This window comes from Clostridium algifaecis, assembly GCF_017874415.1.
GTDB lineage: Bacteria > Bacillota > Clostridia > Clostridiales > Clostridiaceae > Clostridium_B > Clostridium_B algifaecis.
Window position 1 is genome coordinate 1 of record NZ_JAGGLM010000004.1, and the last position, 57,671, is coordinate 57,671.

Annotated in this window: 60 protein-coding genes, 1 rRNA gene, 1 pseudogene, 1 riboswitch and 1 other annotated feature (1 of these 64 running past the window's edge); of the genes and pseudogenes, 49 read left to right on the forward strand and 13 right to left on the reverse strand. The window is 29.4% G+C overall.

Going from position 1 to position 57,671, the window contains the following annotated elements:
• Window positions 1-134: 134 nt before the first annotated feature.
• Window positions 135-251: ribosomal RNA gene (gene rrf / locus J2Z42_RS04610) — 5S ribosomal RNA — on the forward strand.
• 121 nt (window positions 252-372) lie between these two features.
• Here rrf and J2Z42_RS04615 read toward each other — a convergent pair.
• The 3 genes from J2Z42_RS04615 to J2Z42_RS04625 all read right to left on the reverse strand — a co-directional run bounded on the left by J2Z42_RS04615 (window position 373) and on the right by J2Z42_RS04625 (window position 3,088).
• Window positions 373-1,095, reverse strand: a complete 723-nt coding sequence (locus J2Z42_RS04615; RefSeq protein ID WP_209701308.1) for an NAD-dependent protein deacylase — start codon at window positions 1,093-1,095, stop codon at window positions 373-375.
• A 102-nt stretch (window positions 1,096-1,197) separates the two neighbouring features.
• Entirely contained in the window at window positions 1,198-2,133 is a 936-nt protein-coding gene (locus J2Z42_RS04620) for a S66 peptidase family protein (protein ID WP_209701310.1), read from the reverse strand.
• A gap of 13 nt (window positions 2,134-2,146) precedes the next feature.
• Window positions 2,147-3,088, reverse strand: coding sequence for a magnesium transporter CorA family protein (locus J2Z42_RS04625; protein ID WP_209701312.1), 942 nt, complete (start codon window positions 3,086-3,088; stop codon window positions 2,147-2,149).
• 369 nt (window positions 3,089-3,457) lie between these two features.
• On the opposite strand from J2Z42_RS04625, the gene J2Z42_RS04630 reads away from it, so the two are divergent.
• The 13 genes from J2Z42_RS04630 to J2Z42_RS04690 all read left to right on the forward strand — a co-directional run bounded on the left by J2Z42_RS04630 (window position 3,458) and on the right by J2Z42_RS04690 (window position 13,492).
• Window positions 3,458-3,670 (forward strand): sigma factor G inhibitor Gin, encoded by a 213-nt coding sequence (locus J2Z42_RS04630; RefSeq protein WP_209701314.1) that lies wholly within the window; start codon window positions 3,458-3,460, stop codon window positions 3,668-3,670.
• Window positions 3,649-5,073: an aminotransferase class I/II-fold pyridoxal phosphate-dependent enzyme gene (locus J2Z42_RS04635; RefSeq protein WP_209701316.1), complete on the forward strand. Its 1,425-nt coding sequence runs from the start codon at window positions 3,649-3,651 to the stop codon at window positions 5,071-5,073. The genes J2Z42_RS04630 and J2Z42_RS04635 overlap by 22 nt, the downstream gene beginning before the upstream one ends.
• A gap of 37 nt (window positions 5,074-5,110) precedes the next feature.
• On the forward strand, window positions 5,111-5,791 hold the full coding sequence (locus tag J2Z42_RS04640) for a dTMP kinase (protein WP_209701318.1): 681 nt from the start codon (window positions 5,111-5,113) through the stop codon (window positions 5,789-5,791).
• Window positions 5,792-5,928: 137 nt separating this feature from the next.
• Window positions 5,929-6,258: a cyclic di-AMP receptor DarA gene (darA, locus tag J2Z42_RS04645; protein ID WP_209701320.1), complete on the forward strand. Its 330-nt coding sequence runs from the start codon at window positions 5,929-5,931 to the stop codon at window positions 6,256-6,258.
• A 15-nt stretch (window positions 6,259-6,273) separates the two neighbouring features.
• Window positions 6,274-7,218 (forward strand): DNA polymerase III subunit delta', encoded by a 945-nt coding sequence (locus J2Z42_RS04650; RefSeq protein ID WP_209701322.1) that lies wholly within the window; start codon window positions 6,274-6,276, stop codon window positions 7,216-7,218.
• A gap of 7 nt (window positions 7,219-7,225) precedes the next feature.
• Entirely contained in the window at window positions 7,226-8,140 is a 915-nt protein-coding gene (locus J2Z42_RS04655) for a PSP1 domain-containing protein (RefSeq protein ID WP_209701324.1), read from the forward strand.
• Window positions 8,141-8,153: 13 nt separating this feature from the next.
• On the forward strand, window positions 8,154-8,357 hold the full coding sequence (locus tag J2Z42_RS04660) for a heavy-metal-associated domain-containing protein (protein ID WP_209701326.1): 204 nt from the start codon (window positions 8,154-8,156) through the stop codon (window positions 8,355-8,357).
• A gap of 86 nt (window positions 8,358-8,443) precedes the next feature.
• A complete protein-coding gene (gene fdxA, locus J2Z42_RS04665) occupies window positions 8,444-8,617 on the forward strand; it encodes a 4Fe-4S ferredoxin (protein ID WP_209701328.1) in 174 nt (57 codons plus the stop codon).
• Window positions 8,618-8,835: 218 nt separating this feature from the next.
• On the forward strand, window positions 8,836-9,630 hold the full coding sequence (locus J2Z42_RS04670) for a flagellar motor protein (protein ID WP_209701330.1): 795 nt from the start codon (window positions 8,836-8,838) through the stop codon (window positions 9,628-9,630).
• Window positions 9,627-10,466: an OmpA/MotB family protein gene (locus J2Z42_RS04675; protein WP_209701332.1), complete on the forward strand. Its 840-nt coding sequence runs from the start codon at window positions 9,627-9,629 to the stop codon at window positions 10,464-10,466. Before J2Z42_RS04670 ends, J2Z42_RS04675 begins: the two co-directional genes overlap by 4 nt.
• 155 nt (window positions 10,467-10,621) lie before the next feature.
• Window positions 10,622-11,389, forward strand: coding sequence for a tRNA1(Val) (adenine(37)-N6)-methyltransferase (locus tag J2Z42_RS04680; RefSeq protein ID WP_209701334.1), 768 nt, complete (start codon window positions 10,622-10,624; stop codon window positions 11,387-11,389).
• Window positions 11,376-12,221: a 16S rRNA (cytidine(1402)-2'-O)-methyltransferase gene (gene rsmI / locus J2Z42_RS04685; protein WP_209701336.1), complete on the forward strand. Its 846-nt coding sequence runs from the start codon at window positions 11,376-11,378 to the stop codon at window positions 12,219-12,221. Before J2Z42_RS04680 ends, rsmI begins: the two co-directional genes overlap by 14 nt.
• Before the next feature lie 212 nt (window positions 12,222-12,433).
• The gene (locus tag J2Z42_RS04690; protein WP_209701338.1) at window positions 12,434-13,492 is read left to right on the forward strand and encodes a C40 family peptidase; all 1,059 of its coding nucleotides are present in this window, start codon (window positions 12,434-12,436) and stop codon (window positions 13,490-13,492) included.
• A 68-nt stretch (window positions 13,493-13,560) separates the two neighbouring features.
• Here the strand turns inward: J2Z42_RS04690 and J2Z42_RS04695 are convergent, their stop codons facing one another.
• Window positions 13,561-13,806 (reverse strand): AbrB/MazE/SpoVT family DNA-binding domain-containing protein, encoded by a 246-nt coding sequence (locus J2Z42_RS04695; protein WP_209701340.1) that lies wholly within the window; start codon window positions 13,804-13,806, stop codon window positions 13,561-13,563.
• Between the two features lie 410 nt (window positions 13,807-14,216).
• On the opposite strand from J2Z42_RS04695, the gene J2Z42_RS04700 reads away from it, so the two are divergent.
• Window positions 14,217-15,581 carry a tRNA nucleotidyltransferase/poly(A) polymerase-related protein gene (locus J2Z42_RS04700; RefSeq protein WP_209701342.1) on the forward strand — a complete coding sequence of 455 codons (1,365 nt, stop codon included), beginning with the start codon at window positions 14,217-14,219 and terminating at the stop codon, window positions 15,579-15,581.
• Between the two features lie 158 nt (window positions 15,582-15,739).
• On the opposite strand, the gene J2Z42_RS04705 is transcribed toward J2Z42_RS04700, so the two are convergent.
• Genes J2Z42_RS04705 through J2Z42_RS04715 form a run of 3 tightly spaced genes read right to left on the reverse strand, consistent with a single transcriptional unit; the run spans window position 15,740 to window position 17,660 of the window.
• On the reverse strand, window positions 15,740-16,393 hold the full coding sequence (locus tag J2Z42_RS04705; RefSeq protein WP_209701344.1) for a 3'-5' exonuclease family protein: 654 nt from the start codon (window positions 16,391-16,393) through the stop codon (window positions 15,740-15,742).
• A gap of 8 nt (window positions 16,394-16,401) precedes the next feature.
• A complete protein-coding gene (locus J2Z42_RS04710; protein ID WP_209701346.1) occupies window positions 16,402-17,052 on the reverse strand; it encodes a PspA/IM30 family protein in 651 nt (216 codons plus the stop codon).
• A gap of 17 nt (window positions 17,053-17,069) precedes the next feature.
• Window positions 17,070-17,660, reverse strand: coding sequence for a hypothetical protein (locus tag J2Z42_RS04715; protein ID WP_209701348.1), 591 nt, complete (start codon window positions 17,658-17,660; stop codon window positions 17,070-17,072).
• 377 nt (window positions 17,661-18,037) lie between these two features.
• Between J2Z42_RS04715 and J2Z42_RS04720 the strand changes: the two genes are divergently transcribed.
• Complete coding sequence (locus J2Z42_RS04720; protein WP_439897314.1) at window positions 18,038-18,616, forward strand: DUF1836 domain-containing protein; 579 nt, start codon at window positions 18,038-18,040, stop codon at window positions 18,614-18,616.
• Window positions 18,617-18,624: 8 nt separating this feature from the next.
• On the opposite strand, the gene ispF is transcribed toward J2Z42_RS04720, so the two are convergent.
• Both ispF and J2Z42_RS04730 read right to left on the reverse strand, forming a co-directional pair.
• Window positions 18,625-19,098 carry a 2-C-methyl-D-erythritol 2,4-cyclodiphosphate synthase gene (ispF, locus tag J2Z42_RS04725; protein ID WP_209701350.1) on the reverse strand — a complete coding sequence of 158 codons (474 nt, stop codon included), beginning with the start codon at window positions 19,096-19,098 and terminating at the stop codon, window positions 18,625-18,627.
• 131 nt (window positions 19,099-19,229) lie between these two features.
• Entirely contained in the window at window positions 19,230-19,418 is a 189-nt protein-coding gene (locus J2Z42_RS04730) for a hypothetical protein (protein WP_209701352.1), read from the reverse strand.
• Between the two features lie 680 nt (window positions 19,419-20,098).
• Between J2Z42_RS04730 and J2Z42_RS04735 the strand changes: the two genes are divergently transcribed.
• The 4 genes from J2Z42_RS04735 to metG all read left to right on the forward strand — a co-directional run bounded on the left by J2Z42_RS04735 (window position 20,099) and on the right by metG (window position 25,433).
• Window positions 20,099-21,007, forward strand: coding sequence for a polysaccharide deacetylase family protein (locus J2Z42_RS04735; protein ID WP_209701353.1), 909 nt, complete (start codon window positions 20,099-20,101; stop codon window positions 21,005-21,007).
• Between the two features lie 40 nt (window positions 21,008-21,047).
• The gene (locus J2Z42_RS04740; protein WP_209701355.1) at window positions 21,048-22,541 is read left to right on the forward strand and encodes an N-acetylglucosaminidase; all 1,494 of its coding nucleotides are present in this window, start codon (window positions 21,048-21,050) and stop codon (window positions 22,539-22,541) included.
• Window positions 22,542-22,579: 38 nt separating this feature from the next.
• A complete protein-coding gene (locus J2Z42_RS04745; RefSeq protein WP_209701357.1) occupies window positions 22,580-23,140 on the forward strand; it encodes a uracil-DNA glycosylase in 561 nt (186 codons plus the stop codon).
• Between the two features lie 277 nt (window positions 23,141-23,417).
• On the forward strand, window positions 23,418-25,433 hold the full coding sequence (gene metG, locus J2Z42_RS04750; protein WP_209701631.1) for a methionine--tRNA ligase: 2,016 nt from the start codon (window positions 23,418-23,420) through the stop codon (window positions 25,431-25,433).
• A 75-nt stretch (window positions 25,434-25,508) separates the two neighbouring features.
• Here metG and J2Z42_RS04755 read toward each other — a convergent pair whose 3' ends face one another.
• The gene (locus tag J2Z42_RS04755) at window positions 25,509-27,140 is read right to left on the reverse strand and encodes an NAD-dependent malic enzyme (RefSeq protein ID WP_209701359.1); all 1,632 of its coding nucleotides are present in this window, start codon (window positions 27,138-27,140) and stop codon (window positions 25,509-25,511) included.
• A gap of 202 nt (window positions 27,141-27,342) precedes the next feature.
• Between J2Z42_RS04755 and J2Z42_RS04760 the strand changes: the two genes are divergently transcribed.
• The 9 genes from J2Z42_RS04760 (at window position 27,343) to J2Z42_RS04800 (ending at window position 35,060) form a co-directional block, all read left to right on the forward strand.
• A complete protein-coding gene (locus J2Z42_RS04760; RefSeq protein WP_209701362.1) occupies window positions 27,343-28,113 on the forward strand; it encodes a TatD family hydrolase in 771 nt (256 codons plus the stop codon).
• A 221-nt stretch (window positions 28,114-28,334) separates the two neighbouring features.
• Window positions 28,335-29,372 carry a resuscitation-promoting factor gene (locus tag J2Z42_RS04765; protein WP_209701364.1) on the forward strand — a complete coding sequence of 346 codons (1,038 nt, stop codon included), beginning with the start codon at window positions 28,335-28,337 and terminating at the stop codon, window positions 29,370-29,372.
• 91 nt (window positions 29,373-29,463) lie between these two features.
• The gene (gene rnmV / locus J2Z42_RS04770; protein ID WP_209701366.1) at window positions 29,464-30,006 is read left to right on the forward strand and encodes a ribonuclease M5; all 543 of its coding nucleotides are present in this window, start codon (window positions 29,464-29,466) and stop codon (window positions 30,004-30,006) included.
• 1 nt (window position 30,007) lies between these two features.
• Window positions 30,008-30,844 carry a 16S rRNA (adenine(1518)-N(6)/adenine(1519)-N(6))-dimethyltransferase RsmA gene (gene rsmA, locus J2Z42_RS04775; RefSeq protein ID WP_209701368.1) on the forward strand — a complete coding sequence of 279 codons (837 nt, stop codon included), beginning with the start codon at window positions 30,008-30,010 and terminating at the stop codon, window positions 30,842-30,844.
• Between the two features lie 90 nt (window positions 30,845-30,934).
• Entirely contained in the window at window positions 30,935-32,257 is a 1,323-nt protein-coding gene (locus tag J2Z42_RS04780; RefSeq protein WP_209701370.1) for a hypothetical protein, read from the forward strand.
• Entirely contained in the window at window positions 32,257-32,841 is a 585-nt protein-coding gene (locus tag J2Z42_RS04785; RefSeq protein WP_209701372.1) for a PsbP-related protein, read from the forward strand. Before J2Z42_RS04780 ends, J2Z42_RS04785 begins: the two co-directional genes overlap by 1 nt.
• Window positions 32,842-32,977: 136 nt before the next feature.
• A complete protein-coding gene (locus J2Z42_RS04790; RefSeq protein ID WP_439897313.1) occupies window positions 32,978-33,817 on the forward strand; it encodes a YhfM domain-containing protein in 840 nt (279 codons plus the stop codon).
• 48 nt (window positions 33,818-33,865) lie between these two features.
• Entirely contained in the window at window positions 33,866-34,717 is an 852-nt protein-coding gene (locus tag J2Z42_RS04795; protein ID WP_209701374.1) for an Mrp/NBP35 family ATP-binding protein, read from the forward strand.
• A gap of 151 nt (window positions 34,718-34,868) precedes the next feature.
• Window positions 34,869-35,060 (forward strand): ferredoxin, encoded by a 192-nt coding sequence (locus tag J2Z42_RS04800; RefSeq protein WP_209701376.1) that lies wholly within the window; start codon window positions 34,869-34,871, stop codon window positions 35,058-35,060.
• 62 nt (window positions 35,061-35,122) lie between these two features.
• On the opposite strand, the gene thiT is transcribed toward J2Z42_RS04800, so the two are convergent.
• Both thiT and J2Z42_RS04810 read right to left on the reverse strand, forming a co-directional pair.
• Window positions 35,123-35,773, reverse strand: a complete 651-nt coding sequence (gene thiT / locus J2Z42_RS04805; protein WP_209701378.1) for an energy-coupled thiamine transporter ThiT — start codon at window positions 35,771-35,773, stop codon at window positions 35,123-35,125.
• A 51-nt stretch (window positions 35,774-35,824) separates the two neighbouring features.
• Window positions 35,825-35,921, reverse strand: a riboswitch (TPP riboswitch).
• 27 nt (window positions 35,922-35,948) lie between these two features.
• Window positions 35,949-36,140 carry a hypothetical protein gene (locus J2Z42_RS04810; protein WP_209701380.1) on the reverse strand — a complete coding sequence of 64 codons (192 nt, stop codon included), beginning with the start codon at window positions 36,138-36,140 and terminating at the stop codon, window positions 35,949-35,951.
• A gap of 289 nt (window positions 36,141-36,429) precedes the next feature.
• Between J2Z42_RS04810 and J2Z42_RS04815 the strand changes: the two genes are divergently transcribed.
• From J2Z42_RS04815 to J2Z42_RS04825, 3 genes are read left to right on the forward strand one after another with little or no spacing between them, the layout of a single operon-like run.
• Window positions 36,430-38,538 carry an anaerobic ribonucleoside triphosphate reductase gene (locus J2Z42_RS04815; protein WP_209701382.1) on the forward strand — a complete coding sequence of 703 codons (2,109 nt, stop codon included), beginning with the start codon at window positions 36,430-36,432 and terminating at the stop codon, window positions 38,536-38,538.
• 42 nt (window positions 38,539-38,580) lie between these two features.
• Entirely contained in the window at window positions 38,581-39,084 is a 504-nt protein-coding gene (gene nrdG / locus J2Z42_RS04820) for an anaerobic ribonucleoside-triphosphate reductase activating protein (protein WP_209701383.1), read from the forward strand.
• Window positions 39,085-39,110: 26 nt separating this feature from the next.
• Complete coding sequence (locus J2Z42_RS04825) at window positions 39,111-39,476, forward strand: ArsR/SmtB family transcription factor (protein WP_209701385.1); 366 nt, start codon at window positions 39,111-39,113, stop codon at window positions 39,474-39,476.
• Between the two features lie 65 nt (window positions 39,477-39,541).
• On the opposite strand, the gene J2Z42_RS04830 is transcribed toward J2Z42_RS04825, so the two are convergent.
• Complete coding sequence (locus tag J2Z42_RS04830; RefSeq protein ID WP_209701387.1) at window positions 39,542-40,174, reverse strand: MBL fold metallo-hydrolase; 633 nt, start codon at window positions 40,172-40,174, stop codon at window positions 39,542-39,544.
• A gap of 401 nt (window positions 40,175-40,575) precedes the next feature.
• On the opposite strand from J2Z42_RS04830, the pseudogene urtA reads away from it, so the two are divergent.
• The 17 genes and pseudogenes from urtA to J2Z42_RS04915 form a co-directional block, all read left to right on the forward strand.
• Window positions 40,576-41,823, forward strand: a pseudogene (gene urtA, locus J2Z42_RS04835) (urea ABC transporter substrate-binding protein).
• Window positions 41,824-41,961: 138 nt separating this feature from the next.
• Window positions 41,962-42,873, forward strand: a complete 912-nt coding sequence (gene urtB / locus J2Z42_RS04840; RefSeq protein WP_209701389.1) for an urea ABC transporter permease subunit UrtB — start codon at window positions 41,962-41,964, stop codon at window positions 42,871-42,873.
• 14 nt (window positions 42,874-42,887) lie between these two features.
• Window positions 42,888-43,928, forward strand: a complete 1,041-nt coding sequence (gene urtC / locus J2Z42_RS04845; protein ID WP_209701391.1) for an urea ABC transporter permease subunit UrtC — start codon at window positions 42,888-42,890, stop codon at window positions 43,926-43,928.
• Window positions 43,929-44,687 (forward strand): urea ABC transporter ATP-binding protein UrtD, encoded by a 759-nt coding sequence (gene urtD / locus J2Z42_RS04850; RefSeq protein ID WP_209701393.1) that lies wholly within the window; start codon window positions 43,929-43,931, stop codon window positions 44,685-44,687.
• The gene (gene urtE, locus J2Z42_RS04855) at window positions 44,680-45,372 is read left to right on the forward strand and encodes an urea ABC transporter ATP-binding subunit UrtE (RefSeq protein ID WP_209701395.1); all 693 of its coding nucleotides are present in this window, start codon (window positions 44,680-44,682) and stop codon (window positions 45,370-45,372) included. Before urtD ends, urtE begins: the two co-directional genes overlap by 8 nt.
• Window positions 45,373-45,412: 40 nt before the next feature.
• Window positions 45,413-45,715, forward strand: a complete 303-nt coding sequence (gene ureA / locus J2Z42_RS04860; RefSeq protein ID WP_209701397.1) for an urease subunit gamma — start codon at window positions 45,413-45,415, stop codon at window positions 45,713-45,715.
• Between the two features lie 30 nt (window positions 45,716-45,745).
• On the forward strand, window positions 45,746-46,126 hold the full coding sequence (ureB, locus tag J2Z42_RS04865; protein WP_209701399.1) for an urease subunit beta: 381 nt from the start codon (window positions 45,746-45,748) through the stop codon (window positions 46,124-46,126).
• The gene (gene ureB, locus J2Z42_RS04870; RefSeq protein ID WP_209701401.1) at window positions 46,116-47,834 is read left to right on the forward strand and encodes an urease subunit beta; all 1,719 of its coding nucleotides are present in this window, start codon (window positions 46,116-46,118) and stop codon (window positions 47,832-47,834) included. The genes ureB (J2Z42_RS04865) and ureB (J2Z42_RS04870) overlap by 11 nt, the downstream gene beginning before the upstream one ends.
• Before the next feature lie 23 nt (window positions 47,835-47,857).
• The gene (ureE, locus tag J2Z42_RS04875) at window positions 47,858-48,307 is read left to right on the forward strand and encodes an urease accessory protein UreE (protein WP_209701403.1); all 450 of its coding nucleotides are present in this window, start codon (window positions 47,858-47,860) and stop codon (window positions 48,305-48,307) included.
• Window positions 48,270-48,986: an urease accessory protein UreF gene (locus J2Z42_RS04880; protein WP_209701405.1), complete on the forward strand. Its 717-nt coding sequence runs from the start codon at window positions 48,270-48,272 to the stop codon at window positions 48,984-48,986. The genes ureE and J2Z42_RS04880 overlap by 38 nt, the downstream gene beginning before the upstream one ends.
• A 20-nt stretch (window positions 48,987-49,006) precedes the next feature.
• Entirely contained in the window at window positions 49,007-49,615 is a 609-nt protein-coding gene (gene ureG, locus J2Z42_RS04885; RefSeq protein WP_209701407.1) for an urease accessory protein UreG, read from the forward strand.
• Complete coding sequence (locus J2Z42_RS04890; RefSeq protein WP_209701409.1) at window positions 49,615-50,394, forward strand: urease accessory protein UreD; 780 nt, start codon at window positions 49,615-49,617, stop codon at window positions 50,392-50,394. Before ureG ends, J2Z42_RS04890 begins: the two co-directional genes overlap by 1 nt.
• An 84-nt stretch (window positions 50,395-50,478) precedes the next feature.
• A complete protein-coding gene (locus J2Z42_RS04895; RefSeq protein WP_209701411.1) occupies window positions 50,479-52,107 on the forward strand; it encodes an N-acetylmuramoyl-L-alanine amidase in 1,629 nt (542 codons plus the stop codon).
• 82 nt (window positions 52,108-52,189) lie between these two features.
• Window positions 52,190-52,414 (forward strand) — a binding site (T-box leader).
• A 68-nt stretch (window positions 52,415-52,482) separates the two neighbouring features.
• Window positions 52,483-55,587, forward strand: coding sequence for an isoleucine--tRNA ligase (ileS, locus tag J2Z42_RS04900; RefSeq protein WP_209701413.1), 3,105 nt, complete (start codon window positions 52,483-52,485; stop codon window positions 55,585-55,587).
• Window positions 55,588-55,780: 193 nt separating this feature from the next.
• On the forward strand, window positions 55,781-56,782 hold the full coding sequence (locus J2Z42_RS04905; protein WP_209701415.1) for a LacI family DNA-binding transcriptional regulator: 1,002 nt from the start codon (window positions 55,781-55,783) through the stop codon (window positions 56,780-56,782).
• Between the two features lie 41 nt (window positions 56,783-56,823).
• On the forward strand, window positions 56,824-57,435 hold the full coding sequence (locus J2Z42_RS04910) for a DedA family protein (protein ID WP_209701417.1): 612 nt from the start codon (window positions 56,824-56,826) through the stop codon (window positions 57,433-57,435).
• A gap of 214 nt (window positions 57,436-57,649) precedes the next feature.
• On the forward strand, window positions 57,650-57,671 hold the 5' portion of the coding sequence (locus tag J2Z42_RS04915) for a PDDEXK-like endonuclease domain-containing protein (protein WP_209701419.1). 4,079 nt of this gene lie beyond the right edge of the window; the window shows 22 of its 4,101 coding nt (coding positions 1-22); its start codon is at window positions 57,650-57,652; its stop codon lies off the right edge, out of view.

Here is a 57,671-nt window from a genome sequence, read left to right on the forward strand (position 1 = left end):
GTTCAGCTGACTGATACTAATAGGCCGAGGGCTTGACCAATTAATTTATTTCTTACTGTGCAATTTTCAGAGAACAATGTTCTCTATATAAACATAAACTGATAGTAACGAGCCAAGGCTTTTACAAATCAGCATCTGGTGGTAATGACGTGAAGGTAACACTCCTTCCCATTCCGAACAGGCAGGTTAAGCTTCATTGTGCCGAAAGTACTGCAGGGGTGGCCCTGTGGAAGGTTAGGTAATCGCCAGGTTAGATGATTAAAGACGTTAAGTATTTTACTTAACGTCTTTAACTTTTTATATCAGTTTATTTATGGAAAATAGATAATTAAATTTTATAATTATCTATTGTATGTTTCCAATAAAAATAATTTATAAAATACTTTTAAGTACTTTCCCTATACTGTCATGAATTACTATATCAGCTTTATTATCATATTGAGTTGAAGCTTTATTTATAAGTACAAGATGACTGCCATTAAAATAATCGATAAGTCCAGCAGCAGGGTAGACAACTAATGACGTGCCGCCAACGATTAAAGTATCTGCGTTTTTTATATATTCAACAGAGCTGTTTAAAATATCCATATTCAGACTTTCTTCATATAGTACTACATCTGGTTTTACTATACCTCCACAATGATCACATTTTGGAACATTTGGACTATTTAATATGTAGTCTAAATCAAAAGATTTGCCGCATTTTGTACAGTGATTTCTGTGAATAGAACCGTGAAGTTCAAGTACATTTTTTGAGCCAGCTAACTGATGAAGTCCGTCTATATTTTGCGTTACAATAGCTTTTAATTTTTTCCGCTCTTCAAGTTTAGCAAGAGCATAATGGGCATCATTTGGTTTAGCATCTTTATATATCATTTTAGATCTGTAAAAATCAAAAAAATCTTCAGTATGTTTCATAAAGAAACTATGACTTAGCATAACTTCCGGAGGATAAGAAAAATTATTCTTAGTTTTGTACAAACCAGCTTCTGATCTAAAATCCGGTATATTAGATTCTGTTGAGACCCCAGCACCTCCAAAAAATACAATATTATTACTTGAATCCACAGCATTTTTTAATTTTTCATAACTCATATAAACACCTCTTATTTAAAATTATAGCATATGTAAAAGAGATTATATGAAAATATTATGTTTTCATACAATCATATAATAAAAGTAAATTGTAAATAAATATTATTTTACTACCGGTTCCAATACATGAATTGATTCTTTAGCGCAATCTAATTCTACCTGGGCACCAATTGGAATTGTTAATCTTGGATAGGAATGTCCACACTGGAAATTAACTAGAGTAGGCTTTCCAAGGCTAATTATTCTGTCTTTAAAAATTTCATCTAAAGTTAAACTTCGTCTATAATGAGGAAGTGTACAATCCTTGAATTGACCAAGTATTATTCCTGCACATTCCTGAAGTTTATTACTTAAAATAAGCTGGGTTAGCATTTTGTCAATTTGATAGGGCTCCTCACCTACATCTTCAATGAACAATATTTTATTTTTGGTGTTAATCTCATAAGGAGTTCCTATAGTACCTGAAATTAGAGATAAATTTCCGCCTATTAATATTCCTTTAGCTGAATCACCATTAAAATAAGTTGAGTTTCTAAAATATTCACATGATTTATTTTTAGAATTTTTTATAGTAAAAGGTTTATATCCACATGTTAATACATTTAAGAAGCCTTCTAAAGTAGTCTTGTCATGAAGATTTGAATTGCACATAGGAGAGTGAAAAGTTATAATGTTGCATTTTTCATATATATTATTAATTAGTGTAGTTATATCACTAAAGCCTGCAAATATTTTTGGATTATTTTTTATAATATTAAAATCTATAAAAGGTAATATTCTCATAGCACCATAACCACCACGTACACATAGAATCATATCTACATCGGTGTCTAAAAACATATCCATAAAGTCATATGCTCTATCTTTATCTTTTCCAGCTAAATAACCCCATTTATCATATATGTGTTTGCCTTCCTTTATGTTGAATCCAAGCTGTTTTAAAAAGTCTATACTTTCTTTAGTAGTCTCCCTGTCTAAAGGTCCTGAAGGAGAAATAAGCCCTATGGTATTGCCTTCTCTTAATCGCTTACCAAGCAAAATTATCACATCCTTAAAATAAATCTTTCTTTTTTAAAAACATAATACAGAATACACATATTACAGCTGTGATTCCATAAACTATCATAAATCCATTGATATTTTTGGAAAATGGTATTCCATTAAGGTTCATACCAAAAGATCCAAATATGATATTAGGTATGGACATTACTATGGTTATAGATGCTAAAAGTTTCATTACTATATTTAAATTATTTGATATTAATGAACCAAAAGCATCCATAGTACCATTTAAAATATTACTGTATATATTTGTCATCTCAATAGCTTGCTTGTTTTCTATTATAACATCTTCGAGTATATCCTGGTCCTCAGGATACTTTTTAAGCAATTCTAATTTTAACATTTTTTCAAGAGTTATTTCATTTGCTTTTAAAGACGTAGAAAAATATACTAATGATTTTTCAAGAGAAAAAAGTTGAATGAATTCTTTATTTCTAATGGATCTTTGAAGCTTTTGTTCTATCATTACACTTTTTTTATCTATCTGTCTCAAGTATATAAGATAGTATATAGATATTCTATAAAGTATTTGAAGAATAAACCTCGAACGTTTGAAAGTATAGAAGGATTTAATTTTTCTATCTATGAAATCTATTAGTATTTTACTATTTTTTAAGCATACAGTTATTATAATAGAGTCAGTATGGATTATTGCAAGAGGATAAGAATCATAAGTTAGAGAATTATCTTCCATTTCTGTAAAAGGTATGTCTACTATTACCAATAAATTTTCATCTTCTGCATCTATACGGGATGTTTCCTCTTCATCAAGAGCAGCTTTTAGAAAATCCATAGGAACTCCAACTTTTTTTGATATCAATAATAGATCTTCATCTGAGGGTGCCACGATATTTATCCAGCATCCATGTTCTATAGTATCTATGGCCTCAAGTCTACCTGATTCATCTATAGTTTTATAAATTGAGAGCATTTAGTTTCCTCCTATGTAAAAGTAATATATCAATAATAACAATACTAATTCTATCATATTTATATTATAACTTATATTATATATTTGTGAATATGTAAATTATTTATAAGAATATAACAAACTAATAATATAAAATGAATATAATATTATTAGAGGAAAATTGATTTAAGTAAGAATATATGTAAATTAACATTTAAACTATTATAAGGAGAGATGGATATTGTAAAATAAATGGGAAATAACCCTACAGATTAAACATGATTGTACTTAATAAGAAAATTATAGTAAACATGAATATTATTTTTTTTAGAGGCAATAATTTTAATAAATAATTTATTGAATTAAGTGATTAATTTTTAGGGGGATATTATGAATAAAATACATTGTATTATATGTGGAAAAACTTTAAGTAATGGTATAATAATATATAATAAGGGAATTTGTAAATGCTGTGAAAAAAGATTAATGGATTTAAAATTAGATACTGATTTTTATAAATATTATAAAAAATGTATAAAAAGATCTATAGTTCCTTTAATCATAAGAGGAGAGGAAAGGAATTGTCAGAATTACCACTTTTAGAGGGAGTCTTAAAATATATTAAGGAGAAAAATATATCCTTTTGTATGCCAGGACACAAGATGGGCAGAGGTTTTAATAGTACTCAAATTGGAAGAGAATTTTTGAAAAATATATTGAAATTTGATATTACCGAGGTGGACGGTGTTGATAATCTTCATAACCAGACTGGTATAATTTTAGAGGCTAGTGAGCGTCTTGCAAATTTTTATGGTAGTAAAAAGTCTTATTTTTTGATCAATGGAAGTACATCCGGTAATATGATAATGATATTTGCAAGCTTAAATGAGGGCGAAAAGGTAATAGTTGAGAGAAATTGCCATAGCTCTATATTAAATGCCTTGATTATGAGAAAACTTGTTCCTGTATATATAGAAAATACTATAAGCAGTAAATTAAATGCTCCTGGTGTTTTGAATCTGGAGCATTTTTTACAGGTTATAGAAGAAAATAAAGATGCGAAAGCTATAATTGTAACTTATCCAGATTACTATGGTATATGCAGTAATTTAGAATTTGTAATTAAAACTGCAAAAAAATATAATATGAAAGTACTTGTGGATTCTGCACATGGAGCACATTTTGGAGTTTGTAGTGATTTACCTAAAAATGCGGTGGAGCTTGGCGCAGATATGGTAGTTATGAGTTCACATAAGACATTGCCAAGTGTTACGCAGACTTCATATCTTCATGTGAATAAATCTTCTTATATTGACAAAGCAGATTTTTACTTTAATATATTTTTAAGTACAAGTCCTTCATATATACAGCTTTGTTCTATGGATTATGCTAGATTTTATCTTGAAGAATATGGGAAAAGAGATTACGAAAAGCTTATTTCTATAGCAGAAAATTATAGAAATAAAATTAATTCTTTAGGGAATATGAAAATATTAGATAGAAGCTATATCAAGAATTTAGATTATGCTATGGATATAGATTTAACGCGATATGTTATAAATCTGAAGAAAGGTTACAGTGGCAATTTATTACTCAAATATTTAAGACAAAATAAAATACAGGCAGAGATGAGTGACAGCTCGAATGTTGTTTTGATTTTTTCTCCATTTAATGAGGAATATGAATTTAAAAAGTTATATGAAGTATTAAAAAGATGTCCTGTAGAAAAAATAAAAAGTGAATATATACCTACTATAGCTTATGGAATACCTAAAATGGAAATATTACCTTTTCAAGCTGTTTTTAAAGAAAAGGAAGTTATAAATTTAGATAATTCTGCTGGAAGAATTTGTGGAAAAACTATAATACCATATCCACCTGGTATTCCAATAGTATGTCCTGGAGAAAAAATTGATTCTGATATTTTAGAAACTATAAGATATTATAAATATAATAGATCAGAACTAATTGGAGTAAAGGATAATACTATAGAAGTTATAAAATAGTTTATTATATAAGGCTTAATGGTCAGGAGGAAAAAGTATGGCGGGAAAATTATTTGTAATAGAGAGTGGATCTGATGGAAGCGGAAAGGCTACTCAATCTAAAATGTTATTTGATAGATTATTAAATGAAAACTATAATGTAAAAAAAATAGAGTTTCCTAATTATAAAAGTAAATCTTCTGAATTAGTAAAAATGTATTTGAATGGAGATTTTGGTGATGACCCTGAAGATGTAAATGCGTATGCTGCATCTACATTTTATGCAGTAGATAGATTTGCATCATATAAGATGGAGTGGGGCGAATTCTATAAAAATGGAGGAATTATCATAGCAGATAGGTATACTACTTCAAATATGGTACATCAGGCATCTAAAATAAATGATAATGAAAAGAGAAATGAATTTTTAGACTGGATTTTTCAGTTGGAATATAAATTGTATGGCCTCCCACAACCAGATTGTGTTATATTTTTGGATATGCCGCCTGAATATAGTAACAAGCTTATTATAAATAGAGCAAATAAGTTTACAGGAAATGATAAAAAAGATATACATGAAAGAAATTATGAATACTTAAAACAATGTTATAATAATTCACTTTACGTTGCCAAGAAATACAATTGGAATAAAATAAATTGCATAGACGATAATAGGATTAAGACAATAGAGGAAATACATAGACATATATATGATATAGTTAAAAGGCAATTAAATTAGAAGGTATATTTTTTAGTGCTAGTATACAATAGCATACAAAATTATGTTAAAATTACATTAATATAAATTATATTGAATTTAAGTATTTAATATTTTCTGATAGTTTACCATAAGGAGTCATAAAGGAGGAGTGTTTTATGAAACTTATTATAGCTATTGTTCAAGATGATGATGCTAATGATTTAATTGAAAAATTAACTGATGATGGATTTAGAGTTACTAAGCTTGCTACAACTGGAGGTTTTCTAAAATCGGGAAATACTACTTTAATGATAGGTGTGAAAGAAGAAAATATTGAGAAAGTGATAAATAGTATAGAGGAAATATGTAAAACAAGAGACCAGACTATAACGACTCCTTCAACAGTTGCAGGAACTACTGGAATATATATGCCCTATCCTGTAGACATAGAAGTGGGTGGAGCAACTATTTTTGTGGTTGATGTTGATAAATTTATTAAGATTTAACAGGAGGAAGTTCAGTTGAGTTTTAATAATATAATAGGTCATGAAAAAATAAATAATAGGATACTTAGAGCTATAAGATTAGATAAATTTCCAAACTCTCATATTATCGTGGGAGAAGATGGAATAGGTAAGAGTATCATTGCCAGGGAAATGGCAGCAGCAATATTGGGAAAAAATGAAATTAGACAGTGTACTGACATTTTAGAATACAAATTAAGTAAAAATAAAAAATCAATTGGCATAGACGAAATTAAAAGTATAATAGAAGAAACAAATAAAAAACCTTACGAGGGAAATAAGAAAGTAGTTATAGTTTATAATTCAGAAAGTATGACAGAGGCTGCTCAAAATGCATTCTTAAAAACTATAGAAGAACCTTCAAATGGTGTATATATAATTTTACTATGTGAAAAATTAGATAATATTTTAGATACAATACGATCAAGATGTGAAGTGCATAAATTAAATAGACTAAAAGATGATGAAATGGACAAATTTTTAGACTACAAATTTCCAAGTTTATCTTATGAAGATAAAAAAGCTGTTATATCATTTAGTGATGGAATACCAGGAAGAGCTGAAAAGTTTATAGAAGATTCATCATTACATGATATAAGAAATATTACTATAGAATTATTGAAAAAATCACAGGAAGAAAATATACAGTTTATATTTAAATATGAGGATTTCTTATTTAAACATAAGGAAGAATGGGATGAGATATTAACCTGTATTTTATCTTATATAAGAGACGTTTTTATATATAAAGAGACCGGACAAAAAAATTTGCTTATAAATAGTGATAAATTTAACGACATAAAGCTCATAGGAGAAATGTTCTCATTCAATAAATTGAATATTATTATTAATATCATAAAAATTACGAGAAAAAAGTTAAAAAATAATGTAAATGTGAAACTGGTTTTTGATGATATGTTGCTGAAAATGCAGGAGGTATAGAATAAATATGATAACGGTTATAGGTGTGCGCTTTAAAAAGGCTGGCAAAATATATTATTTTTCACCAGACAATTTAGATATAAAGAAAAATACAAGTGTTATAGTAGAAACAGCTAGAGGGGTAGAAATTGGGGAATGTGTTATAGAATCTAAACAGATAAAGGAGGAAGATATTGTTGCTCCTTTAAAAAATGTTCTTAGAATTGCTACAGAAGATGATCTAAAAAAGTTTGAAGAAAATAAAGCAAAGGAAAAAGAAGCTTTTTCTATATGTGTGAATAAAATAGAACAGCATAATTTAAAAATGAAACTTATAGATGTAGAATATACTTTTGATAATAATAAAGTGATTTTTTATTTTACTGCGGATGGAAGAGTTGACTTTAGAGAGCTTGTAAAAGATCTAGCTTCTATATTTAGAACAAGGATAGAACTTAGACAAATAGGAGTTAGAGATGAGGCTAAGATGATAGGTGGGCTTGGCTCATGTGGAAGAGCTATGTGTTGTTCTACGTTCTTAGGAGATTTTGCACCTGTTTCAATAAAAATGGCAAAAGAACAGAATCTATCACTTAATCCTACAAAAATATCAGGAATCTGTGGAAGGCTTATGTGCTGTTTAAATTATGAACAGGACATTTATGAAAAAATAAGAAAAGAACTGCCTAAAGTACAATCTATTGTTAATACACCTTATGGGAAGGGTGAAGTTTTAAGTAATTCTGTGGTTGAAGAAAATGTTAAAGTAAAGATAAAAAATAAGGAAGGTGAAGATATTATAAAAAAAGTTTCTATTAATGATGTAGAAATGATTTCAGGAAGTTATGAAGGCAGTATAAGTGAAAATGAAATTAATTTAGATGTAGAAAATAATAATACAGAAGATGTGGATATGATTAAGAAATTATTTAAGGAAGAATAGGGAGGAATCTCATATGAAATCTGTGCTTAAAATTTCTAATATGCGTACTTTTGAGGATATAAACAAAATAAGAAAAGTAATTTCAAGTAATCAAGGGGTAGTAGCTTGTCAAATAAATGCTGAAAAAGGGGAAGTAAGTGTAGTATATGATGATTATTTTGTAACAAATGATATAATAGTACAATCACTTGAAGATTTAGGATATGCAGTATTTTAAATTTACCTTTTAAAATCTGGACAAGTATGATAAAATATCAACGAAAGATATTTTATTATTCAATTTTGTAAGGAGGGGTTTTAGATATGGCATATAAAATTAGTGATGCATGTGTAAGTTGTGGAGCTTGTGCTTCAGAGTGTCCAGTAGAGGCAATAAGCCAGGGAGATACTCAGTTCGTTATAGATGAAAATACTTGCATTGATTGTGGAAACTGCGCTAATGTTTGTCCAGTAGGAGCACCAGCTCAACAGGACTAATTTAAGTTATTAAAAAGGCTGCCAGGAGGTAGTCTTTTTAATTTATTAAAAAAATAGTATGATATGTTAAAAATTTAACTATATTATATTGTTAAAAATATAATAAATAAAGGTATTATATAAAGAGTACAAGATTTTACACGAATAATTAATATATAGCATAATAGTGTTTTTACTAGTTGAAATTTAGAATTAAATTAACTATATGGAGGAAAAAAATGGATATATCTGTTATTATATTTATGATTTTTGGTATTTTTGCAGTAACAGCTGGTTTTGTAATGGATGGAGGACATATTGCGGCACTTGCTGGTGGTGCAGCAGCTGTAATAGTTTTTGGAGGAACAAGTGGTGCTGTTGGTTTGTCATTTCCTATAGATGTAATAAAGAGAATACCTAAAGTATTTAAGGTAGTTCTTAATCCTAGAAAAACAGATTTGGCAGCTCTAATTTTATATTTTAAAGATGTATCCTATAAAACCAGAAAAAATGGATTATTGAGTTTGGAAGGTGAAATATCAAATGATCCTAATTTGGATCCTTTTATAAAAAAGGGACTCCAACTTGTAGTTGATGGTGTAGATCCTCAAGCTGTAAGAGATATACTGGAATTGGAACTTGAATCTACATCTGAAAGGCATAAAGAAGGAGCAAGCGTATTTGAAAGTGCTGGTGGATATGCTCCTACTATGGGTATTATAGGTACAGTTATGGGAATGGTACATATTTTAGGAAGTCTTACAGATACAGCAAGTCTTGGTGGAAAAATAGGAAGTGCATTCTTAGCTACGTTATATGGTATTGGATCTGCGAACTTATTATGGCTTCCAATAGGAAACAGGCTGAAAGAGCAGGATGCGAAAGAAGTTAAAGAAAAAACACTTATAGTTGAAGCAATACTGTATATTCAGGAAGGAATAAATCCTAATACTATAGCTGAGAAATTAAAAGGATTTTTGAATAAGCAGGAATTATTAAAATTTGAAGGAATGGATGGGAAGGCTGAATTATGAAGAAAAAAAATAAGAAACCTGATGAAGGTCCAAGTGCAGAAAGATGGATGCTTAGTTATGCCGATTTTATGACACTTCTTATGATATTTTTTGTAGTTATGTATGCTATGAGTCAGGTAGATCAAACTAAATATAATCAACTTTCTCAATCATTAAGTATAGCAATGGGTGGGGGAAAGACAGTAATCGGAGCAGATAATACTTCGAGTGTTAAGGATAACGTTAAGGAAATACAAGATATTCAACAACAAAATCAATCTCAGGGAGAGGCGAAAGTTGAAGCTAATAATCTTAAACAGTTAAAAAAGCAGGTGGATCAATATTTAAATAAGAATGGATTAAGTAATGGTGTAAGCACTAAAGTAGACGAAAGAGGACTTGTAGTTAGCATAAATAATACTTTATTTTTTGATACGGGAAAAGCTGAAATAAAACCTGATATTCAGACTAAGTTAATAGGTATAGGTAAGATAGTGAATCAACTTGGAAATTCCATAAGGGTTGAGGGACATACAGATAATGTTCCTATAAGTAATAGTTCTTATCAGTCTAATTGGCAATTATCGACTATTAGAGCTTCTAATGTTACTCAGTTTTTACAGGATAAAGTTGGTGTTAATCCGGAAAAACTTACATCTGTAGGTTATGGACAATATAGACCAGTTGCTGATAACTCAACAGAAGCAAATAGAGCTAAGAATAGGCGTGTTGATATAATTATAGAAAGCAGTAAATTTAATGAAATTGAGCATGGTAGTAGTAATAGCAGTAATACTTCTCAAAATCAGACACAAACTTTAGATCAACAAAAAGTACAACAATCCACTAAACATTAATTACTGCAAAATTTTATAATTTAATTAATCTATAAATCCCTTATTTTGATTGGGGATTTTATTTTTATCTAATATTTGACAACCCATTTTATTTAAATTAAAATTAACATTAATGTGTAGATATATAAAATAATTTTATGAGAGAGGATACTTAATTGAAATTAGAATTGGTGGAAGATGACGAAACATTAGATGATTTACAACTAAATGGAGTATATATTATACAGAAAAAAAAATCTTTTAGGTTTGGAGTAGATGCGGTTTTGCTTGCAAATTTTGCTAAGGTAAAACCTAAAATGAGTGTGATTGATTTGTGCAGTGGTACAGGAATAATTCCATTTATAATAGGTGCAAAAACAAAGGCATCTCATATAACTGGAATAGAAATTCAAGAAGATATGACTGATATGGCAGAGCGGTCAACAGTTTTCAATGATATGGAGCAAAGACTTAAATTTATTAATAGAGATTTATGTGATTTGAAATTTCTAAAGAGTTTACCTAAAGTTGATGTAGTGACGGTAAATCCTCCATATAAATTGAAAAACTCTGGAATTGTAAATGAAAATGATAAAAATGCAATAGCAAGGCATGAAATATGCTGTACTTTGGAAGATGTTATAAAAGCTGCGAAGGTTTTATTAAAAGATAATGGAAAGTTATATATGATTCACAGACCTGATAGACTTGTTGATATAATGTGTACTATGAGAAAATATAGTATAGAACCAAAGTTTATAAAAATGGTTCATCCATATATTAATAAAGCACCAAATATGATACTTATAGAAGGACAAAATAATGGAAAACAATTTTTAAAGTGGGATAAGCCACTTTATATTCATGACGAGTATGGTGGATATACTGAAGAAATAGACAGGATATATGGTAGAGATAGAAGGGATAATGATGGAAATAGGTAAACTTTTTTTAGTTCCAACACCAATAGGAAATTTGAAGGATATAACTTTAAGAGCATTGGAAGTTTTGAAAAATGTTGATCTTATAGCAGCAGAGGACACAAGACACAGTTTAAAACTTTTAAATCATTTTAATATAAAAAAGCCCATTGTAAGTTATCATAAGTTTAATGAAAATGAAAAAAGTTATAATTTAATAGAAAAACTTAAGCAGGGAAAGAATATAGCAGTATTAAGTGATGCAGGTACTCCAGGTATTTCTGATCCTGGTAGTGTTATAGTAAGAAGATGTATTGATGATGGTATAGATTTTGAAGTACTTACAGGAGCTACTGCTGTAACTACAGCACTTGTTTATTCAGGACTTAGTACTGATGCTTTTACTTTTATAGGATTTTTGCCAAGAGAAAATAAAGATAAGAAAAATATTTTACAAATATTAAAGAATAGAACAGAAACATTAATATTTTATGAAGCACCACATAGGTTAAAAGAAACATTAAAACATTTAAAAGATACTTTTGGGAATAGAAATATATCTGTATGTAGGGAGCTTACAAAAATACATGAGGAAATATTGAGATTTACCATAGAGGAAGCTATAAATTATTATGAGGATAAAAATGCAAGAGGTGAATTTGTTCTTGTAGTTAGCGGTAAAACTAAAGAAGATATTATGAGAGAAAAAGAAAAAAAGTGGGAAAATATAACTATTGAGAAGCACATAGAAATGTATATGAATGAAGGATTTAGTAAAAAAGAGTCTGTTAAAAAAGTATCAAAAGATAGAAATTTAACTAAATCTGAAGTTTATAAACATTCAATAGGCTTATAAAAATAAATTAGTTTGTTGATTTATTGGAAAAAATATTCCTTAAGACTTGTGTTAATTTTAACTTTAATGTTATAATAAAAAAAGTAACTAAAAATATGATTTAATTAAAATCATATTTAGTTATCATATATCAATAAGAATAGCTTTACATTTAGTATATTATTAATAAGCTACTATTATTGTTAATTATTTAAATATGGGAGGTATGAATATTGAATAGAAAAACTATGTCTGTTGCGATAGCCTTAACGCTAGCTTTAACAACTAGTGGTAGTGTTCTGGCTTCACCAAGTAGTACAAGCTTGGATAGTATTAAGCAGCAGAAGCAGGATTTACAAGTGAAAGTTGAGAAACTAGATACTCAAATATCACAAGTAATGAGTCAAATTGACAAAAATAAAAAGGATATTAAAACTGTATCCAGTAATATTGATAATAATAAAAAGAAATTAGAGGAATCTCAAAATAACATACAAAAACAGCAAGTACTCTTTAATCAAAGAGCAAAGGCTATGTACATAAATGGAGTAGATAGTTATATAGGTGTAATATTGAATTCAAATAGCTTAACTGATCTTATATCAAGAATAGATACTGTAAAAAGAGTAATGGGTTCAGATCAGGAAGTTATAAATGATTTAAAAGATAAGCAAGAACAATTAGCATTACAAAAACAAAAATTAAATAGTGATAATAATAAGCTTCAGTCTCTTAAAACAGATAATGAAAGTAAATTGGCCAAGCTTAATAGTGATAAATCAAGTGAAAAAAATTTAATTGCAGATTTGGATAAGAAAGAACAAACTATTGCAGCTACTTCAACAAACAGTTCGGATAATAGCAAAGTTATAGCAGCAGCAAATGATGTTCAAAAAATTAGAAATGAGGCACCATCAATATCAAGAGGCGGTTCAGCAGCTGCGGCGTCTTCAAGTTCAATAGTAGCGTATGCATCTAATTTTTTAGGTGTTCCTTATGTTTGGGGCGGGACGTCTCCATCTGGATTTGACTGCTCTGGATTGGTACAGTATGTATATGCTCACTTTGGAATTTCACTTCCACGAACTTCTCAGGAACAACAATGTGTAGGTACAGCTGTATCTAGAGAAAATCTTCAGCCAGGTGATTTGGTGTTTTTTGGTTCACCTGCATATCATGTAGGAATATATGTAGGTAATGGATCATATATTAATGCACCTAAAACAGGTGATGTGGTTAAAATTGCATCAGTAGATAGATCTGATTTTAGCGGTGGAAGAAGAGTTAAATAAGAAAAGTAAAAATACTAGTATAAAAATAGAACCAATAAATATATTATTGGTTCTATTTTTTATAGAGTTTAGCGTCCTTCTCTTAGCTCATTTAAGCAGTTTTTACAGATATTTTTTCCCCTGTAATTTACTACATCTCTTGCATCACCACAGAATATACATGCAGGTTCATATTTTTTTAGTATGATTTGTTCGCCATCTACATATATTTCTAGAGCATCTTTTTCAGCAATATCTAAAGTCCTTCTTAATTCTATAGGAATTACAATTCTCCCTAGCTCGTCTACTCTTCTTACAACACCTGTTGATTTCATTTGTTTTCCTCCCTTAATTCCACAATTCGACATAACTACAATTAAATAATAGCAAAAATTACATTAAAAGTCAACGAATTTTAATGTAATTTTTACATGGTTAATATTAAATTCCATATAATATAAATGTATTAAAAATAAATATACAAGCTATTATATGTTTATTTAAGCTTATTGCATATGAAACCCAGTAAAATCAGTGCTTGTCATTAAAAAATTTTTTTTGATAACAATGCAATTAAATGAATATTAAATTTCTCATATTCATTTAAATAAAAAAGGAATTAAGTGGGTAATTTAAAATATATGTCGAAATTATGTCGAATATTTGATTAAGCAAAATAAATTATTTTACTTATAATTATTTTATGGTATGTATATGGTAAAATAATTATGAAGTAGGTGATATATTGAATTATGTAAAAAAATTTATTAGAGATTTAAGCAAAATGGAAGGAAATATATATTTGGTTGGAGGATATATAAGAGATAAATTAATAAATCCTAAAATCCAACCAGAAGATGCAGATTTTATATATGATGGAGACATTGTTAGCCTTATAAAGAATTTAAATCAGATAGGATATAAATTTTTTCCTATAAAAAAAGAAATTGATATATATAGATGCATGATTGGGAACAACACTATAGATATTTCTAAAATTAATGGAAAAAATATAGTTGAAGATTTAAAAGAAAGAGATTTTACTGTAAATGCTATATGCATGAAACTTGGAGAAAACAAAATAATAGATCCTTTTGATGGAAGAAAAGCATTAAAAAACAGAATAATTAAAATGGTAACAATGGATAGTTTAAATAATGATCCTATTAGAATCTTAAGGGCAATAAGGATATATATAAGTTATGGAATGCATTTCAATCTTGATACAGAAAATATGATTGAAAAATCAGCATATAAGCTTAAAAATGCACCAAAGGAAAGAGTACTTTCCGAACTTATGCTTATAATAAAAAAAGATGAGCAGGGAAACGCATTTGAAATATTAGATACATTTTCCATATTGAAAAATTTAATTCCATATGTACAAGAATTAAAAACTGTAGGCAAATGTAAATATCATATAGAAGATGTATTTACTCATAGTAATTTGACTTATAAGGTTTTCAAAGATGTGATAAAAAAAAGAATAGTAATAAAAAAACTTGATTATAGTATATTTGATGTTGGTTTTGGAAAATTCACTATGAAAGAATATGCTGCTTTTGCATGTTTTGTTCATGATATAGGTAAATATAAAGCTTATAAAAAGGAAAATAATAAAGTTAGTTTTTTAGGACATGAAGAAATCGGAGCAGATATATGTAAAAATATATGCAATAATTTAAAATTTCCTAAAAAGGCCTCCAAATTTATAGAGACTGTCGTGGGAGCACACATGTATCCTTTGTATTTATTCAAAAATAATAGAGAGAATAAAGAGGCGTATTTTGAATTTTTTTATAAGTATAATGAATTTGCAATGGAAATAATTTTAATTTCATTTTGTGATAATTATGCCACAAGAATACTTTTAGATGAAGAAAATGAAAAAGAAGAATATAGTAAATTCATTGAAGATATGTTTTCAGAATATAAAATTTATGTTGACATAAGAAAAAATAAACTTATAGATGGAAATGATATTATAAATATTTTGGGAAATAAGGGGCCTCTGATGACTGATATTATTAAAGATATATATAAACTTATATATACAGGAAAGATAAAGACCAGAGAAGAAAGTATACAATATATAAATAAGTTGAAATAAAAGTTATTAACAATAGTGAATTAAATTGAACAATATTTTATTAACAATGTTGATAAGTATTGTTCGATACTTATGATTAACAGGGTTAATGTGTATAAGTTATGCACAGAAAATGTTGATAACTTGTTATTTTCTGTGCATAAGTATGGACAAACTAATTAGTTATCCACACTTTGAAAAGTAGATACTATAAAATCAAATTCATCTTCGTTGGTTATTTCCCCATAGTTATCTTCTGAAATTCCAGGATAATAATATAATATAAATTTTTCTTTTGTAATTATATCTTGAATTATTATATATTTTTTATTAAGCTGTGCATTTTGGAGAGTAGCAATTACTGTGTAGTTACTATTTTCACCTGTTTTATTATTTGTAAGCTGCAAGTTAAAGTTATCATGCTTTGTTATATTAATAGTTACTTTATCACAATGAATAATATTGGAATCGGATTTACAACCTAGGCAACTATCGAATTTACAATCTGATGTACAATTTAGACATTGACATGTACTGCATTTTTCAAGTTGATTTAATGATTCCAAATTATCACTTTTGTAAGTTTTTAATAAAGATATATATTTATCTCCTTTGAATTTATTAAAAAAACCACTGTGTTTAATTTCAGACTGAGCAGACTCAATTAATTCTATATATTTTTTCAAAGTATCAATTTTAGGCATATACTTTCGCCTGTTTAATATTTCATTATCTAGAAAAGGAGATACATTATCTATAGCATAGTTTATATCTACAAATATTTTGCCATAATGAGACTTTTCTTCATTTACAAATTCATCAAACTTACTCATAACAACACCTAATTTTGTTTATATTTTTTCAATTCTTCATCTAAATTTACTTCATTTAATTTTTCAAATTCTTTATCAAGAGTATCATCTTGTTTTAAATCACCTAGTCCTTCAGCTAGAGATTCTTTTTTCTCAATTTTTCTCTCTATATCATCTAGATTTATTTTATTACTTCCAGTGTTTACATCTGCAAGGATTTCATTTACTTTTTTACTTGCTTCAGCATTATTATACCTTGCAGCAGCTTCATCTCTATAGGTTCTGGTTTTCTGAATTTCTTCTTCAAGTTCTTTTAATTTTTCTTTTATTGTTTCAGCTTTAACACGTGCATCTTTATAGCTTTTTTCCAAAGAGTTATAGGTTTTATCAGCATCTAATTTTCTTTCTAGTGCTTTTTTAGCCAATTCTTCGTTGCCTTTACTTAATGCTAATTTTACTTTGCTGTCGAATTCCACAGAAGTATTTTTTGCATTTTGCATTTTCTTCTCAATTTCATGAACATTGCCAAGTATTTGTGCAGAAGATATTTTAGCTTTATTTAGGCTTTCTTCCATATCTCTTAATTTTTGATCTAATAATTCTATAGGATTTTCAATTTCATCTAATGAATTATTTACCTTTGCTCTGAAAATATTTGATACTCTTTTAATGAACCCCATTTTATACTCCTCCTTAATTATCTTCTTCTAAATTTATTTATTCTGTTAATTATAAATATTATGATTAACAGAAGCAATACAAATTTTATAAATCCCCAAAAAAAACGTGATAAAAGACTGGTATGCCCATAGTTACCTAAACCATAACTGTGCCAAAAGGGTATAGGGATTGGTATAGGAAAGAACGAACGTTTAGTACTGCTATTATTGTTATAACTTTGGTTACCATTGCTATTGTTACTGCTGTTATTAGATTTTGAATCGGATTTTGGTGAATTAGAAAAACTTCCTGATTTAAAATCTCCACTTGAACTACTACCTGAGCTATTTTTGTTGTAATTACTTTTGTATTCTGATTTAGGTTGTGAAAAATTTCCTGATTTAAAACTGCCTCCTCCAGAGCTTGCACTGTGAAAGGAGCTGCCACTGGAGGAATGTGATGAAAAACCTCCAGATCTGAAACTTATTAATGAAGTTTTAGCATATACTGTGTTTATATTAGTATCGAACAAATTATTAGCTAAAGTTGGTATAGTTGCATTTACAATTAAAAATAAAAAAATAATAAATAATGCTGTGATTCTTTGTTTCTTATTTATTGTAACCACCACCCCTTAATAAAATCTATCTTTACTATATAGTAACATAATATTTATACTAAGGAAGAATAATAACTTTAGATTACTGTTTTAACTATGTATAAATTATAATAATATAATAAGTTATTTAATACTGTATTACAAGTACTAAAATAGTCTATTTTAAGATATAATAAACTATTTATCACTATATTTTAACATATAGCTAGTTCTAGGTCATCATTATGCCTTGTTTTTTAAATTAATAATATACATATAATTTAAAAGATATGTGATAATTACCTTGTAAAGGGGTTATAAATAACCTATAATATTAGTATAGAAAATAAATATTGATACTGTAGGTTATTCTGGAGGGAAGAAGTTTGAAAGAAAATCAATTTAATATGGAGTATGTAAAACAAACAGCAGAGGAAATATCAGAAAACACAATAGTACCTTATGAAGATTTGCCTAGATATGATTTGTTTTTATCTCAGGTTATAGATTATTTAAATGATAAATTTTCAGAAGAAAAGTACACAAATAACATAGTTCAAAATTATGTTAAGAATGAAGTTATATCCAAACCTGAAAATGGGAAAAAAAGAGGATATACAAAAGATCACCTGGTCCAGTTAGTTCTATTGAGTTATATGAGACCATTATTATCTACAGATGAAATAAAAAAGGTATTTAAATTAGCTTTTAATGAGATAAACAATGGAGAAGATGACATAATATCATGGGAAGAAGCATATAAGATATTTTCTGATATACAAAAGGATAGTTTTCAAAAATTAATCACTAAAGAATTTTTTGATGAAAAAAAATTAAAAGATACAATTAAAGGCATGAAATTGAAATCTGAAAAAGAAGAAGAAAGAATAATGTTGTTTTTTATAGTCATGTCTTTAATATGCCAGGCAAGTGGAATAAAAAAATTAGTACAGAATATAGTTAACAATTATGATAAGAAAATATGACTATTTAATTAAGCCTTTTCTAACAGGCATACACTTTTAGCTGCTATGCCTTCTTTTTTACCTGTAAAACCTAAACCTTCTTCAGTGGTTGCTTTTACACTAACTAAATCTATATCTGTATTTAAGGTTTTAGATATAGCTTCTCTCATTTTATGAATATAAGGTGATAGTTTTGGACTTTGAGAAACTATTATAGAATCTATATTTCCTATTTTATAACCTTTTTTAAGTATAATATTATTTACATAATGCAATAGTTTGATACTTGATATATCTTTATATTTTGGATCAGTATCAGGAAAAAGTTTTCCTATATCGCCTAATGCTAAAGCACCTAATAGACTATCTATTATTGCATGGATGAGTACATCTGCATCTGAATGACCTAGAAGACCCTTTTCAAAAGGTACTTTTATACCACCTAAAATAAGATCTCTTCCTTCTACCAATTTATGTACATCATAACCTATTCCAATTCGCATATTAATATTAACCTCCACATATGTTTTAGTCTTTAAATTACATATAAAATTATACAGTTAATTAAGCATACATACAAGTATGGAAATAAAAGGAATTTATTTTATAAAAAAAGGTGCTTTTAAAATGCACCTTAAGATATATATTTCGAATAATTAATTATTTTTTTATCTGGTTCGTTATTAGTCTGTTTTGAGTAAGTATCATTTGTAGAGCTAAATACAGTTTTAAAAAAATTTTTTATTAAAATTAATAAATTAGTTTTTTTTAATTTCCTTTTTTTGTTTTTTAAAAAATCTACTTTGATAACGTTATCTTTCATAATTAGCCCCACCTTTCTTTTAATTGATTAATTAAATAATATCATATTTTTGTAAAATTGTTAATGAAATAGCAATAAATATTCTTCCCAAAAAATATTAATATTATAAATATTTTTTAAAAATTTTATAATATTAATATAGATTAAATAAAGATGAATACAGCACAAAATTAATATAGTTAATTTTGTGCTGTAGGGATGAAAAAAGGTATATTTTTATCAATAAATGATAATTTTTGGTAAATAGGCTATAGTACATTTTTACTAAGGTAATATATTATATGAAAAGTAAGCTTAAATTGTTACTAGATAAGTTATAAACATATTATAAACAATCATGTTGATAATGTGGATATATAAGTGGAGAATATTATGTTTATAATGATAAAAAATAAAATATTAACCGAAAATTACAATATTAATGTATATTGCACAAGTTATGCACAGGTAATATGTTGATAATGTGCATAACTTTATATAGAAAATTACTTTTAGATATACAAGATGTATATGTGAGATTGTTATTAAGGTTAAATATAAGTAATATAATAAAAAATTAAGTATCTATTGTGTATAGAAATAGCTTAAAATACAAATAATACAAATTAGAAATAAATTCTTATACTATTATGAAATTTAATTTAAAGCATTATATAGATTATATGGAAAGAAGCTAAGATATGAATAAGAAAAGTCTAAAAATTTTAATCGTTTCCTTAATGACTTTTATAATATTTTTTGGAATATATAATATTAAAAAAATTAAATCTTTAAGAACTTCAAACAACCTTAGTTATAATGAAAATTATAAATCAAATATTAAATATGAAAATGAGAATTCAATAGAAAAAGTAAAAGCAAACAAAATAACTAAAGACAGGCAATTTGCAGGCGATATAATATATAATACTAGCTATGTGCCTGTGCTTATGTATCATTCGATTGATTATGAAAAGGGAAATGAACTTAGAGTGCCAAAAGAGTTATTTAAAAAGCATATGCAGTATTTAAAAGATAATGGATATACGACAATTACTATTAATGAGCTTTATAAGTTTATTAATGATAATAAACCTATACCCAGAAAATCTGTAGTTATAACTTTTGATGATGGTTATAAAGACAACTATATAAATGCATATCCTATACTTAAAGAATTTGGATTTAAAGCTACTATATTTGTAATTACTAGCAATATAGATAAAGATAAAAGATGTTTAAATTCTGATGAAATAAAAGAGATGAGTAAAAATGGCATAGATATTGAAAGTCATACGGTTAATCATGACAAACTTAATGAATTAAGTTATAATAAACAATTGCAGACATTAAAAAATTCTAAAGGTTTCCTGGAAGGAATTTTAAATAAAAAAGTAGAATATATAGCATATCCATATGGATTATATAATGTAGATACTTTAAATGCAGTAAAAACTGCCGGATATAAATTAGCCTTTGTTACCAAGAGCGGCTGGTGTATTAAGAATCAGGGAATTTATACACTTCATAGAGTTTATATAAGTGCCAATCATACGGTGAATGAATTTAAAAGAAGGTTAACAAATCCTGAATATTATAAATCCAAATAATATGTGGACTGATTTTTTATTATTATGGGGGGAAAAGATATTGAATAAACGAATAAAAACATTACTTTTAACTATAGCATTTTCTTTTACAATTTTTCAATTTAAAGTAAATGCAGCCACTTCTCTAAATACACCTAGAATAAATATAGATTCAAATAAGGAATGGACTGTTAAATTTAATAATACATTAAATGCAAGTACGGTTAATAGCAGTAATATAACTGTTGTAGATGAAGATAATAATAATATACCTGTAAGTGTAACATTAGGAAAAGATGAAACTACTGTGTTCGTAAGTCCTAAAGTTTCAGGTTATGATCCGGGAGAAAATTATTATTTAATTGTAGGTAAAGGTGTTAAATCTGCTTTAAATCAAGAACTTACAAGTCCTGTTAAATTGAAATTTACAATTGGGAATAAATATTCTGATGGTACGAGCTATTCAGATTTGCCTAATATAGTTTCTAATAAATTTAAGTATCAGCCTTTGTTGTCTTCTCAAAAGCAGGGATTTATTTTAAGTTCTACAGGTGGACAAGACGTACAGTATAGAATATTTGTAACAGCTAATAACCCTTCTGATAAAGAAGACTTTCAAGATATGACAGGTGGATATATATCTTCTAAAAATGGTGAAATAACTTGTAATAAGACTTTAAGTGCTGGGACTGAAGGACAAAAATATAAGGCAATTATATATATAAAAAGAGCTGGTACTGAAGGAGCACATAGAGATATAAATACTGATTATGATAATTATTTCGTGGATTATTTTAGATGTGTAGATAAATTGGATGTTCAGGATTCAAGTTATTACAAAGATTATGATATTTCATTATTGGATATTGCAGATACTCAATTGAAAACTGCTCCTGTATTTGTAGAAACTAATGCTTTTAATAATTCGGCAAGTTCAAATCAAATAAAATATTATTTGGACCCAGATAATTTTCTGGATGGGTATGGGAAATACCAATTTTTGAAGCTTAATTATTCTGATGGAATAACAGCTGATAGTTTGAATACTTTCCTTCAGGATAAAGGAATATTTAAAGACTGTGGACAAACATTTATTGATGCAGCAAAGGATAATAATATAAGTGTAAGTTATTTGGTTTCCCATGCTATGCTTGAAACGGGAAATGGTACTTCGATTTTGGCAAATGGAGGAACAAAGGATAGCAATGGAAATTATATTTATGGTAAGCCAGTATATAATTTTTTTGGAATAGGTGCAGTAGATAGTGATCCTAATGGAGCAGGCACTAAAAAAGCATATGATGAAGGTTGGTTTACTATAAAAGATGGAATAGAAGGAGGGGCTAGTTGGATTGCAAGTAAATATATAAATAATCCTACTTATAAGCAGGATACTGTATATAAAATGAGGTGGAATCCAGATAAACCGGGAGAACATGAGTATGCAACAGATATATCATGGGCATATAAGCAAATTTCCAATATAATGAATGGAATAGAGAGCTTATCTTCTTCTGGTGAGACTTTGAATTTCGAAATACCTAGATATAAATAATAAGTTTATATGCAAAAATTAATCGGGGTGAATATAACGTGCTTAGGTGGAAAGAATTATATGAAGAGTGCTTAAATTGTCATAAATGTTCATTAGGTGAAAAAAGAACAAATATGGTTTTTGGAGATGGAAATTCTAAAGCGGATATTATATTTATAGGAGAAGCACCAGGAGCAGATGAGGATAGAACTGGCATCCCTTTTGTTGGCAGAGCAGGTCAGCTTTTAACGAAATATCTACAGGATATTAATCTTTATAGAAATAAAGATTATTACATATGCAATATATGCAAATGCAGACCTGAAAAAAACAGAACTCCTTATGAGGATGAAGCTAAAGCTTGTATACAATATTTAAGAAATCAAGTTGCACTTGTAAAGCCTAAAATTATAGTATGTTTGGGAGCAACAGCCATGAGATATATTCTTGGTTCAGATTGGAGAATTACAAGAGACAGGGGCAAATGGGTTGAAAAAAAAGGATTTTATATGACAGCTACTTTTCATCCTTCAGCAATACTTAGAGACCCAAGCAAAAATGAACCATTTTTAGAAGATTTAAAAGCTATAAATGAAAAATACAAAGAAATTTCTAAATAAGATATTGACATAAAAAAATATATAATCTATTATATTATTAAAATGTTATGAAAGAAAGAGTAATAAATCAAATAATCTAAAGAGAATCAGTATATTGGTGAGAACTGATGATAGCATGATTTATGAAGATGGTTCTGGAACAGGTTATCTGAAGATAAATTAGGATAATACGGATTTACAGACGTTATACTGTACAGTAATTATAGTTACTTAATGAGACTTCTACTGTGAGGTGGGAGTGAAATAGAGTGGTAAAGTGTTTATTATATGCCTCTATATGGAAAAACCATATAGAGGCATTTTGAATTTTAAACATTTAAAAAATTTAGGATGCAATTATAAGAAAGGAAGAAATAAAATGAATAAGAAGACTTATTATATTACTACACCAATTTATTATCCATCAGCTAAATTACATATAGGTAATACATATACAACTGTTGCAGCAGATGCTTTAGCTAGATTTAAGAGATTAACAGGCTATGATGTCATGATGCTTACAGGAACAGATGAACATGGTCAAAAAATTCAAAGATTGGCAGAAGCCAAGGGTGTTACCCCAAAGGAATATGTAGATGAGATAGTAAGCGGAATAAAAAAACTCTGGAATATGATGAATATAAGTTATGATAGATTCATAAGGACTACAGATGATTATCATGTAAAGGCAGTCCAAAAAATATTCAAAAGATTGTATGATCAGGGAGATATATATAAGAGTGAATATGAAGGCTGGTATTGTACACCTTGTGAATCATTCTGGACTGAAACTCAACTTGTAGATGGGAATTGTCCTGACTGTGGAAGACCAGTTGAAAAAACAAAGGAGGAGGCATATTTCTTTAAAATGTCAAAATATGCTCCTAAGCTTATAAAATATATAGAAGATCATCCTGAGTTTATACAACCAGAATCAAGAAAAAATGAAATGATAAATAACTTCTTAAAACCAGGTCTTCAGGATCTATGTGTATCAAGAACTTCATTTAATTGGGGAATACCAGTAACTTTCGATACCAAGCATGTTATATACGTTTGGATAGATGCACTTGTAAATTATATAACTGCACTTGGCTATGGCAGTGATAATACAGAGGCTTTTGAAAAATATTGGCCTGCAAATGTGCACCTGGTTGGTAAGGACATATTGAGATTTCATACTATATATTGGCCTATAATGCTTATGGCACTTGGTATTCCACTTCCTAAGCAGGTATTTGGTCATGGATGGCTTTTAGTAGATGGTGGAAAGATGTCTAAATCTAAAGGTAATGTAGTAGATCCAGTTGTTTTAATTGACAATTTTGGAACAGATCCTGTAAGATATTATCTTCTTCGAGAGATACCATTTGGATCAGATGGATTATTTAATAATGAAATATTTATAAATAAGATAAATTCAGATCTTGCAAATGATCTTGGAAATCTTCTTTCAAGAACTTGTGCTATGATTGACAAGTATTTTGGTGGTGAAATACCTGAACCATCAGAAAAAGATACTATAGATAATAATCTTATAAATTTAGCACTTGATACTCCTAAAAAAGTAGAAGATAATATGAATGAACTCAGAATACCGGAAGCTTTAGATGCCATATGGAAACTTATAGGCAGGGCAAATAAGTATATAGACGAAACAACTCCATGGATTCTTGCAAAAGATGAAGCTAAAAAGGGAAGATTGGCAGCAGTACTTTATAATCTTTCAGAGGCACTTAGATTTACATCAGTACTTATATCATCATTTTTACCGGATACAAGTCATAAAATAAATGAACAATTAAATATTGATGTTACAACTTGGGAGAGCCTGTCTTCATTTAATGGAACTAAAGTAGGAAATAAGATAAATAGGGGCGAACCTATATTCCCAAGAATAGATGTTGATAAAAAAATAGAAGAGCTTAATGCACTAAAGGAGCAACAGGCTTTGAAGAATAAAAAACAAGTTCAGCCTGTAAAAGAAGAAATAACAATAGATGACTTTGATAAATTGGATTTAAGAGTTGCTAAGGTTCTTAGCTGTGAAAAAATTAAGGGCGCAAAAAAACTTCTTAAATTTAAGATCGATCTTGGAGGAGAAGAAAGACAGATAGTTTCTGGAATCGCGAAATATTATAAACCTGAAGATCTTGTAGGAAAATCTGTTATAGTGGTAGCTAATTTAAAACCTATAAAATTAAAGGGTGAGCTTTCACAGGGAATGATACTTTCCGGAGCATCTGATGATGAGAAAAAATTATTTACTGCTACTATATCAGGAGATCTTGATGCAGGCAGCATAGTGAGATAATAGTTAAATGACTAAAAAGCTGTTGAAATTTACATTCAGCTTTTTAGTCATTTTAGTTTTATAGAAAGCTAAGGTTTATTTATAGCAAGGTTCCCAAATTTCTTTTTCAACAGCTGATTTTGGATCAGAAATAGAGGAACGGTTTAAATTTTCTTTAATTGCCTGTTTTACAACTGCAGTTGCTACAAGTTTTGATGCATCTCTAAGTTTTGATACTGGAGGAAGAATAGGCGCACCTAATTTCGAAAGATCTTGAAGAGAAGCAATACCATGTGCAGCAGCGGCAAGTAATCCGTCACTAACTGTTTTTGCTTTAGCAACTGTTATACCGAATCCAAGTCCAGGATAGAGTAATGCATTATTAGCCTGACCTATATTATATGTAACACCTTTATATTCTACAGGATCAGAAGGACTTCCTGTTACAACAAGTGCCCTACCATCAGTCCATTCTATTATATCTTTTGCAGTTGCTTCACAAAGTTTTGTAGGATTTGAAATAGGCATGATAGCAGGTCTTTTATTTATTTTTGCCATATTTCTTATAGCCTGCTCTGTAAAAGCTCCATGAACTCCAGAAGTTCCAATAAGAACAGTAGGTTTAACAGCATCTATTATTTCTGCGAGATCTTTTAATGGTTTTTGAAATTCACCTTTTGACCTAGCATATTTTTTTTGTCCTTCTGTTAAATTATTCATATCTTCCGTAAGAAGACCTTCACGATCTACAAGGTAGAAATGTTTTTTAGCTTCTTCTTCTGATAGACCACTTCTTACTTTTTCCATTAATATTTGATCTGATACACCTACACCAGCGGTGCCGCCTCCAAATACTAGAACTTTATGATTCTTTACAGGTATATCAGTAACTTTAGCTATGGCATTCATGGCAGATACCATCATTACTCCAGTTCCTTGTATATCATCGTTGAAGGTACATATTTTTGATCTGTATTTTTCAAGAATATTTCTTGCATTTCCACGACCAAAATCCTCCCAGTGCATAAGTACCTCAGGAAACATATCAATAGAAATATTTACAAATTTATCTATGAAGTCATAGTATTTTTCACCTGTAATTCTCTTATGCTTGTTTCCTATGTATAATGGATCATTTAGAAGTTTTTCATTATTTGTTCCAGCATCTATTACTACGGGAAGGACATTTTTAGGATTAACTCCAGCAGCAACAGTATATACTGCAAGTTTTCCAACAGATATGTCAACTCCTTGAATTCCCCAGTCACCTATTCCAAGAACACCTTCACCGTCTGTTACAACTATAAGTTTAATTTCATCAAGATCCTTCAATTCTGTTTCAATAGATTGTTTTATATTTTCAGGATGATCTACTGAAAGAAAAACGGCATCTTTTGGAGTATCATAATTTTTTGAATAGTTTATTACTGCATCACCTATAGTAGGTGTATAAATAATAGGAAGAAATTCAGTAACGTGTTTTCCTACAGTATAATAAAATAAAGTACGGTTTGTGTCATATATATTCATTAAAAAAAGATGCTTTTCAAGATTATCTGTAAAACATTTAGTTCTTTCATATGCTATCTTCTCCTGTTCCTCTATTGTTCTTATTGCACAAGGTAGGAGGCCTGTAAGATTATATTTTTCCCTTTCTTCTTTTGTAAAAGCAGTTCCCTTATTAAGAAAAGGATTCCTGAGTAATTCTTGCCCCTTTAAATTAGTCATTTGTAAAACACTCCTTTTGAATAGTTATTGTTTTTAGTCGCAATTTTCCTGATTTTATATTCATATGATATCATTAAAAGATTTATATTAGAAGTATCATTTATAGTGTAATGAAAAAAATATGTATAAAATTAAATTTACCTTGTTTACTGTATTGATGTAATAATATAAAATGTATGTAATAAATGAAGGGAGACTTTATATGGAATTTAATATATTTGATGCACATGCTCATTATGATGATGAAGAATTTAATGGAGATAGAGAGATAGTAATAAAAGAAATGCAGGAGAATGGAATTGTAGGAGTTTTAAATTGTGGTGCATCAATAGAGGGATCAAGAGCGTCCACAAAACTTGCTGACAAATATGATATGTTTTATGCAGCTGTAGGGATACACCCTGAATATGCAGATAAATTTTCAGATGAGATATTAAGCGAACTTGAAGAACTATGTAAAAATCCAAAAGTTAAAGCAATTGGAGAAATCGGACTCGATTATTATTATGAAGAAAATCCACCTAAAGATATTCAAAAGAAAGTTTTTATAGATCAAATGAAACTTGCAGAAAAATTAAATCTTCCTGTAATAATACATGACAGAGAAGCTCATAAGGATACCCTGGATATAATTAAAAAGTTTAAAAATGTAAGGGGAGAGATTCATTGTTTTTCAGGAAGTGTTGAATTTGCAAAAGAGTGTATTAAACTCGGGTACTACATAGGGTTTACGGGAGTTGTTACTTTCAAAAATGCAAAGAAGGTAGTTGAAGTGGCAAAACAAGTACCATTAGATAAAATTTTAGTAGAAACTGATTGCCCATATATGGCTCCAACTCCTTTTAGAGGTAAAAGAAACAGATCTGAATATATAGAATTTATTATAAAAAAAATAGCGGAAATAAGGAATATGGATAGTAAAGAATTAAGTAAGGCGACTATTTTAAATGAAAAAAGCTTGCTTAGTCTATAAAAAAGGTGTAAAATTGAAATAAAGTATAAATTTAACTATAAATTATAAATAATATATCCGAAAAGACTGTTAGAAAATTAATACTGGAATTATAAATATTTTACTATAGTTCTATGCATAGAATGCATTTAACAGTTTAAAGTTGGAGTGGCTGCTTTATTATAAATAGATTTTTAATTTATGATATTTGAGATCGCTCTTACCCGTAGGAGGTATTTTTTATGGTGAAAAAGTTAAAGACATACGTAAATAAATATTTTTCCGATGGACCTAAAACAGCAGCAATTATCGTATCAGTATCAATTATAATTTTAATTATGGTTATTTTTAGTATAAGAAAAACTGTGACAATTTCAGTAGATGGTAAATATAAAAATATAACTACATTTAGCAATACCTATGGAAATATATTAAGCAGTAATGGAATTAAAATAGGACCTAAGGATAAAGTAAGCCCTAGTTTAAATAGTAAAGTTCATAATAATGCAAAATTAATAATAAAAAGGGCATTAAAAGTAGAAGTTGATGTCGATGGAAAAAAATTAAGCATAAATTCTCCAGAAAATAATATTTGTGATATGTTAAAGGCAGAGAAAATCAAATTAAATAGTCTGGATAAAGTGGTTCCATACAAATACTCGAAATTGAAAAAAGGATTGAAAATAATTATAACTAGGGTGGAAAGTAAAGACATAAAATCGAGTAGCCAAATACAATATGAAACAGTAGTTAAAGATGATGAAAGTATTCAACAAGGAAGTAACAGAGTTATACAAGAGGGACAAAATGGAAAAAAAGAAACTGTGACTAGAATTATGTATGAAAATGGTAAAGAAGTTTCAAGAAAAGTTATAAGTGAAGTGATTAAGAAACAGCCTGTTCAAAAAGTAATTGCTATGGGTGAAATACCTGATTACAGTCCGTCTAGAGGAGGAAATTTTTCTGTTGTTAGATCATTAAATATGAAATCTACTGCGTATAGTGCAGATTATGAAAGTACGGGCAAAGAGCCTGGAGATACGGACTTTGGTATTACAGCTACAGGTACTGTAGCGAAAAGGGGAACTTGCAGCTCTGTTGCAGTTGATCCTAGAGTTATACCGCTTGGAACAAAGTTATATGTAGAAGGATATGGGTATGCTATAGCGGAAGATACTGGTGGTGCAATTAAAGGAAATAGAATAGACTTGTTTTTTAATAGTAATTCAGAAGCAAATGACTGGGGAGTAAAATTGGTTAATGTATATGTAATTAATTAGGAGTAAAGACTCCTATTTTTTTTGTTTAAATATCTTGAAAGTATAGGTATAATATTTTTAGGATAAATTTTTAAATAATAGTGGAGGTTATATGATTAAAGAGATAATTGTAGTTGAAGGAAGAGATGATGTAACTGCCGTAAAAAAAGCAGTTGATGCAGAACTTATAGCTGTAGGCGGTTTTGGAATAAATAAGAAAGTTATAGACAAAATAAAAGAAGCACAAAAGAGACAAGGAGTTATAGTTCTTACAGATCCTGATTTTGCAGGAGAAAAAATTAGAAGAATAATCTCAAAAAGGGTGAAAAATATAAAACATGCTTATATATCTCAAGAAGATGGTACAAAAGATGGAGATATAGGTGTAGAAAACGCTTCTCCTGAAGTTATAATAAGAGCACTTGAAAATGCAAAATTTGAAGAAAAGGAAAAAAGACAGGAATTCAATGTAAATGATATGTTCTTTTTCAAACTTACAGGGGATGACGATTCGAAAGAGAGAAGAGATAAATTGGGAAAAGAACTTGGTATCGGATATGCAAACACATCCCAATTTTTAAAAAGACTAAATAATTATGGAATTACAAAAGAGGAGTTTAAAAAAGCAATTATAAAAATAAATAAGGAGATATAACATGGACAAATTTTCCATAAGGGATATTGTAAATAAATATGGATTTAGATTTTCAAAAAAATTAGGACAAAATTTTTTAATAGATGATTCTGTGCTGGAAGACATATTAGACAGTTCAAATGTATCAAATAAAGATTTAATAATAGAGATAGGCCCTGGTGTTGGAACACTTACAAGGGAACTTTTAAAGAGAGCTGAAGTTGTTTATGCAGTAGAACTAGATTTAAATTTAATTCCTATTTTACAGGAAGAATTAAAGGATTTTTCTAATTTTAAGCTAATACATGGAGATGCCTTAAAGGTAGATTTTAATGAAATAATAGGTGATAGAGACAATGTAAAGTTTGTAGCTAATTTACCTTACTATGTTACTACACCTATAATATCAAGAATTTTAAATGAAAATTATAACTTTAAATCATTAACCATAATGATACAAAAAGAGGTAGGGGAAAGAATAGCTTCTGATCCAGGATGTAAAGAATATGGTGCTCTGTCTATACTTGTACAATATTATTGCAATGTACATATAGTTAGAAGAGTTAGTCCATCTTCGTTTATTCCAAGCCCAAAAGTTGATTCCATAGTAATAAACATGGAAAAACTTAATGAACCTAGAGTTAAGGTTAAAGATAAAAACTTATTTTTTAAAATTGTTAGATTTTCTTTTAATATGAGAAGAAAGACTTTGTGGAATGCATTAAAATCTTTAAAAATGTCTAAAACTGATATGGAACTGGCTTTTGAAAAATCAAATATTGATCCTAAGAGAAGAGGGGAGACTCTTTCTATAAAAGAATTTGGAAAATTATCTGATTGCATATATGAATTATTATAATTAATAATATTAAATAGTAAAGTAATTGTTCACTTTTTGAAAGTTACCTCATATATTATAATGAATAAAATATATGGAGGTATGGAAAAATTGGCACAGAAAAAGAGTTATAGTAGATACTTTATAATATTGCAGGAAGATGAAAAGGGATACTCTTTAGCTTCAGACAAGATAGCCTCAGGATATGCTAAATTGGAAACTAAAAATGACAAGTGCAAGATATCTTACTATGTACAGAATTTAAAAAAAGACAAGACACCGTATTACATGATACTTATATGCAATAAAAAAGATGTTAAGAAGATAGTTAATATTGGTGAAATGAACATAGATGATTATGGCAGGGCAGATGTGAGCTATGAGTATCCCGTAAATAATGTATGTGATACCGGAATACCTATGGATAGAATATCAGGTGCTGCTATTGTTAGAATTTTAGATAACAATATAATAGCTGTGATGAGTGGATTTGCGAGCATGGAAATACCGGACTGGAAGTCATTTGAGATTATAAATTATAAAAGAAAAAAAGTTGATATTTCAGAAAATGAGAATGAAAAATTTGAAGCAAATAGCAAGAATGATAAAAAGGATAAAAAAGTTAAATTTAAGGAGTCTGATGAATCAGAAAATAAAAGCATATTTGATAAGTACGAGCAGACTATAGAGATGGAAAAAAAGACAGCTCAAATATCAAAAGAAAAATATGCTGAAGATAAAGTTGAGGATAATAATGAAAAAAATAACATTTTAAATGAGGAACATAGTGTAGAAAACAATATAAAAGATAATATAGGGAATAATGTACAGAAAAAGGAAGAGGAAAAGAAAGAGATAAAAGAAGAAGTTGATAATAAAATTGAGTCTGAACTAAATAGAATTAAGACTGACAGCAGTGATCAAGAAAAAAACAAACAAAACAAGGAAGATGTAAAACAAAATAAAGAAGATATATATATAGATAGCTCTTCTGTAAAGTTAGATGAAAATTATAGGACACAAAATGATGATTTAAAAGATGATTTTTTCAAGTCACTTGTACAGGAGTTTAATGAAATACCAAATTTAAATAGTGAATTAAAAAGATGCAAGTGGTACGAAGTGCCTGTAGAAAATATGAAAAATGTAGATAACTCAAATAAATACAGATTCATTTATTATCCTATGTCACCATATTACAACTATATAGGTAAATATAAACATTTTTTAATTGGATACAAATATGACAAAAATGAAAATGTAAAATATATGATTTATGGTATACCAGGAGAAAAAAGTAAAGAAGCCCAGCCATATGGAGGAAGATCAGGCTTTGTAACATGGATTTCAGGAAAAGATAAGAATGAACTTGGATACTGGCTGATGTTTTATGATTTTAGAACTGGCATTATTCAAATACCGGTTAAAAAATGATGAAGATAATAACAATAAATAAAAAAAAACTAGGTATTACAATAATTCTAGTGGGACTCATGATTGTGCTTCTAGGATTTGAAAAAGGATTTGAAAACAGATTGAAATTTGCATCATTGATTCAGAATAATATAAATTCACTATCACAATATAGTGAGCTTAATGGCAAGATAAAATATAAACTTCCATCATCCTGGAAAGTTAAGAAACAGGGAACATTTGGCGATGAGATAGTTTGCCATACTGATTTTAAAAGCAATGATGACAAAATAAATGGATTTTTTGAAGTGTGGAATTTTAAAGGTGATTTGAGAACATTTTTAGAAAATAGTAAGGTAATATCTGATAAACAAAATCTTTATAAGAAATATTCTTTAAGGGATATAAGTTATGGTGATAAAACAGGATATTTATTGGAGTATACCATGACAAAAGCAGTTGGAAATGATTATATGGGTGAAGAATATTTCATAAAGAATGGAAATCAATTCTACAGGTTTTCATTTTTTATGAAGGAAGAAGATTTTAAGGAAAATATGCCGACTATGTTTAAAACTATAGTTAATACTTTAAAATATAATTAATATAGTGAATTCCTTTCAATTTATAACTGAAAGGAAATTTTTTTATAGGGAAATATGTTATAATAGTGAATAGAATTTTTTATATTGGAAAGGAGTGACTCCCTGCTGTAGTTTATTATTGGCGGGAAGCATTTTAATGATGAAGCATATAAATAAAAAGTCACTTTTTATAATAGTTATTTTACTGTTTTGCGTTTTTATACCAGGTTGTAGTACTTTAAACAATTTACAGGTAAAGGTTGGACTTAAAAATTCAGATTTTGAGTATATAAATCAGGGTAAAGTTAAGAGCATAACAATTCAAAGCACCAGAGATCAGGGTTTTAGATTTGTAGTTACTGATCAAAAAGCAATTACTGAATTATATGACATATTGTCTTCTGCAAAAAAAGCAAAACAGAAATCTAACTTAAAACCTGACTATATTTTTGAAATAGATGAAACTAATAATAAAGTACTTAAGTTTAATTATATAGTGGGATTAGATAAAAAGAATTATGGGAATTTATATAACAACAATAATGTTTATATAGTATCTAACAGAATAGACAATGATATAATAACTAATTTTTGGAATATAAGAACTCCACCGAATGATTTTAAGAGCATATATTATGGATCTGTAAAAGATGCTTTAAATGAGTACTTTAAAAATAAGGATAAAAATAAAACTATAGGAATAAATTTTGATGATGATGTTGATGCTGCAAGGTTTATATTATCAACTGAACTTGATGAATTTACGTCAGATATTAAAAGTGAATTTAAAAATTCAAGTATAGTAAATCAAGATAAAGATAAATATGATATTTTAGTTACTGTTAAAACGGAAGGATATAAATCTACTCTTTATAAATTAACAGTAACATTTTGGGATAAATCTCAGCAGAATGAAAAAAAATATTATATAATAAACAGTTATAAAAATACAAGATGGGATACAACTATATCAGAAAACAAACCTGATACTTTTTAGATAGTGTGTTTACAAAAGATTTAACAATTAAGAAAGGAAGTAATTAAGATGAGTAATTGCAGTACCTGTCCAAGTAATTCAAAGTGTAGTTCAGAGGATAAAGATAAATGTTCAAAATTAATCCCTAAATTTGGTAAGATAAAGCATATAATAGGTGTTATGAGCGGAAAAGGTGGAGTTGGTAAGTCTACTATTACCGGTGCACTTGCAATAAAATTAAAACATAAAGGTTATAAAGTTGGAGTTTTAGATGGTGACATAACAGGACCATCTATGCCTAGATTTTTTGGAATAAATGAAAAAAGAGCAAAAATAACTCAACTGGATGAAGAACAAAATATAAAATTTTCTCCTGTAAATACAGATATGAGAATAGAGGTAATTTCATTAAATCTTTTAACTGAAAAGGAAGAACAGCCAGTTATATGGAGAGGACCTGTAATTACTGGAGTACTTACTCAGATGTATTCTGATACAGAATGGGGAGATTTGGATTATCTTTTGATAGATATGCCTCCAGGAACTGGTGATGTAGCACTTACTATAATGCAGGATGTACCATTAGATGGAATTGTGATAGTTTCTACACCTCAGGATATGGTATCTATGATAGTTAAAAAAGTGGTTATAATGGCTGAAAAAATGAATATAAACATAATTGGAGCTGTGGAAAATCTTTCTTATGTAAAATGTGAAAATTGCGATGAAAAAATAAGGCTTTTTAGTAAAAAATCTGCAAAAGAGCAGGCTACATATCTCGGACTTCCTTTGCTTGCTGAAACACCGATGGATTTAGAACTTGTAGATAATATGGAAGATGGTAAAGTAGAAGATTATATATCTAAATCAGAGCAATATGATACTTTGGTTGACAATTTTATGGAAAGAATGAATAAATAAAAAATTTTTAATAAACGAATATTAACTTCTTAATTGGCAAACAATTATATTAATCATAGGATAAACTATGTTTTAATTAAAAATAATTTGTCAGAAAAGAGGTGAGATGCCGGCTATTTAAACGTAAAAGTTACAATAGCGGCAAATATTTATGAATGCAATAGTTAACAAAGATACATGTATAAGCTGTGGATTATGTGAGAGCATATGTCCTGAAGTGTTTACTATTGAAGAAGATGGAAAAGCTGGAGTTTTGGTAGATGAAGTTCCAGAAACGTTGGAAGATGATTCAGTAGAAGCTAGAGATAGCTGCCCTGTAGATGCTATATCCATAGAGAATTAGTTTTTATTTTAAATATAAAAACTGTGCAGACCTTAAAGTTTGTACAGTTTTTTATATACCAATTATTTAAGTGTATTACCGGCATTTTGTCCGATATTTTTATTTAAAATATGTTCTAAATTCTTGATAGGAAGTACGCTTATTATAACTAAGCATATAATACCTTCAAGAAGCATGAAACTACCGTTTAAAAATAATGAATAAACTACAGGAGACATACCTTTTGGTGCAAAGCTTCCAAAGAATAAAACACCCGATATAAAGTGACAGATAAACCGGCCCAATATTGCTATGGTTGTACCAATCAGTTTACGGTTTTTAAAATAACCGGCAAGTCCGAGCGCCATAAAAGGAAGTGGATAATCAAATAAAACTTGAACTGGTTGTAATATATATGGATCAAGTATTAAAGTTATAATTCCATATAAAAATCCTGTAAGATAACCTATCTCTGGACCGTATAGAAAGGCCATGAGAAGTATAGGTACCATACTTCCAAGTGTTACACTTCCGCCTTGTGGAAGATGATAAATCTTGAATATTTTTAGTATTGTAGCAAGAGCTAGTGCTATACCTATTTGTGTAATAAGGTGAGTGTTGAATTTGATCTTTTTTATTTTAGCAATAAATAAAATAAATATTACCAGAGCTATAAGTGCAAAAATAGAACTTGGATGAGCACTTATTTCTATAAAATTTTTTGACAATGACATTAAAATACCTCCCTTGTGCTTTTTGAGGTACCTGAAAAAGAAAAGACTATATGAAAAGATATTTAGCTTCCCTACGCTGGTATTATCCAGATCAGGTAAAGGGTTAATGGTTATTTCTCAGCTTTAAAAAGCACCCCTAGCACAAATATTATTATAGTATATAACTGTGATTAATTCAACAAATTGGAGGAATTGAAATGTTTGCAGAATTTTTCCCAGCAAACTTAATTTGGAGTGGCTCTATATTTACTCTGTTACAAATTTTATAATTGTATGGAAAGTAAGATATTGAGGTATTTAAAGTAGAATCATCACATAAAATCATAGAGGTATCTATAAAGTTTGCATCTGTTATTTTGTCAATCATTTTGATCACTCCTAAAAATTTATTCCATTTATATTTTGGATTTTTAGTTGTATAATATTTAAGCGTGCTTAAATTGGTATACAATTATTTTGCCATTTAAATATAAAATTATTCTATATAATAAATTTTATATTTACTATAAAAATGGAAAAATTAAAGCAAACTGGATTAAAATTATGATGGTGTAATTAGTAGTCATGAATTGGTTGAAAATCAAAATTGATTTTTGAAAAATTACATAGTATAATTTCAAAAGTACACTATATATTGTGGAACGGAGGAATAATATATGCTATATGTTGTAAAAAGAGATGGTAGAAGGGTTGAGTTTGATTCTATTAAAATAGCTAATGCTATAAAAGGGGCATCAGATGAAATAGCCTATGATTTAAAAGAAAGTGAAATTATTGATCTGACTCAAAAAGTTATAAAGAGTATAGAAAATTTAAATTTACAAGAAATGAATGTAGAAGATATACAGAATAAAGTTGAAGAAATACTTATGAAGAGGGGTTATGTTAAAGTCGGGTTGGCTTATTCTAGTTATAGAAGAGATAGAAATGAAATAAGAGAAATAAAATCTGATCTTATGAAGGCCATTGATAAAATAGGAATTCAAACTGATAGGGATAATGCTAATGTTGGAAACAATTTTAGTGCAAAACTTTTAAGAATAGCAAGTGAATCCAACAAGTGGCATAATTTAGCTACTATGCCTAAATATTTAGCAAAAGCTCATGAAAATGGAGATATATACTATCATGACCTTGATTCATATAACTTAACTATAAATTGTCTTCATATACCAACTAAGGAAGTGCTTCTGAAAGGATTTAATACAGGATATGGGAATATAAGAACACCAAAGAGAATAGAATCTGCGGCGGAACTTTCCTGTATACTTCTTCAATCATCACAAAATGATATGTTTGGAGGACAGTCGCATCCTGATTTTGACAATGATATGGCTGTCTTTGTAAAACCTACTAAAGATGAAATAATAAAAAATTTAAAAGAATTGAATCTGGAAGAAAACAGAATAGAAGAATTATCAGAAAAAAAACTAAGAAGAAGTGTAGAACAGGCTATGCAGGGAATGATTTATAATTTGAATACAATGCATTCAAGAGCAGGTTCACAGGTACCATTCAGTTCTATTAATATTGGTATGCCAAGATCAAAGGAAGCAGCTTTGATATGTGAAATATTCTTAACTGAGTATGAAAAAGGACTTGGACATGGAGAGCAGCCAATATTCCCTAACATAATATTCAGGGTTAAAGATGGAGTTAATAAAAAACAGGGAGATCCTTATTATTACTTATTCAGAATAGCTTGTAGAGTAGCTGCAAAAAGAATGAATCCAACATTTATGAATATAGATGCAGATTTTAACAAATTTTATTATGATAAAGGTATAGTGCCTGCAACAATGGGATGTAGAACTTATATATGTTCTAATGTAAATGGTGAAGCGGGAACCAAGGGAAGAGGAAATATAGCCCCTACAACTATTAATTTGCCTCGAATTGGAATAATGGCAAAAAAAGATATAAATAGATTTTTTAAACTTTTAGAAGATAGATTAGATCTTGCCAGAGAATCTTTAATGCATAGATACAGCATATTAAAAAAATTAAAAATTAAAGATTTGCCGTTTATTGCAGGTCAGCATCTTATGAAAGGTGCTGAAAATTTAAATGATAATGATTCAATAGAACCAATATTGAAGCAGGGGACATGGGCAATAGGATTTATAGGACTTGCAGAAACACTTGTAGCACTTACTGGAAAACATCATGGAGAGAGTGAAGAAGCAAGAGAACTTGGAGTGAAAATCATATCTTATATTAGAAAGTATACAGACAAGCTAACGGAAGAAACACATTTGAATTGGAGTTGTTATGCTACTCCGGCAGAAGGATTAAGTGGTAAGTTTATAGTTAAAGATAAGAAAATATTCGGAGAAATAAAAGGAGTAACAGATAAAGACTACTATACTAATTCTTATCATGTACCAGTAAGTTTTCCGATATCGATAAAAGATAAAATTGATATTGAAGCGCCTTACCATAAATTATGCAACGGTGGACATATAAGCTACATAGAATTGGATGATTATCCATCAGAGGATACGGTTTATGATATAATAAATTATGCTTATTGTAATACCAATATAAGTTATATAGGGATAAATTTTCATATAAGATATTGTAGGAAATGTGGAACTTATCTTCATGGTGAAGATACTTGTCCTAAATGTGGAAGTAGCAATATTCAAGGAATTTCAAGAGTTACGGGATATCTTTCACTTGATGAAAGATTTGGAGAAGGCAAGGTCGCAGAAAGAAAAGACAGGATATCACAGAGTACAGGAATGAAGATATATAAAAATTAGTTCCATGGTTTGAATTGTAAATGAATAAAGGTAGGATAGATTATGGAGAACAAAAAAGTTAGATTAGCTGGTATAGCATATGAAAGTTTGGTGAACGGTCCTGGACTTAGAAGGGTATTTTTTGCCCAGGGATGTGGGCACAATTGCAAAGGTTGTTTTAATCCATCCACACATGATTTTAATGGTGGAGAATTAAGAGATATAGATGATTTAGTTAATGATATAAAAGTAAATCCTATGATAAAGGGTGTTACTTTTTCTGGAGGGGATCCGTTTTATCAGGCAGAGGCATTTTTATATATGGCAGACAAGATTAAAAGTTTAAACTTAAATATTTGGTGCTATACAGGATATAAAATTGAGTATATACTAGATAATGGACTTGGAAAATCAGCAATCTCTCTACTTAGAAACATAGATGTACTTGTAGATGGCAAGTTTATGGAAGATAAAAAAGATGATAAGCTCAAGTTTAGGGGATCCAGTAATCAGAGAATTATAGATGTTAAAAAGACTATTAAATTAAATAATATAGTATTATTATAATTAATTTGCTGTAGGGAAGTGATATTATGAGCAATAGTTCAGATATTGATATTAATTCTTATAATGAAACCCATAAGGAGTCTATAAATTGTATTAAAGAAAGTATGCTGGATGAGGAAACATTTTTTAAGCTTTCTTCTCTTTTTAAAGTATTGGGAGATTATACAAGAATAAAACTTATATATGCCCTGTTTAAAAATGAACTATGCGTTTATGATATTGCAGAAGTACTTAATATGAGCCAATCTGCTATATCACACCAACTGAGCATATTAAAGTCAGCGAGGCTTGTTAAGTTCAGAAAAGAAGGGAAACAAGTTTATTATTCTTTAGATGATGAACATATAAATAGGCTTTTCAATGCTGGATTGGAACATGTGGAACATAATTAACAATAAATAGGTTTTGGAAAATTTGGATAAAGTCCACCTGCAATATATTTATGCAGGTGGATTTTCTATTTGTAATTCAGTATTTCAACTTTATTTGAAGTATTTAATTTATCATTAAAAGTTATATTGTTTTTATACACTCTTTCTCCATTTTTCATATATTTTAGAAACATATCTAATCCATCTAAATGAAAAGATAAATTTTCAGTTTGGTAGTGCATTGGAATTATCATATGTGGATTTATACATTTTGATATTTTTGCAGCTTCTTTCCCATCTATAGTAAAATTACCTCCAACAGGAATAAACAGTATATCAATTTTACCTATCTTTTTTATTTCATCTTCTGACAATACATAACCAAGATCACCAAGGTGGCAAACTCTATAGCCATCTATTTCTAGTATAAAAATAATATTTTTACCTCTTTTAGCTCCTTTTACCTTATCATGGTAAGAAGGAATTCCTGTGATTTTAATGTTTTTAAAGTTAAAGTCACCAGGTTTATCTATTATGTTTGAACAGTTTACTTTTTCTGTATAGTCATGATCGAAATGATGATGGCTTATGGTTAATATATCTACAGTACCTTCAAATATTTTATATCCTGTCGTATCATCAAAGGGATCTGTCAAGACTTTTGTTTTGTTTGAGTCTTCTAATATAAAGCTTGAATGTCCAAGCCATGTTATTTTCATAATATCACTCCATAAATATATATTTATTTTGAACCTATGGTACTACAAAATTAAGTGAAAGTAAATGTATAATATAAAATTCATTATTTTAGAATAAAAGTATATCGATTATAAATATGTCTTTCAATAATGTTTTGATAATATGATAATAAAAATTCAATTTAAATATTAAATTATTAAAATATAGTTGACAATATTAAAAATAGATATATAATATTAAATATAAATTTGCAAATTATAAATAAACAAATCTTATGAGTTTTCCAAAATTGCAGGCAATTAGAAAAAATTATTTCAAAGTTTATAAGATACATTATTTTAGATAAAGCTGTATTTCATATAGGTAGGTAATTGTTAAGTTTGCAAGATAATTATTGTAATAAATATGAGGGGGACAAAACATGAAAAAGAAAAAATTTGGTAGAAGAATAGTTCTAAAAACTATATGTGCTTTAGCAGGGACTATACTTACAGCGTCTTTAATTTCAGGATGCCATAGTATAGGATCAACTGCAAGTGATAGTAGTAATGATAAAGGTCCAATAAAAGTAGGTGTTTTACATTCCTTAAGTGGGACTATGGCAATAAGTGAAGTTTCAGTAAAAAATTCTGAAATAATGGCAATAAATGAGATAAATGCTAAAGGTGGAGTAATGGGGAGAAAATTACAACCAGTAATAGAAGATGGTGCATCAGACCCTACAACATTTGCTGAAAAAGCAAAAAAACTTCTACAGAAAGATAAAGTTGCAACTATATTTGGAGGATGAACATCTGCTAGTAGAAAAGCAATGCTGCCAATAGTAGAACAGAACAATGGCCTTTTATGGTATCCAGTTCAATACGAAGGTATGGAGTCATCACCAAACATATTTTATATGGGATCTGCGCCAAATCAGCAGATTGTTCCGGCAGTAGATTGGCTTCTTAAAAATAAAGGAAAGAAAATGTTCCTTGTAGGTTCAGATTATGTATTTCCAAGGACAGCTAACAAAATAATAAAGGCTCAGCTTAAAGCTGAAGGTGGACAGGTTGTTGGAGAAGAGTATACTCCAATGGGATATACAGATTATAGTACTATTATAAATAAGATAAAGGCATCAAAACCTGATGAAATATTTAATACACTAAATGGAGACAGTAATGTTGCTTTTTTTAAACAACTTAAAAGTGCAGGGATAACAGCACAACAGATACCTGTTTTATCGGTAAGTATTGCAGAAGAAGAAGTAAAAGGGATAGGAGCTGACAATATGAAAGGTCAGTACGTATCTTGGAACTACTATCAAACTACAGATACTCAGCAGAATAAGAAATTTGTAGCAGATTATAAAGCTAAATATGGTAATGATAAAGTAACAGATGATCCAATAGAAGCGGGATACAATGCAGTATATTTGTGGGCAAAGGCTGTAGAAAAAGCTAAATCTACAGATGTAGATAAAGTAAAAACAGCCGCAAAGGGCTTGGAATTTGATGCTCCTGAAGGTAAAGTTAAGATAAATGGTGATAACCAACATTTATGGAAAATAGTAAGAATAGGTCAAGTACAGGATAATGGTTTAATAAATGAAGTTTGGAGTTCAGGAAAAACTATTTCACCAGATCCTTATCTTAAAACTTATAAATGGGCAAAGGGTTTAAATTAATAGGCCTACAAATTTTTACAAATTGATAAAAATTAAATGTTAGATTTAAGGCTATCTTGATTGAAATTTTATATTAACAAGTTAATATAATACTTTTGAGATAGCCTATATTTAATATTGTTTCGGAGATGATTGATTTTGAGTACTATTATATTGCAAATATTTAATGGATTTAGTGTAGGATCTATTTTACTATTGATAGGTCTCGGATTATCGATAACATTTGGTCTTATGAAAATAATAAATATGGCTCATGGCGAACTTATAATGATTGGAGCATATTCTACGTATATGGTTCAGATATTATTTAAAAATTTAGCAGGTGGGAAATTTTTTAGTCTATATTTTATATTGGCACTTCCTATTTCATTTTTAATCGCAATGGCATTTGGAATTTTAATAGAAGGAATTGTAATAAAACATCTTTATGGAAGGCCAGCTGATAGCTTGCTTGCAACATGGGGGATAAGTATAATTCTTCAGCAACTTGCAAGAAGTATATTTGGTGCTCCAAATGTAGATGTTCAAAGTCCTCAATGGCTTAAAGGAAATATAAAATTAGGAGGAATTGCATTTCCGTATTCACGTTTATTTATAATTTTTATAGCTGGGATATGTATTGTATGCGTATATTTATATTTATATAAAACTAGAACAGGAAGAAATATAAGGGCTGTAATGCAAAATAGAAATATGGCATCCTGTCTTGGAATTCCAACTAGAAAAATAGATGCGTATACTTTTGCACTTGGTTCAGGACTTGCAGGAATAGCAGGTTGTGCATTAACCTTGATAGGACCTATAGGACCATCTATAGGAACGGGATATATAGTCGATGCATTTATGGTTGTTGTATTAGGTGGAGTTGGAAGGCTTGTAGGAGCAGTAGCTGGTGGACTTGTTATGGGAATGTTTAGTACATGGTCTGAATTTTTAATTGGGACATCTTTGGGAAGAGGAGTGGTTTTTTTACTTATAATAATATTTCTTCAATGGAAGAGTAAAGGTATGTTCCCTATCAGCACAAGAGCTTTGGACGAAGAAGTTTAAGGGAGTGAAATTTTATGATAAAAAAATTTTTAAAATCGAAGGATACATTAATTTTCAGTATTGTGGTCATTATATTAGTAGCGGCACCATTTAATTTATCTGATTTCAGAATGAATCTTTTAGGAAAGTTTATTTGCTATGCTATAGTTGCAATTGGAATAGATTTAATTTGGGGGTATACAGGTATACTAAGTCTTGGTCAGGGAGTTTTCTTTGGACTAGGAGCATATTGTATGGCAATGTATTTAAAATTGAATTCTTCAAATGGTAAACTGCCAGATTTCATGGATTGGAGTGGACTTACTAAGTTGCCAGAATTTTGGAAACCATTCAACAGTCCCGTTTTTGCAATTATAATGGCTATATTAGTTCCTGTAGCAATTGCTTTTCTTTTAGGATATTTTACATTTAGAAATAGAATAACAGGTGTTTATTTTTCTATACTGTCGCAGGCATTGTCTATAATTTTTGGAGTTATTTTTGTGGGACAACAATCTGTAACTGGAGGATCAAATGGTATTACTAATTTTGACAAAATATTTGGTTTCTCACTTAAAAGTCCTAGTGTAAAGGCAGGATTATATTATATATCGCTCGCATTTTTAATATTTACATTTATAGTTTGCAAACTTATTGCAAAGGGAAGATTAGGAAGAATTCTCATAGCAATAAGAGATGGAGAAAATAAATTAAGATTCGAAGGATATAATCCAACTACATACAAAGTTTTTGTTTACTGCTTATCAGCAGCTTTTGCTGGTATAGCTGGGGCACTTTTCGTTGGACAGGTTGGCATAATAACTCCAGATGAGATGGGAATAGTTGCATCTATAGAAATGGTAATATGGGTAGCTGTAGGTGGAAGAGGAACAATAGTAGGTGCTGTAATTGGTACTCTTATTATGAATATTATAAAAACAGGAGTAAGTGAAAATTTTCCTAGCGTATGGTCTTATTTCTTAGGAGCAATTTTTATAATAGTAGTAGTATTTTTGCCAGGAGGAATTATGGGAATTTTTAAAAATATATTTAGGTTTAGAAAAGAGGCGGCTTAAATGAAAAATAATAGTATTTTGGACATTGAAGGCATAAGTGTTGATTTTCAAGGCTTTAAAGCATTAACCGACGTTAATATAAGTGTAAAATATAATGAAATACATTTTTTAATAGGACCTAATGGTGCAGGAAAAACAACTTTACTGGATATAATATGCGGAAAAACTAGAGCTACATCAGGAAAGATTTTATTTAAGGGCAGTGATATTAGAAAGAAAAAAGAATATGAGATAAACAGGATTGGCATAGGAAGAAAATTTCAAGCACCTTCTGTATTTGTAAACTTAACGGTTTATGAAAATATGGAACTTGCGGTTAAACAAAATAGAGGAATTATGTCAATTATCCTTTCTAGTATTTCATATGAACAGAAAAAGAAGATAATGGATATTCTTAATACTATAAATTTATTTTCTGAGATGGATAAATTGGCAGGATCTCTTTCTCATGGACAAAAACAATGGCTTGAGATAGGAATGCTATTAGTTCAGGAACCTGAATTGTTACTTTTGGATGAGCCTGTAGCAGGCATGGGAAAAAGTGAGACTCAGAAAACTGGGGAGCTTTTAAAAAAGATAAGTAAGAAATGTTCTATACTCATAGTAGAACATGATATGGAGTTTGTAAGAAACTTTGCAGATACTGTAAGTGTATTACATGAAGGCAAGAATTTATGTGAAGGTTCTGTAGAAAAAGTTCAAAGTGATCCAAGAGTTATGGAAGTATATATAGGTAGAGGAAGTGAAAAGAGTGCTTAAAATAAAAGATTTAGATGCCTATTATGGTGAAAGTATAATACTTAGAAAAATATGTTTTGATGTGAAACCAGGCCAGGTAGTTGGATTAGTTGGAAGAAATGGAGTTGGAAAAACTACATTTTTAAAAAGTATAATGGGACTTGTAGCAACACCCTATGGAGAAATATCTTTCAATGATAAAAATATAATAAAAGAAATTTCTTATAAAAGGGCAAAAATGGGAATAGGATATGTTCCTCAAGGTAGAGAGATATTTCCTCAACTGACTGTATATGAAAATTTGATACTTGGATTGGAAGTATGTGATGGGAAAGGTCAGATAGATGATGAAATATTTACACTTTTTCCGGTTTTAAAAGATATGCTAAGTAGAAAGGGTGGAGACTTAAGTGGAGGACAACAGCAGCAACTTGCGATAGCTAGGGCATTAGTTTCAAAACCTCATATACTTATTTTGGATGAACCTACAGAAGGAATACAACCATCCATAATTAAGGATATAGGAAGAGTTATAAAAATGCTGAAGGAAAAAGGAAATATGTCTATACTGCTTGTTGAACAATACTTGGACTTTGTTCTTGATCTTGCAGATTATATATATATTATGGAAAAGGGAGAGATAGTGGAAAAGGGTGCTATTGATGAAATTGATAAAGATAATATTAAAAAGAAAATGGCAATATAACAAAAATAAAATTTTCATAGGCACGTTGGAGGTATAAATTATGTACTTAACTCAAAAAGAAATGGAAAAGCTTATGCTTCATTATGCAGGTGAGTTAGCTAAGGAAAGAAAAAATAGGGGATTAAAACTTAATTATCCAGAGGCAATTGCACTTATTTGTTCAGAACTTATGGAGGCCGCTCGAGATGGAAAAAGTGTTACTGAATTAATGCAATACGGAGCTAAAATACTTACTGAGGATGATGTGATGGAAGGTATACCTGAAATGATAGAGCAAGTCCAGGTTGAAGCTACTTTCCCAGATGGTACTAAATTAGTGACTGTTCATAATCCTATAAGATAAATTATTTTATAAAATTGGAGGTAATTTTAAGTGATACCGGGTGAGATTATTCTTAAAGATGAGGATATTATTTTAAATGAAGGAAGAAAAACACTAAGTATAATTGTGGCTAATAAGGGAGATAGACCTATTCAGGTAGGTTCACATTTCCACTTTTTTGAAGTGAATAAATGCCTTGAATTTCATAGAGCAGAGGCTTTTGGAATGAGGCTTGATATACCTTCAGGTACAGCTGTCCGTTTTGAACCGGGAGAAGAGAAAAAAGTTCAGCTTACAGAAATTGGAGGAAATAAATTTGTTAAAGGATTAAATGGTTTGACAAATGGATATTTGACTGCTTTAAACAAAGAAGCTAGTTTGAAAAAAGCTTTTAATCTTGGATTTAAGGGAGTGACGAAAGATGAGCTTTAAAATTTCAAGGAGAGATTATGTAAATATGTATGGCCCTACAACTGGAGATAAAATAAGGCTTGCAGATACGGATCTAATAGTTGAGGTTGAAAAAGACTATACGGTGTATGGAGATGAATGCAAATTTGGAGGTGGCAAAACGCTTAGAGACGGCATGGGTCAATCTGCAAGAAATATAAGAGATGAAGGTGTACTTGATCTTGTTATAACAAATGCACTTATTATTGACTACACTGGAATATATAAAGCGGATATAGGTATAAAAGATGGCAAAATAGCAGGCATAGGTAAAGCTGGAAACAAAGATATTATGGATGGTGTAGATGAAAATATGATTGTAGGAGCTTCTACTGAAGCACTTGCAGGAGAAGGGCTTATAGTAACGGCAGGCGGAATAGATAGTCATATTCATTTTATATCACCACAGCAAATAGAAACAGCACTATACAGTGGAATAACAACAATGCTAGGAGGTGGCACAGGACCAGCAGATGGAACTAACGCAACTACATGTACAACTGGATCATGGTATATACAAAAAATGATAGAATCAGCAGAAGGATTTCCTATGAACCTTGGCTTTTTAGGAAAAGGGAATTGTTCTACAGAAGAAACTCTTTCGGAACAAATAGAAGCAGGAGCTATTGGACTTAAACTTCATGAAGATTGGGGAAGTACGCCAAATGCTATAGATACATGTCTTAATGTAGCGGATAAATATGATGTTCAGGTGGCTATACATACAGATACATTGAATGAAGGCGGATTTGTAGAAGATACTATGAATGCCATAGGTGGTAGGACTATTCATACGTATCATACAGAGGGTGCTGGTGGGGGGCATGCACCTGATATAATGAGAGCGGCTGCTTATCCTAATGTGCTTCCATCATCTACTAATCCCACAAGGCCTTTTACAGTCAATACTATAGATGAACATCTTGATATGCTCATGGTATGTCATCATTTGGACAGCAAAGTTCCAGAGGATGTTGCTTTTGCAGATTCCAGAATAAGACCTGAAACTATAGCGGCTGAGGATATACTTCATGATTTGGGTGTTTTTAGTATGCTAAGTTCTGATTCTCAGGCAATGGGGAGAGTTGGGGAAGTTATAATGAGAACCTGGCAGACAGCAGATAAAATGAAAAAGCAAAGAGGATTTTTGAAAGAAGAAAAAGGGGAAAATGATAACTTTAGAGTAAAAAGATATATATCAAAATATACAATAAATCCAGCTATAACGCATGGAATATCAAAATATGTAGGTTCTGTTGAAATTGGCAAATTTGCAGATTTAGTTCTATGGAAACCATGTATGTTTGGAGTAAAACCTGAAATGATTATAAAGGGCGGATTTATAACAGCATCTAAAATGGGAGATGCCAATGCATCTATTCCAACACCAGAACCTGTCATGTATAAGAATATGTTTGGTGCATTTGGAAAAGCTAGAGCTAAAACATCTATAACATTTGTATCAAAAGCATCTATTGAGAATGGAAATATAGCTAAAATGAATTTAGATAAGATTGTATATCCAGTAGAAAATTGCAGGATAATAGGTAAAAAAGATATGGTATTTAACAGTGAACTTCCAACTATAGAAGTAGATCCCGAAACTTATGAAGTTAAGATAAATGGAAAGACTATAACCTGTGATCCAATAAAGAAAGTTGCATTGGCTCAGAGATATTTTCTATTTTAGTTTTTAAGTTAGGAGAGTAAATTATGATAATAAATAAAATATTAGGTAATAGACATGACTTTGATTTGAAAAACAAGAATATAGATACTGTGAATATAGAATGGTATGAAGTAAATAAGAAAATACTTAGAAAGACAAGTAAATTAGGAAAAGAAATAGGAATGTCTTTTGAAAAGCCACAAAAACTAAATGATGGTGATGTATTGTACATGAATGAAAAAGAAGCAATCTTAATTAATATACCAGAGAGTGAAGCAATAGTTATTGAACCTAAAAGCATGATTGATATGGGAAAAGCATGTTATGAAATTGGAAATCAACATATACCTATTTTTCTTGAGGAAGATAGTGTAATTGTTCCATATGAGGAACCTATAATGAAACTATTGGATAAAAGAGGCTTCGCTCCTAAAAGGGTTTTAAAGAAGCTTGTAAATGGATTGGAGTGTCATAAGCATCATCATGTACACTAATAAAATTTTTACTTTACTTCAAATAGCAGATTCTATATTTCCTATAGGTGCTTATACCCAGTCAAATGGTCTTGAAACTTATGTTCAAAATGGAATAGTCAAAGACAGTAAAAGTGCTAAGAAGTATCTTTGGAATATGCTTTCATATGGGATTATGTATACTGATGCTTTGGCATTAAAACTTTCTTATGAGTGTACACAAAAAAAGGATATAGAAGGATTAAAAAATTTAGATAATATGCTCTATGCATTAAAAGCACCTAAAGAAATAAAAAGTGGCAGTGCAAAAATGTGCGGCAGATTTTTAAAACTGGTGGAAAAGTTTGAAAAGAAAGATATGCTTTTGAAATATCACGAACTTATAAGGAACAATGAATGTTTTGGTCAGCACAGTATAGTATTTGGAATGTTTTGCTCTGAATATGGAATAGATAAAGATGAGAGTATAAGTGCATATTTATATAATATAGCTTCATGTATTGTAAATAATTGCGTCAAACTTATTCCTCTGGGTCAGGTAGAAGGACAGATTATTTTATATGAAAGCAGTGAATTATTAAAAGATATGCTTGAGAAAATAAACTGTTTAAGTTCAGATGATCTTGGCAGATGTACTATAGGATTTGATATTAGAGCTATGCAGCATGAAAACTTGTATTCAAGATTATATATGTCATAATTCAAGGAAAGGTGAAAAGTATGAGTTACGTTAGAATAGGGATAGCAGGACCTGTTGGCTCGGGAAAGACTGCACTTATAGAGAGGCTTACGAGAGAAATGAGCAGAGATTATAGTATAGGTGTAGTAACTAATGATATATACACTAAAGAAGATGCGGAGTTTTTAACAAAAAATAGTGTCCTACCAAAAGAAAGAATAATAGGAGTTGAAACAGGAGGATGTCCACATACAGCCATAAGAGAGGATGCATCTATGAATCTTGAAGCTGTGGAAGAACTTGTTCAAAAATTCCCGGATATAGAGATAGTATTTATAGAAAGCGGAGGGGATAATCTATCTGCAACATTTAGCCCTGAACTCGCCGATTCAACTATATACGTTATAGATGTTTCAGAGGGTGACAAGATTCCAAGAAAGGGAGGCCCGGGAGTAACACGTTCAGACCTTTTAGTAATAAACAAAATTGATTTGGCACCTTATGTTGGGGCCAGTCTTGAAGTTATGGACAGGGATTCAAAAAAAATGAGAGGGGAAAAACCGTTTATATTTACTAATCTTAATGAGAAAAAAGGGCTGGGAGATGTAATAAAATGGATTAAAAAGAATGCCCTTTTGGAAGGTGTATAATGAATCGCTATGGTAAAAAGAGCATATTACAGATAGAAACAAAAGTTAAAAATAATAAAACTATATTAAGTGACAGTTATTTTACATCGCCACTTAAGATTTTAAAGCCATTTTATAACAATGATAATTCTATGATGAAATTATGCATTATAAATGTATCGGCAGGAGTTTTGAGCGGAGATGATTATTCAATTAATGTAAATATGAATAAAGACTCTTGCCTGGAGCTTTATTCACAATCTTATACAAAGATTTTTAAAATGAAAAATGAATGTGCATATCAAAAGATAGATGTAAATATGGAAGAAAACTGTACTTTAGCATATATGTTAAAGCCGCTTATGCCATTTAAAGAATCAAACTTTAAACAAGACATGAATATAAGAATGCGTAAAAATTGCAATTTAATATTTAGAGAAATAATATCTTGCGGAAGATATAAGAGAAATGAAATTTTTGATTTCGACAGTTTTATATCAAAATTAAAGATATTTTATAATGATAAAATAGTATTTATGGATAATACTTTTTTAAAACCTGAGGAACAGGAAATAAAAAGTATAGGTCTTTATGGAGAATATACCCACCAGGCAAATATGATTATAATAGGAAAAAGAGTGGATGAAAAATTAAGGATAAAATATATGTCTATATTAAAATCCTACACTAATATAGAATTTGGAATAAGTTTAAGTTTTAAGTTTGGTATGATAATTAGGATTCTCGGAAAAAATTCAGAACATCTTATTGAAATTACAGATGCAATTTATAAAGCTTAGAGTATAATTTTAGTAAATTTTATATTATAATATAAAATGATATATTTGATTTATTGGAAAAATTTTAGGTGAAGAGGTGGTTATTTGAAAAAGAGTGCTTTTTATATTATTGCATCTTTAAGTTTTTTATTTGTTTTTACTATTCTTTTTAAAATTAATCCAGTATATGCTGCAAAAAGTTATAATGGAAGCAATATAGGCAGCAATGTAGAAATCAATAAAACCTGGAAAATAAGTTTTAACAAGGAGCTGGATAAAAGTACGATAAATGAATCTAGTATAATTGTAACAGACTCTAGTGGAAATACTGTTCCTGTTAAAATAAATATTGAGGATAATGGGTGTGTGGTTGATGTTACTCCTCAAGGCAATTATAAATATGGACAAGCATATTCTGTAACTGTCAAAAGTGGAATTAAAACATCTAATGGTGATACTTTAAAAAGTGATACGAAAATGGAATTTTCAACTAGAACAAACCAATCTACTAATAACAAATATACTGTGACTATTGATGCTGCACATGGAGGCTCGGATAATGGAAATGTGTCAGCTTCTGGCATAAAAGAAAAAGATATAGATTTATCTGTAGCTTTAAAAACAGGAAAAATACTTGAACAGAATGGAGTAAATGTAGTTTATACAAGAAAAAATGACAGCATTAGTTGGAGCGAGGAAAATGATATTCAATCACGTATTGACATATCAAATAAGGCTAATTCCAATGAATTTGTAAGTATACGCGCAAATACTTATCCTGACAATACTAATGTAAAAGGTATAGAAACATATTATTCTACTACAAATTCAGATTCTAAAACAGTAGCTGACGATATCCAAAAACAGCTTATAGCATCTACTGGTTCATCAGACAGGGGAACTAAAGAATCACTGCCACAACATAAAATATTAAGTGGAAATAATGCACCCTCTGTTATGGTGGAGTTGGGATTTATAACTAATGAAAGTGAGAGCAAATTAATGAATTCACAGGACTTTCAGGATAAAAGTGCAAAGGCTATTGCAAATGGTATTTTGGCTTCTTTAAATGTTATAGGAAAAAATCAAACGAATGCACAACCTAGTAAACCTACACCAGTAACACCTGCACCAAGTAAATCTGATTCTCAAACTCCATCTGATGGAAACGGACCTACAATTGTAATTGATCCAGGACATGGAGTAGGACAAGATGTAGGCTCAGAAGGAAATGGGTACCAGGAAGATGATGTAACGTTAAATGTAGCTTTAAAAACTGGTGAAATATTAAAACAAAAAGGGGTAAATGTAATTTATACACGAACTGAAGATGAACGTAAGACAAGCTCTTTAAATGTAACTCAGAGTCTACAAAGAAGATGTGATACTGCAAACAATTCATCAGCAAAATTTATGGTGGCAATTCATACCAATGCTTTTGATTCACCAGATGCAGAAGGAACAGAAACATTATATTATACTGGAAATAGCGAAGGGGAAAGAATTGCAACACTTATTCAAAACAGCCTTGTGAGTCATCTTGGAACATATGATAGAGGGCTTAAAGATGGCAGTTGGCTATATATAACAAGAAATACCAAAATGACTACAGTTCTAACTGAACTTGGATTTTTGACAAATTCGAAAGATGCATCTATTCTTGGAACTGAAAGTGGAAGAGAAAAAGCAGCTGAAGGTTTAGCTGAAGGAATATTAAAAGCTTTAGGAATTTAACAAAAATCCATGAAATAATTTGACAATGAAAAATGGGTATAATATAATAAGAAGAAATTGAATACTATGTTTTAATTGTATGATAAAAGTTTTGAACAGGAAGAGTATTTAAGTTTTTGTTATAAAAAGAGAGCAAACGTTATGGTGGAAAGTTGCAGAAAAGCTTAAAGAAAATCACCTGGGAGCTGAAGATCTGAACAATATTATCTAGTAAGTTTTTTCGTAATTCTGCGTTAAAGAATAGAGTATGTTTTTGATTTCAAAATTTACCCATAGGTGGTACAGCGAATTTAACTTCGTCCTATTTTAGGATGAAGTTTTTGTTTTTGGAAAATAATGTATTTATATATAGTGTATATAGAGAGGAGTAAAATTATGTATAAAAAAATTGACAATTCTAAAAGCTTTGTTGAAAGAGAAAAAGATGTAATAGACTTTTGGAAAAAGAATAAAATAGTTGAAAAAAACTTTGACTTAAATAAAGATGGAGAGTATTTCACCTTTTATGATGGTCCACCAACTGCAAACGGCAACCCGCATATAGGTCACGTTTTAACCAGGGTTATGAAAGATTTTATAATAAGATATAAAGTTATGAAGGGTTATAATGTTTTGAGAAAAGCAGGCTGGGATACTCACGGACTGCCAGTAGAACTTGAAGTAGAAAAAAGTCTTGGAATATCAGGCAAACCACAGATAGAGCAATATGGTGTGGAAAAATTTATAAAAAAATGTAAGGACAGTGTTTTTACATACATATCACAATGGAGGGAAATGTCAGATAGAATAGGATTCTGGGTAGACATGGATAATCCATATGTTACTTATCATAATGATTACATAGAATCTGAATGGTGGGCATTAAAGAAGATATGGGATAAAGGATTATTGTATAAAGGATATAAAGTAGTACCTTACTGTCCAAGATGTGGAACAGCACTTTCTTCACATGAAGTTTCTCAAGGTTATAAGGATGTAAAAGAAACATCAGTATATGTTAAATTCAAGCTTAAAAATGAAGATAAGTATATGCTTGCATGGACAACAACTCCATGGACACTTCCAAATAACATGGCTCTTGCAATAAATAAGGCTTATGATTATGTAGAAGTAATAAACAAAGGACAGCATCTTATACTTGCAGAGGCTCTTCTTGGAAAACTGGAAGAAGAGTATGAAGTAGTTAGGAAATTTAAGGGTGAGGAACTATTAGGTCTTGAATATGAGCCAATATTTAATTTCGTAAAATATGAAGGAAAAGCTCATTATGTTATACATGGAGATTATGTAACACTTACAGATGGTACTGGTATAGTTCATACAGCTCCTGCTTTTGGTGAAGATGATAGTAATATATGTAAAAAATATGATATACCTGTAGTTAATTCGGTAGATACACAGGGTAGATTTAAAGAAGAGGTTACACCCTGGAAAGGATTGTTTGTTAAAGATGCAGATCCTAAGATAATAGAATATTTAAAAGAAAAGAATATCCTATATAAACCAGAGAAGTTTACTCATTCATATCCATTCTGCTGGAGATGTGATACTCCACTTTTGTATTATCCAAGAGATACTTGGTTTATCAGAATGTCTTCTGTAAGGGATAAACTTGTTAAAAATACAAATAGTACTAACTGGTATCCGGACAATATAAGAACAGGAAGATTTGGAAACTTTGTAGAGAATGTAATAGATTGGGGTTTAAGCAGAGAGAGATACTGGGGTACACCACTTCCAATATGGGAATGTGAATGTGGTCATAGAGAATGTATTGGAAGTATAGAAGAACTTAAGGAAAAAGGAATTAATGTACCTGAAAATATAGAACTTCATAAGCCATATATAGATGAAGTCAAATTGAAATGTCATCATTGTGGAAAAGAAATGACAAGAGTAAAAGATGTAATAGACTGCTGGTTTGATTCAGGATCTATGCCATTTGCACAACATCATTATCCTTTTGAGAACAAGGAATTATTTGAAAAGAACTTCCCGGCAGAATATATAACAGAAGCAGTAGATCAGACAAGAGGATGGTTCTATACACTTATGGCAATATCAACAGTTTTATTTGATAGAAGTCCATTTGAAAATTGTATGGTACTTGGTCATGTTTTAGATAAACATGGACTTAAAATGTCAAAGCATAAAGGAAATGTACTTAGTCCAACTGTAGTTCTTAACAATGAAGGAGCAGATGCATCAAGATGGTATTTCTATACATCAAGTGCTCCATGGCTTCCATCTAGATTTTATGAGGAAGCAGTACAGGATACTCAAAGAAAATTCCTTGGAACATTATGGAACATTTATTCTTTCTATGTACTATATGCTGATTTAGATAAATTTAATCCATTTGAGCATAAGGACTTTGTATCCAGTAATATAATGGATAAATGGATATTATCCAAGTTGAATTCTTTAATAAAAGATACAGAATATCATCTTGACCATTATGAAGTAACTCAAGCAGCAATAAATATTGGTGATTTTGTGGATACTCTTTCAAACTGGTATGTAAGGGTAAACAGACAAAGATTTTGGAGTTCAGAATTAACAGAAGACAAAATAGGTGCATACAGTACTCTTTATAAAGTGCTTACTAAATTAACAGTGGTTGCAGCACCATTTGTTCCATTTATGACAGAAGAAATCTATAATAATCTGGTAGTAAATATAGACAAAAATGCTCCTAAAAGTGTACATTTGTGCAGATGGCAGGAGGCAGATGACAGTGTTATAGATAAACAACTTGAGAGTGATATGGATGAAGCATATAAAATAGTTAAGCTTGGAAGAAGCGCTAGAAATACAGCTAATATAAAAAATAGGCAGCCACTTCTAGAAATGCTTGTAAGTTCAAAAACTCTTCCAGATTATTATGGAAATATAATAAAAGAAGAGCTTAATGTTAAGAAGATAGAATTTGGTGCTGATTTATCTAAATATGTTAATTTTGACATAAAGCCAAATCTTCCAGTACTAGGTAAAAAGTATGGCAAACTTATACCTGAGATAAGGAAACAAATATCCTCTATAAATCAAATGGAACTTGCCGGAAAAATAAATAAAGGTGAGGTTGTTAATATATCTGTTAAAGGTGAAAGTATTGAACTTAATTCCGACAATGTACTTGTAACAATGAAGGGACTTAAAGGATTTGCATTCGCAGGAGAAGGAACAGTTGGAATAGTTCTTGAAACTACAATAACAGATGAGTTGAAGGAAGAAGGAAATTTGAGGGAGATATTAAGTAAAATCCAGAATCTGAGAAAAGAAAGCGGATTTGAAGTCGCAGATAAGATAAAGCTCTATGTTTCTGGAAACAGTTATCTTGAAGGTATAATTAAAAAATTTGAAGATCAGATAAAGAAAGAGACACTATCCACAGAAATAGCTTATAATGATGATAAGAAATATAATGATTATAAGATAAATGGAGAAAATTTTAAAATTGCAGTAGAATTAATTAAATAATTAAAAAATAAATTTGTATATTATGTTACAATATAAAGCAAGTTGCTGTTAAAGAGTAGCTTGCTTTATGTAGCAATACATATTTAAAGAGTAATATATTGTGAATTTGGTAAAAATAATATAAAACTAACTTGTAATAGTTTAATTTTATAAGTATAATTATAAAAAGAAATAGTATCGGTAGGTGATAAAGATGGCGGCATCAATTAAGGATGTAGCTAAAGAGGCAGGAGTTTCTATAGCTACAGTTTCAAGAGTATTAAATGATGTAGACGTTGTAAATGAAGAGACTAAAAGAAAAGTAGTAGAGGCTATAAACAAATTGGGTTACAGACCTAATATAATTGCTAGAAGTCTTAAAACGCAGAGAACTAAGACAGTAGGAATAGTAATACCTGACATATCAAATCAATTTTATCCTGAAATCGTAAGGGGAGCAGAAGATGTAGCTAATATATATGACTATAATATAATGCTTTGTAATACTGATCTTGATTTTGAAAAGGAAATGGAATATTTAAGGGTTTTAAAAGAAAAGATGGTTGATGGAGTATTGTATATGAGTGCTTCACTTGAACCTTCTATATTGGAACTTATAAAACAGCTTCAATTTCCTATGGTTTTAGTAGAAACTGCAAACAAAGCAGGTGATATTCCAAGTGTTACTATTGATAATGAAAAAGCTGCATTTGATGGAGTAAAGTATTTGATAGACAAGGGAAATAAAAAAATAGCATATATAGGTGTACATGAAGATGAAGCAAATGCTAATGCACTAAGATATATAGGCTATAAAAATGCACTTAAAGAGAACGGCATAGAAGTTAATACAAATATTACGTATTTTGGAGGCTTGAAAGCAAAAGACGGATACAAAGGAATGAGTAAAATACTTGATAATGATGATAATATAGATTCAGTATTTTGTTGTAGTGATGAAGTTGCTATGGGTGCTATAAATGCACTTAGAGATAGAAATATAAATGTGCCGGAAGATGTTGATGTAATAGGCTTTGGCAATATATATTCTGCATCTATATTTTATCCTAAAATAACTACAGTTGCCCAACCAATGTATGATATGGGTTCTGTAGGAATGAGAATGCTTATAAAGATGATAAATAAGCAGCCAACAGATAGTAAAAGTTATGTATTAGATTATAAGCTGATTGAAAGGGATTCATGCAAAAAATAAAAATACTGTAAAGTGCGGGGACTATTGGGAAAGGAAAATTTATGGTAGAAAAATTAATAGATTTGGTCATTTTAGTACTTGATAAAACAGGTTATATTGGTACTTTTATAGCTATGGCTCTTGAAAGTGCATGTATTCCAATACCGAGTGAAGCTATATTGCCTTTCGGAGGATACTTGAGTTTTACAGAAAGGTTGAGTTTGCCACTTGTTATAGTTTTTGGTACTTTAGGTGGTACTGTTGGATCATGCTTTGCCTATTATATAGGGAGAGTTGGAGGCAGGCCGTTAGTTGAAAAATATGCAGAAAAACTTAGATTATCCAAATCTCATATTCAAAAAAGTGACTATTATTTTAACAAATATGGTGAAGGTATAGTATTTTTTTCAAGGCTTTTACCTATAATTAGAACTTTTATTTCACTTCCAGCAGGAATAAGCAAGATGAACTTTAAAAAGTTTGTAATATATACACTTATAGGTTCTACATTATGGAGTGTAGTTCTATCCTTTGCAGGATACAAAATGGGACAGAATTGGACTGCTATACACAAGTGGTTTCATTTTGCAGATATAGCTTTAATAATTATAATAATTGTGTTTATAGTATATAAGTTAGCAGCAAATTTAAAAAATAAAAAAGAAAATTTATAATATAAAAAGGAAGATTGAGTATGTTATGTGTTCAATCTTCCTTTTTTAATATAATTCTTAAAAATTATTATAAAATATTGTCACTTCAATCTGAAATTTGTTTAACGATTTTTTTGTACATTATATTTTATCATGGTATAATTTAACATAAAAGTAAGTATATTATTAAGTGGGCAAAATTAAATCGGTCTTTATATAAGCAAAGGAGGATAATATGGATTGTAGGGAGAAAGTAG

Excerpts from the sequence above, each read along its gene's own strand:
- J2Z42_RS04790 (WP_439897313.1), top strand. The coding sequence starts at position 32,978 with ATGATGAAGCATATAAATAAAAAGTCACTTTTTATAATAGTTATTTTA.
- J2Z42_RS04630 (WP_209701314.1), top strand. The coding sequence starts at position 3,458 with ATGAATAAAATACATTGTATTATATGTGGAAAAACTTTAAGTAATGGT.
- J2Z42_RS04730 (WP_209701352.1), bottom strand. The coding sequence starts at position 19,418 with ATGAAAGATAACGTTATCAAAGTAGATTTTTTAAAAAACAAAAAAAGG.
- J2Z42_RS04675 (WP_209701332.1), top strand. The coding sequence starts at position 9,627 with ATGAAGAAAAAAAATAAGAAACCTGATGAAGGTCCAAGTGCAGAAAGA.
- J2Z42_RS04760 (WP_209701362.1), top strand. The coding sequence starts at position 27,343 with ATGGAATTTAATATATTTGATGCACATGCTCATTATGATGATGAAGAA.
- J2Z42_RS04910 (WP_209701417.1), top strand. The coding sequence starts at position 56,824 with ATGGTAGAAAAATTAATAGATTTGGTCATTTTAGTACTTGATAAAACA.
- rsmA (WP_209701368.1), top strand. The coding sequence starts at position 30,008 with ATGGACAAATTTTCCATAAGGGATATTGTAAATAAATATGGATTTAGA.
- J2Z42_RS04615 (WP_209701308.1), bottom strand. The coding sequence starts at position 1,095 with ATGAGTTATGAAAAATTAAAAAATGCTGTGGATTCAAGTAATAATATT.
- J2Z42_RS04815 (WP_209701382.1), top strand. The coding sequence starts at position 36,430 with ATGCTATATGTTGTAAAAAGAGATGGTAGAAGGGTTGAGTTTGATTCT.
- ureB (WP_209701401.1), top strand. The coding sequence starts at position 46,116 with ATGAGCTTTAAAATTTCAAGGAGAGATTATGTAAATATGTATGGCCCT.
- J2Z42_RS04720 (WP_439897314.1), top strand. The coding sequence starts at position 18,038 with ATGGAGTATGTAAAACAAACAGCAGAGGAAATATCAGAAAACACAATA.
- J2Z42_RS04640 (WP_209701318.1), top strand. The coding sequence starts at position 5,111 with ATGGCGGGAAAATTATTTGTAATAGAGAGTGGATCTGATGGAAGCGGA.
- J2Z42_RS04810 (WP_209701380.1), bottom strand. The coding sequence starts at position 36,140 with ATGATTGACAAAATAACAGATGCAAACTTTATAGATACCTCTATGATT.
- darA (WP_209701320.1), top strand. The coding sequence starts at position 5,929 with ATGAAACTTATTATAGCTATTGTTCAAGATGATGATGCTAATGATTTA.
- urtC (WP_209701391.1), top strand. The coding sequence starts at position 42,888 with ATGATAAAAAAATTTTTAAAATCGAAGGATACATTAATTTTCAGTATT.
- ispF (WP_209701350.1), bottom strand. The coding sequence starts at position 19,098 with ATGCGAATTGGAATAGGTTATGATGTACATAAATTGGTAGAAGGAAGA.
- J2Z42_RS04795 (WP_209701374.1), top strand. The coding sequence starts at position 33,866 with ATGAGTAATTGCAGTACCTGTCCAAGTAATTCAAAGTGTAGTTCAGAG.
- J2Z42_RS04670 (WP_209701330.1), top strand. The coding sequence starts at position 8,836 with ATGGATATATCTGTTATTATATTTATGATTTTTGGTATTTTTGCAGTA.
- nrdG (WP_209701383.1), top strand. The coding sequence starts at position 38,581 with ATGGAGAACAAAAAAGTTAGATTAGCTGGTATAGCATATGAAAGTTTG.
- J2Z42_RS04765 (WP_209701364.1), top strand. The coding sequence starts at position 28,335 with ATGGTGAAAAAGTTAAAGACATACGTAAATAAATATTTTTCCGATGGA.
- thiT (WP_209701378.1), bottom strand. The coding sequence starts at position 35,773 with ATGTCATTGTCAAAAAATTTTATAGAAATAAGTGCTCATCCAAGTTCT.
- ileS (WP_209701413.1), top strand. The coding sequence starts at position 52,483 with ATGTATAAAAAAATTGACAATTCTAAAAGCTTTGTTGAAAGAGAAAAA.
- J2Z42_RS04655 (WP_209701324.1), top strand. The coding sequence starts at position 7,226 with ATGATAACGGTTATAGGTGTGCGCTTTAAAAAGGCTGGCAAAATATAT.
- J2Z42_RS04735 (WP_209701353.1), top strand. The coding sequence starts at position 20,099 with ATGAATAAGAAAAGTCTAAAAATTTTAATCGTTTCCTTAATGACTTTT.
- J2Z42_RS04695 (WP_209701340.1), bottom strand. The coding sequence starts at position 13,806 with ATGAAATCAACAGGTGTTGTAAGAAGAGTAGACGAGCTAGGGAGAATT.
- J2Z42_RS04800 (WP_209701376.1), top strand. The coding sequence starts at position 34,869 with ATGAATGCAATAGTTAACAAAGATACATGTATAAGCTGTGGATTATGT.
- J2Z42_RS04825 (WP_209701385.1), top strand. The coding sequence starts at position 39,111 with ATGAGCAATAGTTCAGATATTGATATTAATTCTTATAATGAAACCCAT.
- J2Z42_RS04625 (WP_209701312.1), bottom strand. The coding sequence starts at position 3,088 with ATGCTCTCAATTTATAAAACTATAGATGAATCAGGTAGACTTGAGGCC.
- ureE (WP_209701403.1), top strand. The coding sequence starts at position 47,858 with ATGATAATAAATAAAATATTAGGTAATAGACATGACTTTGATTTGAAA.
- rnmV (WP_209701366.1), top strand. The coding sequence starts at position 29,464 with ATGATTAAAGAGATAATTGTAGTTGAAGGAAGAGATGATGTAACTGCC.
- J2Z42_RS04880 (WP_209701405.1), top strand. The coding sequence starts at position 48,270 with ATGGATTGGAGTGTCATAAGCATCATCATGTACACTAATAAAATTTTT.
- J2Z42_RS04755 (WP_209701359.1), bottom strand. The coding sequence starts at position 27,140 with ATGACTAATTTAAAGGGGCAAGAATTACTCAGGAATCCTTTTCTTAAT.
- urtD (WP_209701393.1), top strand. The coding sequence starts at position 43,929 with ATGAAAAATAATAGTATTTTGGACATTGAAGGCATAAGTGTTGATTTT.
- J2Z42_RS04905 (WP_209701415.1), top strand. The coding sequence starts at position 55,781 with ATGGCGGCATCAATTAAGGATGTAGCTAAAGAGGCAGGAGTTTCTATA.
- J2Z42_RS04710 (WP_209701346.1), bottom strand. The coding sequence starts at position 17,052 with ATGGGGTTCATTAAAAGAGTATCAAATATTTTCAGAGCAAAGGTAAAT.
- J2Z42_RS04890 (WP_209701409.1), top strand. The coding sequence starts at position 49,615 with ATGAATCGCTATGGTAAAAAGAGCATATTACAGATAGAAACAAAAGTT.
- fdxA (WP_209701328.1), top strand. The coding sequence starts at position 8,444 with ATGGCATATAAAATTAGTGATGCATGTGTAAGTTGTGGAGCTTGTGCT.
- ureA (WP_209701397.1), top strand. The coding sequence starts at position 45,413 with ATGTACTTAACTCAAAAAGAAATGGAAAAGCTTATGCTTCATTATGCA.
- rsmI (WP_209701336.1), top strand. The coding sequence starts at position 11,376 with ATGGAAATAGGTAAACTTTTTTTAGTTCCAACACCAATAGGAAATTTG.
- J2Z42_RS04830 (WP_209701387.1), bottom strand. The coding sequence starts at position 40,174 with ATGAAAATAACATGGCTTGGACATTCAAGCTTTATATTAGAAGACTCA.
- J2Z42_RS04705 (WP_209701344.1), bottom strand. The coding sequence starts at position 16,393 with ATGAGTAAGTTTGATGAATTTGTAAATGAAGAAAAGTCTCATTATGGC.
- ureG (WP_209701407.1), top strand. The coding sequence starts at position 49,007 with ATGAGTTACGTTAGAATAGGGATAGCAGGACCTGTTGGCTCGGGAAAG.
- J2Z42_RS04660 (WP_209701326.1), top strand. The coding sequence starts at position 8,154 with ATGAAATCTGTGCTTAAAATTTCTAATATGCGTACTTTTGAGGATATA.
- metG (WP_209701631.1), top strand. The coding sequence starts at position 23,418 with ATGGAAAAACCATATAGAGGCATTTTGAATTTTAAACATTTAAAAAAT.
- J2Z42_RS04785 (WP_209701372.1), top strand. The coding sequence starts at position 32,257 with ATGAAGATAATAACAATAAATAAAAAAAAACTAGGTATTACAATAATT.